General features: G+C 53.8%; 25 protein-coding genes. 19 read left to right on the top strand and 6 right to left on the bottom strand.

The window, feature by feature from the left end:
* On the bottom strand, nt 1–443 hold a 443-nt coding region (locus tag MES37_RS09125; RefSeq protein ID WP_237931153.1), incomplete at its 3' end, for an REP-associated tyrosine transposase.
* A gap of 178 nt (nt 444–621) precedes the next feature.
* Nucleotides 622–957 (bottom strand): DDRRRQL repeat protein YjdP, encoded by a 336-nt coding sequence (gene yjdP / locus MES37_RS09120; protein WP_133523034.1) that lies wholly within the window; start codon nt 955–957, stop codon nt 622–624.
* Nucleotides 958–1,291: 334 nt separating this feature from the next.
* On the opposite strand from yjdP, the gene MES37_RS09115 reads away from it, so the two are divergent.
* From MES37_RS09115 to MES37_RS09090, 6 genes are all read left to right on the top strand, one after another.
* Nucleotides 1,292–3,070: a sodium:solute symporter family protein gene (locus tag MES37_RS09115; protein ID WP_237931152.1), complete on the top strand. Its 1,779-nt coding sequence runs from the start codon at nt 1,292–1,294 to the stop codon at nt 3,068–3,070.
* A gap of 459 nt (nt 3,071–3,529) precedes the next feature.
* Nucleotides 3,530–15,694, top strand: a complete 12,165-nt coding sequence (locus MES37_RS09110; RefSeq protein ID WP_237931150.1) for an Ig-like domain-containing protein — start codon at nt 3,530–3,532, stop codon at nt 15,692–15,694.
* A gap of 38 nt (nt 15,695–15,732) precedes the next feature.
* A complete protein-coding gene (locus MES37_RS09105; RefSeq protein WP_064541106.1) occupies nt 15,733–17,640 on the top strand; it encodes a TolC family protein in 1,908 nt (635 codons plus the stop codon).
* Between the two features lie 7 nt (nt 17,641–17,647).
* On the top strand, nt 17,648–18,487 hold the full coding sequence (locus MES37_RS09100) for an efflux RND transporter periplasmic adaptor subunit (RefSeq protein WP_083963222.1): 840 nt from the start codon (nt 17,648–17,650) through the stop codon (nt 18,485–18,487).
* Nucleotides 18,484–19,836 (top strand): efflux RND transporter periplasmic adaptor subunit, encoded by a 1,353-nt coding sequence (locus tag MES37_RS09095; RefSeq protein WP_064541109.1) that lies wholly within the window; start codon nt 18,484–18,486, stop codon nt 19,834–19,836. Before MES37_RS09100 ends, MES37_RS09095 begins: the two co-directional genes overlap by 4 nt.
* A complete protein-coding gene (locus MES37_RS09090) occupies nt 19,833–21,938 on the top strand; it encodes an HlyD family efflux transporter periplasmic adaptor subunit (RefSeq protein ID WP_237931148.1) in 2,106 nt (701 codons plus the stop codon). The genes MES37_RS09095 and MES37_RS09090 overlap by 4 nt, the downstream gene beginning before the upstream one ends.
* A gap of 350 nt (nt 21,939–22,288) precedes the next feature.
* On the opposite strand, the gene MES37_RS09085 is transcribed toward MES37_RS09090, so the two are convergent.
* Entirely contained in the window at nt 22,289–24,859 is a 2,571-nt protein-coding gene (locus MES37_RS09085; RefSeq protein ID WP_064541112.1) for an ATP-binding protein, read from the bottom strand.
* Nucleotides 24,860–25,072: 213 nt separating this feature from the next.
* On the opposite strand from MES37_RS09085, the gene MES37_RS09080 reads away from it, so the two are divergent.
* From MES37_RS09080 to MES37_RS09050, 7 genes are all read left to right on the top strand, one after another.
* Nucleotides 25,073–26,596: a sugar ABC transporter ATP-binding protein gene (locus MES37_RS09080; RefSeq protein WP_121814514.1), complete on the top strand. Its 1,524-nt coding sequence runs from the start codon at nt 25,073–25,075 to the stop codon at nt 26,594–26,596.
* Entirely contained in the window at nt 26,589–27,584 is a 996-nt protein-coding gene (locus MES37_RS09075) for an ABC transporter permease subunit (protein WP_064541127.1), read from the top strand. The genes MES37_RS09080 and MES37_RS09075 overlap by 8 nt, the downstream gene beginning before the upstream one ends.
* 114 nt (nt 27,585–27,698) lie before the next feature.
* Nucleotides 27,699–28,631: an ABC transporter substrate-binding protein gene (locus tag MES37_RS09070; RefSeq protein WP_064541130.1), complete on the top strand. Its 933-nt coding sequence runs from the start codon at nt 27,699–27,701 to the stop codon at nt 28,629–28,631.
* Between the two features lie 104 nt (nt 28,632–28,735).
* A complete protein-coding gene (locus tag MES37_RS09065; protein WP_133523039.1) occupies nt 28,736–29,419 on the top strand; it encodes a D-lyxose/D-mannose isomerase in 684 nt (227 codons plus the stop codon).
* 38 nt (nt 29,420–29,457) lie between these two features.
* The gene (locus MES37_RS09060) at nt 29,458–30,318 is read left to right on the top strand and encodes a ketose 1,6-bisphosphate aldolase (RefSeq protein WP_064541136.1); all 861 of its coding nucleotides are present in this window, start codon (nt 29,458–29,460) and stop codon (nt 30,316–30,318) included.
* Between the two features lie 9 nt (nt 30,319–30,327).
* On the top strand, nt 30,328–31,335 hold the full coding sequence (locus MES37_RS09055) for a carbohydrate kinase family protein (RefSeq protein WP_121814515.1): 1,008 nt from the start codon (nt 30,328–30,330) through the stop codon (nt 31,333–31,335).
* A gap of 308 nt (nt 31,336–31,643) precedes the next feature.
* Nucleotides 31,644–31,793 carry a Hok/Gef family protein gene (locus MES37_RS09050; protein WP_074388493.1) on the top strand — a complete coding sequence of 50 codons (150 nt, stop codon included), beginning with the start codon at nt 31,644–31,646 and terminating at the stop codon, nt 31,791–31,793.
* 85 nt (nt 31,794–31,878) lie between these two features.
* Here MES37_RS09050 and MES37_RS09045 read toward each other — a convergent pair whose 3' ends face one another.
* The gene (locus MES37_RS09045) at nt 31,879–32,613 is read right to left on the bottom strand and encodes a response regulator transcription factor (protein ID WP_121814518.1); all 735 of its coding nucleotides are present in this window, start codon (nt 32,611–32,613) and stop codon (nt 31,879–31,881) included.
* Between the two features lie 271 nt (nt 32,614–32,884).
* Between MES37_RS09045 and fdhF the strand changes: the two genes are divergently transcribed.
* From fdhF to fic, 5 genes are all read left to right on the top strand, one after another.
* Nucleotides 32,885–35,032, top strand: coding sequence for a formate dehydrogenase subunit alpha (gene fdhF / locus MES37_RS09040; protein ID WP_083963226.1), 2,148 nt, complete (start codon nt 32,885–32,887; stop codon nt 35,030–35,032).
* A gap of 277 nt (nt 35,033–35,309) precedes the next feature.
* Nucleotides 35,310–37,265: an acetate--CoA ligase gene (gene acs / locus MES37_RS09035; RefSeq protein ID WP_064541149.1), complete on the top strand. Its 1,956-nt coding sequence runs from the start codon at nt 35,310–35,312 to the stop codon at nt 37,263–37,265.
* A 143-nt stretch (nt 37,266–37,408) separates the two neighbouring features.
* The gene (locus tag MES37_RS09030; protein ID WP_064515424.1) at nt 37,409–37,723 is read left to right on the top strand and encodes a DUF485 domain-containing protein; all 315 of its coding nucleotides are present in this window, start codon (nt 37,409–37,411) and stop codon (nt 37,721–37,723) included.
* Complete coding sequence (actP, locus tag MES37_RS09025; protein WP_064541152.1) at nt 37,720–39,378, top strand: cation/acetate symporter ActP; 1,659 nt, start codon at nt 37,720–37,722, stop codon at nt 39,376–39,378. The genes MES37_RS09030 and actP overlap by 4 nt, the downstream gene beginning before the upstream one ends.
* Nucleotides 39,379–39,544: 166 nt before the next feature.
* Nucleotides 39,545–40,621, top strand: coding sequence for a protein adenylyltransferase Fic (fic, locus tag MES37_RS09020; RefSeq protein ID WP_121814522.1), 1,077 nt, complete (start codon nt 39,545–39,547; stop codon nt 40,619–40,621).
* A gap of 240 nt (nt 40,622–40,861) precedes the next feature.
* Here the strand turns inward: fic and MES37_RS09015 are convergent, their stop codons facing one another.
* A complete protein-coding gene (locus MES37_RS09015; protein WP_237931147.1) occupies nt 40,862–42,418 on the bottom strand; it encodes a hypothetical protein in 1,557 nt (518 codons plus the stop codon).
* Between the two features lie 86 nt (nt 42,419–42,504).
* Here MES37_RS09015 and MES37_RS09010 point away from each other — a divergent pair, with 86 nt between their 5' ends.
* A complete protein-coding gene (locus MES37_RS09010) occupies nt 42,505–43,797 on the top strand; it encodes a Gfo/Idh/MocA family protein (RefSeq protein WP_064541160.1) in 1,293 nt (430 codons plus the stop codon).
* A 107-nt stretch (nt 43,798–43,904) separates the two neighbouring features.
* On the opposite strand, the gene MES37_RS09005 is transcribed toward MES37_RS09010, so the two are convergent.
* Nucleotides 43,905–45,987, bottom strand: a 2,083-nt coding sequence (locus MES37_RS09005) for a polysaccharide biosynthesis tyrosine autokinase (RefSeq protein ID WP_237931146.1), incomplete at its 5' end; no start/stop codon positions are given.

Below are 45,987 nucleotides of genomic sequence, written 5' to 3'. Positions count from 1 at the left end.
GGATAAAGCCCTCGTTTTACATCTCGGTGAAAAGACGAATAAGGCCATTCGCAGGCCGTTTTGACGAAACCATGTTTAACCGGATTGATGTAAACGTAATCGACATGCGCCGCGTAATCGCGATCATCCTTGATGCAGTGTTCCCAAAAGCGTTTTTGCCAGACGGTGGGATTTCCGGGCAGGGATTTCGTGAAGGCTTTTTTGATTGCCCGCCAGCGCTGAGAATAGTTGCTGTCGTCGGATGGCAGCGTCCAGATGCAGTGCATATGATCCGGCAGAACAACCCAGGCGTTGATTTCGAAAGGATAGCGTTCTTTGACCTTTCCAAGTGCTTGCCTGAGTTCCTCAATATGTCTGACGAGCAAATCATCTTTGCGGTCATGCAGATTGACGGTGAAAAACCACGTTCCACCGTTGACCCGCATGCGGAGATAGTTGGGCATTTTCGCACCTGTGTTGGAGTCGGATGACGCTGCGCTTATCCGACCTACGATTGGGTTTGAGGTTGGGTTTTGTAGGGGGGATAAGCCGCAGGCGTCATCCACCGAGAATCATCGCAACCTAACACAACAAAATCGAAAAATGCCCGGCAAACACTCATTCCAGAACCCAGCTCGCAGACTACCGGTAATCATCATCCAGGCGGCGTTCGTCTTCTTCGAGCTGGCGGCGCTGGTCGTCTAACTGGCGCTGTTGGTTATCGAGTTGACGGCGACGATCTTCTAACTGTCGATGGCGGTCTTCGTACTGGCGTCGGTCGTCATCGTTGCGGCGTTGATTTTCGTCGTCCCAACGCCGATCGTCGTCGTTGTTATTGTTCGGCTTATAAGCATCGTTAATTGCCTGTGAAATAGAGCCGACAATGGAATTATCAAACAGACCATCCAGCGCATCGGCGTGGACAAATGTGGTCATGGTCAGGCTACCGAGCAGCAGCATGGTGGAGTATCGATTCATAAGCCAGCCTGATGGTATGTTAACTCCGAAAACGATAGGGAAAGTCACCGCATCTCAACAGCGGAGTATTCTCAATTTACCCCTCCCCATTCACGATATTTATTAACGCTAATTCCACCCTCCTTTTTATTAATCATTTCGCTAAATAGCTATTTTTGGACATTTGAAGACGAAAACATGATCGTTACCATATATTTCACATAAATATTAAAACGATATTTCAAAATATGTAAATCGAGTGTTTAATGTTTCCAATTCAAACAAAACCCACAATAACTCAAATGGCATTATTGCTATCTTGAAGTATCAGGGGCATAACTCATAGGGAACTACAATGTCTTACGATTACATTGTAATAGCGGGTTATTTCTTATTAATGGTCGCCATTAGTCTGCTATTCAAAAAAATGGCCAATAACAGTACCAGTGACTACTTCCGCGGCGGTGGCAAGATGCTGTGGTGGATGGTTGGGGCAACCGCGTTTATGACGCAGTTTTCCGCCTGGACCTTCACTGGTGCGGCAGGCAAGGCATTTACGGATGGTTTTGCGGTGCTGGCGGTGTTTATTGGCAACATGGTGGCCTATTTATTTGCGTGGCTTTATTTCGCGCGTCGTTTTCGTCAAATGCGTGTCGATACCCCAACCGAAGCAGTACGTCGCCGCTTTGGCCCGGTCAACGAACAATTCTTTACCTGGGTCATTATTCCTCTGAGCGTAATTAACGCTGGCGTGTGGCTGAACGGCCTCGGTGTTTTCGCCTCCGCAGTATTTAACGCCGACATTGTTACCACTATCTGGATTACTGGCCTGGCGGTACTGGCAATCTCCATGCTGAGTGGTGCCTGGGGCGTGGTGGCATCCGACTTTATTCAAACTCTGGTTATCGCGGTTATTTCCGTGGCTTGCGCCCTTGTGGCTCTGTGGACTGTAGGCGGTCCGGCTAATATCGTGACTGAGTTCCCGTCTGGCTTCTTCACCGGCCCGGACATGAACTACCCGTTACTGATGGTTGGCACCTTCCTGTTCTTCGTAGTCAAACAGCTGCAAAGTATCAACAACATGCAGGAATCCTACCGTTTCCTGAATGCTAAGGACTCCAAAAACGCCAGCAAAGCGGCGCTGATGGCGCTGCTGATGATGCTGATTGGCGCGGTGATTTGGTTTATCCCACCGTGGGCCACCGCGATTATTTACCCTGATGCGGGCGCGCAATACCCTGAGCTGGGCGCGAAAGCCCGTGATGCGGTTTACCTGGTGTTTGCTCGTGAAGCGATGCCGCTGGGAACGGTTGGGCTGCTGATGGCCGGCCTGTTTGCCGCCACCATGTCGTCGATGGACTCTGCGCTGAACCGTAACTCCGGTATCTTCGTGCGTAGCTTCTACGCAACGATTGTGCGCAAAGGCAAAGCGACGGATAAAGAGCAACTGCGTGCCGGGCAAATCGCCTGCCTGGTGAACGGTTTGCTGGTTATCTTCATGGCGCAGTTCTTTAACTCGCTCAAGCACCTCAGCCTGTTCGACCTGATGATGCAGGTTGCCACGCTGCTGCAATCGCCGATTCTGGTGCCATTGTTCTTCGGAATGCTGATTCGCAGAACGCCTTCCTGGGCTCCGTGGGCTACCGTAATCTTTGGTCTGGGCGTTTCCTGGATGGTGGTTGATGTATTCACGCCGCAGTACGTGATGTCATGGTTTGGTGTTGAGAAACTGACTGGCCGTGAAGTGAGCGAGCTGAAAACCATCATTCCTATCGTCGCCCATCTGGTGCTGACGGGTGGCTTCTTCTGCCTGACTGCGCTGCTGTATAAGCCACAAGCCGACAAAAATGTCGCCGCGACTGATGCGTTCTTTAAGGATGTGGAAACCGAGTGTGTAGAAGATGACGCACAAGACATCGTAGACCGCATGCAGCGTAACAAGCTGGGCGACCTGACGATTTACATGGCAGCAGGCTTGTCACTGATGGTGTTAATTCCTAACCCAATGTGGGGCCGCTTACTGTTCCTCGGTTGTGCCACCGTGGTGTTCGCTGTGGGGTATGCGCTAAAACGTAGCGCGAAGATTGACAATCAAAGCGTGGTATTAAAAACCTCGACGCAAAGCCAGTCGTAATCCCTGCTTAGTTTTGTCGGATGACGCTGCGCTTATCCAACCTACAAAAAAACCGTAGGGCGGATAAGCGCCAGTGCCGTCCACCGTTTACGCCCTCCGTGATACTTCATTAGCCACACGCAAGTGTTGTCTCTTATTTCGCCAATCTTATGTTTCTTATTCCACCAGCCCACAAAAAATGATCGCTTAATCGATGTTCAACCCTGCGTAATAATCAAGCAACAATAGTAACGGCACGGTTATTTATTATTATCGTAGTCATTAATTTAGCGTTTTATCCTGGCTTAAATATCTTAACCAGCAGTTAAAAACCATATAATAAACATGGCTAATCAATATAAGAATAATCGCAGAAACATTCGTAAATATTATGTAATAAGGACATAGAGCATCTACATATTATGTAACTTGCATGTATCATTGATGTTAATGACGCTGAAGTTGCCAAGAGTAAATGCCATGTCCAGACCTCGAAACGATAATCCCACCCGCCCTCGTCACCACCGTTTCGCTCTTGAGCCACGCCAGTTATTCGACGGTGCGGCAGCCGTTGAAAGCGCTAATCATGCAGATAACCCATTAGATGCCACGCATCATGACAACGCCCCTGACGCCGCAAAAGCGGTGTTTGTGCCACCAGCACCGGTGCCAGCGCCTGCGTCAATAACCGCCCCTGCGCCTACCGATGCCCCTGCCGCACATGAAGTGTATGTGGTCGACAGCCATGTACAGAATTGGCAATCACTGGTAAATCAATTGCCGGAAGGCAGCCGCGTGGTGGTGCTCGACGCACAACATTCCGGGCTGGAACAGATTAATGAAGCGCTTAAGAACGATAAAAATATCACCGCGATTCATATCATCAGCCACGGTGCCAGCGATGAAATCACCTTGGGTAGCGACAAACTTAACGATCAGACCATTACGCAGTACCAGCAGCAATTAGAAAAACTTGGCGAAAAGCTGACGACTGACGGCGATATTTTGCTGTATGGCTGCAACGTCACGGCGCAAGACACCACGCTGATTACGCGTATGGCAGATTACACCCACGCAGATGTTGCCGCATCCAGTGACGAAACCGGCAGCGCGTTAAAAGCCGCCGACTGGACGCTGGAATCCCACACCGGGGTGATTGAAACCCGTTCGCTCGAGCTGGCTTACGACGGCGTTTTGCAGGCACCTGAACTGACCACCCGCGTGCCGGACATGGTGGTTTCCGAACCCAGCGTACTGCACCCAGGTGCGGAAACCGGCAGCTTTAGCGGCTTAACACTGAATGTCAGTGATGAAAAAGTTGCCATCAGTGTCACGCTGACCAACGGTGCCGCAGGCGATCTGGTTAATGGTAGCTCGGCGGGGAAAACGCTGGAGTTCGTCGGTTCGGTGGCGGATGCGCAAGCCTGGCTTAACGCGCTGAAATTTACCGCCAGCGATAGCGAACTCGGCCAGCAATCTGCCGCAACCGACGTGCAGTTTTATATCCTGACGCTGTCCGGCAACGACAGCCTGGTGACGCATATCACCGTCACACCTGCCAACGACCCGGTGGTGGTGGATAACAGCACTTTGATCGTGCCAGAAAATAACGGTGCGGGAACCGTGATTACCGAAGCCACGCTCGCAGCGCTGGATCCAGAATTAGCCGCGGGTGCGCAAAGTGCCTCGCAAATTGTCTACAGCCTGACCGAGATGCCGCAATACGGTTATCTGACCTTAAACGGCACGCGGCTGGGGGTCGGTTCGGTATTTACCCAGCAAGATGTGCGCGATAACAAGCTGGTGTATATCCACACTGCAACAGGCAGCGCACAAAACACCGCCGACAGTTTCACCGCCAAAGTGAACGACGGCGCAACGCCAATTAATCTTTCCGACACTGTGAAAGTGACGCTGGAAATCGCCCCGGAAAACCAGCCGCCAACCGTTTCAGGCGGTGGGATTGTCTTTGAAGGGCAGCCTGCCAACGCGGCCAACACCGGCAACGTTGGGCAATATATTATCGCCGATGGCGGTGGCGATACCCAGGACGGCGAACTCACCTTAACGATTACGGCGCTGCCTACTCACGGCACGCTCTATTTTAATGGTGTGGCGGTGATTCAGGGACAGCAGATCAGTTATAACGACCGCAACTTGCTGACCTATGAAAACAACGGCGAAGAAGGCATTACACAAGACACCTTCGGCGTGCGCGTCACCGACCAGGGCGGCGGCACCGCAACACCTGCCAGCAGCGATGCGCTGATTGCGCTGACTATCCAGCCGGTGGATGACGACCCGGCTCTCAATCCGGATTCCACCCTGCTCGCCAATGTGGCGGATGGGCCGGACAGCGTGGTGCTGATGCCAGAAATGCTCGCCAGCATCGATGAGGACTCCCCACCAGACCGCGTCAGCTTTGTGGTTAACGTTGACGGGCTAACACACGGTTACCTGACGCTGAACGGCGCGCGCATGCAGAACGGCGACACCTTCACCATGGAAGACGTGGTGGAAGGACGGGTGGTTTATACCCAGTATTTGAACGCGCCCATTGATGGCATCGACAAATTTAGTTTCCGCGTCATCGACCACTCCACCGCTCTGCGCTGGAATGCCGATGGCAGCACTTTCACGCGCCAGGGCGGGATTTGGGACAGCGAAAGTCCCGATGCCAAATTGACCCATTTCGACTTCACCATTGGCCTGGTGCCGCTGGCCAACAACCCGCCACCGGATCAAGTCCCGCCGCTGGATACTTCTGGGGACAGTACCAGCTCTGGCTATATTGGCGATGACCCCAATGGCGCGGCGCATGGCATTATTCTGGAAGGCGGCTCACTGACCCTTTCCGGCACCGGTAATATTAGCGATGCCACGCCGGGCATGAGTTACGTGGTTCCGGGTGTTCAGCCCGAGCAAATTGTCTATACCTTCCTGGGCAGCGGCAGCGGGCAAACCGGCCTGACCATCCTGAAAAGCGATGGCAACGGCGGTTACACGGTGATCAACGCTTTCGGTACCTTTACCCAGGCCGATTTGAACAACGGGTTAATCAGCGTTCGCCATGACGGTGGCGAAAACTTCCACTTCGATGGCAAGTTTTCGGTTTCCGCAGGACAAGTCACGCTCGATAGCACCGGCAACCCAATGGCGGTGACCTGGAACCCGGAACTGAAAGTGTTCGTCACACCGGTGAACGACGCGCCGGTGATTGCCGGTTCTTCCAACACCGTGCTGGCAGAAGGCGAAACGGTGATCATCACCAACTCGCAGCTGCAACTGGGCGACCCTGATGACGCCAACAGCGGCTCACCGTGGGAAGATGGCCCAACGATCAACGGCAACGACAATAACTACGCTTACAATAACGATCTCACAGGCGACCGTGCGCTGAAGTTTGCCTTCCTGACTCTGCCGACCGGCGGCGTGCTGCAATACTTTAACGGCACCAGTTGGGTGACGATCACTGATGCAGATATCGGCACCTTAAAGCTCGATGCCAGTTTGCTGAAAAACGACAGCACCAGCGGCCTGCGCTTTGTCAGCAACGGATCTGAAGTCCGCAGCACCAGCTTTGTGGCTTATGCGGTGGACCGCTGGGGCATGCAGTCGGCGACCAACGCCACGGTGGGCATCACCATCACCAACGTCAACGATGGGCCGAAAATCCCCCAGACGCCGGATAGCCCGGAAATTGTGGTACCGCCAGATTCACCGAACAATATCGGCGGCCAACCGGCCAACAACCCGGCGACAGTGGTTGAAGGCAGCTATGTGCAAATCAATGGCTCGCAGTTGCAGGCTTACGACCCCGACAGCAGCCCTGAGCAGGTGCAATTTACCATCACCAACTCACCGGACCACGGGCATCTGGCTTTCTCCCGCGACGGCGTGAATTTTAGCACCATCGGCAATGGCTCAACCTTCACGCAGGCCGACATTAACAACGGTTATATTTATTACCTGAATGACGGCGATGAAATCAGCGGCGACGGCCTCAATGCCGATGGTTTCGACTTCACGCTGTCTGATGGTGACAAAGAACAAGCCGCTAATCATTTCGCGATTAATATTACCCCGGCAAACGACAAACCCACTGTCACCGCCCCTTCCGGGCCAATTGACATCGGTGGCAATTCCCATGCGGTCAGCGGCTTTACCGTTGCCGACCCGGATATCACTGGCACCAGCAGCGCGACCAATATTCTCCAGACCACCGTGCGCCTGCTACACAACGATGGCAGTGCGTTCAGCCAAAGCGAATACAACAACATCAGGCTGGCGGCCAATGGTGCAAGTGGCGCACTGATTACCGGCGGCGACGGCGGTTATCTGGTGATCACCGGGACTGTCGCGCAGATCAACAGTGCGCTGAGCGGTTTGACCGTCACCTTCCCCGATGACCGCAACACCGTTTATCAGGTGCAGGTGATTACCGATGACCGCTTGCGTACCGGCAATGGTCAGCTCAATGGCTCAGCCAACGGCGGGCCGGTCAACCAGCCGACTAACCCGGCAACCGGCTCGCTGCCAGGCGCTGTCGATAACGTCAATTACGACTGGTATCAGGATGGCGTCCCCGCCAATAACGGCAATATTTCGGCAAACCAGGTGGCGATTAACGCCTCGGAAGTCAACGACCCTGGCACGCTGGTCGTCACCGATAGCGACAAAAACACCTTTGAAGATCAAGCTACCTGGATTGGCGGTGATTTCGTCATTACTGACGTGGAATCCAGCGCCTTTGGCAAACCTGTGACCGTGACGCTGACGGTCGGCCAGGGGCAACTGGGGATTGGCGGTGCTGCCAATGACAGCAACCTGGAAATTAACGGTGTGACGATTCAGGGCGATAATTCCGGCACCCTGATTTTGACCGGCACCGCCAGCGCAATTCAGGCCTTGCTCAACGACCCGACCAACGGCCTGACCTACAAAAGTGCGCTGAATGCCAACCACGACCAGAACGGCGCGGCAGCAGGCGATGTGACGCTGAATGTTCATCTCGACACCAGCACTGCCAGCGTCGGCGACACCGGTGGCCTGCCGCCTGCCGATGTGCAAATAGCGCTGACGATTACGCCAGTGAACGACCCGCCAACCATCACCGCGCCTTCGGACACCATTCTGCTCGACAACAACGCGCCGGGCGGCAATAACGTCGACGGCTTTGTGATTGGCGACCCGGATGTTGCGGATGCAGGCGGTATTGCGGCAGGTGAAAACGACATCGTGCAGGTGACGGTACGCATCACCGATGAAAACGGCAACCCGTTGAGCGTGTCGCAGTATCGCGATCAGCAAAACTCGGCGATTACCATTTCGTCGCTCAACACCACCTCTGGCGTGTTTATCCAGAACACCAGCCAGGACGGCGTGACGCCGCCCTCCAACGGGCAAAACGCGCCGCTGGTGATAACCGGTACCGTCGCGCAAATCAACGCTTACCTCGCGCAACTGCAAGTCACTATGCGCGGGGCGATTCTTGACGATGCTGACCAGTATTTCCGCGTTGAAGTGATTGTTGATGACCGCGTGCGTGATGCCAATGGCAACCTGACCAGCTCCGCAAACGGCGGCGATAACATCGGTACTGGCGGTGTTGGCACCTCGCAAGTCCCCAACACGGTGATAAGCCCTTACGCCGCGATTCCCGGCGGGCTGGGGCAAAACGTAGCCTCCACTTACCGCACCATTTTCCAAAGCAGTGTTAACGACCCGGCACAAATCAAGCTCGGTGAAAATCCAGTACTGAATACCGATGAAAACAGTGCCACCGTGACGCTGCCGCCGATTACCATCAGTGATTCGGATGCGGGCAGCCAGAGCATGACGGTCACCGTGAAACTGCCGAACGGTTTTGTGTTTGTGGCCCCCACCGGTAGCGGCGGAACAGTCACGGGAGCAGGCACCGACACGCTGACGTTCAACGGTTCTTACACGCAAATTAACAGTTATCTGGCGGGGCTGAGAGTCACACTGCCTGACGCAGATGGCAGCGCCACGGCGGCTGACTGGAACGGCAATTTCGGCGTCAAGGTAACGGTTAACGACCACGGCAATTCCGGCTCAAGGCCGGGATCGCTGCCAGGAAGTGGCAACGACCCTCATCAAGACCCAGGACAGGTGGAATACGAAGAAGGCGATGACCCATCTGCGCTTATCACCACGCGTGAATTTACCTTCACGGTCAACGCAGTGAACGATGCGCCAGAGGTGGTCGGCACGCCATCCGTCACCATCCCGACGCTTGAAGAAGATACCCTCGGCAGTTCGCTTGCGGGCAGCAACATTCACGACCTGTTCTTCGATTTCTTTAACGATGAACGCGACACCATCAATAACGACGGCACCGTTGGCGTGGGCGGCGGTAGCAGCGCAGACAGCTTCTATGGTGTGGCGATTACCAGCCACACGCCGAATACCGCGCAGGGCGACTGGCAATATTCGCTTGATGGCGGTACCAGCTGGCAGAACGTTGGGGCGCGTAGCGACAGCAACGCCCTGGTGCTTACCGCCAGTGCCTCGCTGCGTTTTGTTCCGGCAGCCAACTATTTCGGCGATCCGGTTACACTCGGTGTGCGTTTAGTGGAAACCAACGCCAATGGCGATGTTTCCAGCACGCCTGCGCTGCCTGACAACGGCGAGCAAATTAATATTGATGCCACAGGCGGGCATGGCGGCACCTCGATCTACAGCGAAACCGTCATCACGCTAAGCACAGAGGTCACCAATATTAATGACCGCCCAACTCTTGGCGACACCACCGTCACCATTGCCGAAGACACCCCGACACCACAAACCATCGGGCAAATTTTCCAGTCAGTTTATGGTGATGCCACAGACAACCAGACCGCTATTGCAGGCGGTGGAAACGCCAGCGGCGCACTGGGGTTTATCGCCATTTATGGTGACGACACTGACGCCAGCAAAGGCCACTGGGAATACAGCACCGATGGCAGCAACTGGCTGACGATCCCGTCAGATGTCAGCGCCAGCAACGCGCTGGTTCTCGCCAGCACCACGCAACTGCGCTTTGTGCCATTAGGCGATTACAACGGCCCGGTGAGTGGCGGCCTGCAACTGCGCGCCTCGGATACTACCGATACTTCGTCGTCAGGCGCAGGGGTGACGAATGGGCGGGTGAATTTCTTCGATTTCGCCAAAGACGGCGACCAGACGTCACATTGGTCGAATACCGCCAGGCTTTCCGTGACGGTGACGCCAGTGACCGACGCCGCCAACGACAGCTTCACCACCCACGCCAATGTGCCACTGGTGAATAACACCAGCGATTTACTGCTCAACGACACCTTCAGCAATAGCGATAAAACCGTGACCGCCGTGACGCAGCCGTCGCACGGCACGCTGACGTTAGTCAACAATGTGCTGACTTACACGCCAGATACCGGGTATGTCGGCTCCGACAGTTACACCTATACCGTGGTCAGCGGCGGCATCACCGAAACCGCGACCGTGACGATTAACGTCACCAACCAGGCTCCAACTGGCGTCACCGATAACCTGTCGATTGACGAAGATAGCCCGTTAACCCTCGGCAACGTGCTCACCAATGACAGCGACCCCGATGGCGCAGTCGATACCTTAACCGTGAAGAATTTCACCGTTGAGGGCAACACTTACGCAGCAGGTACCACCGTGAAACTGACGGGCAGCCACGGCACCTTACTCATCAACGCCGATGGCAGTTACCTCTATACGCCCGGCGGTGACTGGCATGGTGACATTGCCGTCAGTTATGTGGTCAGCGATGGCAATATGGGCGGCGACAGCAGCGCGGTGCTCGGTATCCACGTCGCCGCTGTTGACGATGCGAAAAACGATGTCGAAATCGAGCACACTGGCACGGTGATCACCACCGATGTGCTGGGAAATGACACCTTTATCAATATCGATCAAGCCGTGACCAGTTTCACTCAGCCACAACACGGTACCGTGACGCTCGGGCCAAACAACAAGCTGATTTATACCCCGGATGCGGGTTTTGTCGGCAGCGACCGCTACAACTACACCGTGACCAGCGGCGGAGTGACGGAAACCGCGACGGTGTTTATCTTTATGACTAACACCCCGCCAGACGCTTCCAACCAATTCGCGGTCACCGATGAAGACACGCCAGCCAGCGGCGATGTTTTACACCTGATTATTGACCCGGACGGCGACCCGCTTCATGTGGTCGATTTCCAGATTGACGGTATCAGCGGGACATTTGCCGCCGGGCAAAAAGTGACTATCGCCGGCAAAGGCGATTTCACGCTAAATACCGATGGCAGTTACCTCTTTACGCCCGTTCCAGACTGGAACGGCAAAGTGCCGACCATCACCTTCCACGTTTCCGATAACACCAGCGTGCCGCCAACCGAAAGCTCGCTGGACATCACCGTGCGCCCGATGGTCGACATTACCCACGATACCGCGACCACCCACGCCGGTACGCCAGTGACCATTGATGTGTTAGCTAACGACCATTTCAGCAACTCCGATGCGGCCATCCAGCAGACCGTATTCTCGGCAGCGCATGGCACCGTCACTCTTGTCGGCAACAAACTGGTCTACACGCCGAATGCCGGATATGTCGGTGACGATGTATTTACTTACACGGTGAAAAGCGGCGGCATTGAAGAAACCGCCTCCGTCACCGTCACCATGACCAACACCTTGCCGGAACCGCGCAACTCGGTAGTGCGAACCCCGGAAGATACAACGATTACTAATGGCGATTTGCTGGATGGCGCGCGCGATGCCGATTCAGACACGCTGACGGTCACCAACTTCACGATTGACGGCGTAGTCTATGCGGCGGATGAGTCCGTCGAGATTGAAGGAAAAGGCACGCTGACCATCCACAGCGACGGGCTTTACACCTTCGTTCCGGTGCCGGACTGGAACGGGCAGGTACCGCCTGTCACCTTTACCGTCAGCGATGGCAACAACGGCGGCCAGGTCACCCGCAACCTGGTGATTATTGTCCAGCCGGTGGCCGATATTCTGCCGGACGACGCCACCACGCATGCCGATAACCCGGTCGCCATCGACGTACTGCATAACGACAGCTTCAGCAACGACACCAAAACCGTGACCGCCAGCAGTGACGGCACCACGCTTGGGCGCGTAGAAGTATTGTCTAATAACACCATTCGCTACACCCCACCGCCAGGATTTGTCGGCACCGATACCTTTAGCTATTCGGTGACCAGCGGCGGAATTACCGAAACCAGCACCGTCACGGTAGTAGTCACCAACACCGTGCCAACCGCCAGAGATATGGAACTGACGATGGATGAAGACGGTACGTCGTTGAGCGGTTTGCTGACTGCCAGCGATGTCGATTCCGACGTAGTGCGGGTGACGTCATTCCATGTCGACGGTATTAGCGATGATTTCCTGATCGGCAATTTTGGCACCACCAGCGCCATTATTCCGGGCGTCGGCACCTTTACGCTGTCGTATGACCGCCACTACACCTTCACGCCGCTGGCGGACTGGAACGGTGACGTGCCAAAAATCACTTACACCGTGACCGATGATAACGGCGGCGCAACCGCCGTCGGGCATGTGGATATTACGGTGAATCCGGTGGTCGACATCGCTGATGACACTGCGACTCTTCACGCCGGAGGCAGTTCGACGATCAACGTGCTCGCCAACGACAATTTTGAGAATGACGATCGCGCTGTCACCCTCGTTGGCGCTGCGCAAAACGGCACCGTCACTATTGGCACGAACGGCAACGTGACATATACGCCGTCGCCGGAATTTGTTGGTACTGACAGCTACACCTACACCGTCACCAGCGGCGGCGTGACAGAAACCGCCACGGTGTTTGTCACCGTCGAGAACACCGCACCCATCGCTAACCCTGATACACAGACGGTGAACGAAGATTCGACAATCACCGGCAACGTGCTGGATAACGACCGCGATCCTGATAACAACACGTCGGTGCAGGACACGTTGCGCGTCACCAGCTTTACCTTACCAGGTGAAAGCGTGGCGCATCTGGCGGGCGAAACCGTCACCATTAGCGGCATTGGCGAGCTGACATTAAACGCTGATGGCAGCTATCAATTTGTGCCGGTTGGCGACTGGAACGGCTCGATTCCGCTCATCACCTATCAGATCAGCGACGGCCACACGGGCGGCACTGCCAGCAGCACGCTGACGCTGGAAATCACAGCGGTCGATGATATTGCGCCGGATTCCGCCAGCACCCACGCGGGGCAGCCGGTCACTATCGACGTGCTGAGCAACGACAGTTTCGAAAATGGCGACCGTGAGATTACCGCCACCAGCAGCGGCGCGCACGGCAGTGCCACCATTGTCGATGGCAAAATCGTCTACACCCCGGTGGCGGGTTTTGTTGGCAGCGACAGCTTCACCTATACCGTCACCAGCGGCGGCAAGCTGGAAACCACCACGGTGACGGTGCAAATCACCAACAGCGCACCAGTGGCCAACCCGGACATTAACACCACGCTGGAAGACACCGTGGCGCACGGCAACGTGCTGACTAACGACACCGATGCCGACCCTGACGACGCTGCGGCACTTCACGTCACCCGTTTTACTATTGACGGCAACGTGTATGCGCCAGGCAGCGTGGTGACGTTAAGCGGCATGGGCGTACTGACGTTACGCGCCAACGGCAACTGGACTTTCGTTCCGGTCGCTGACTGGAATGGCACCCTGCCGGTGGTGAGTTACGACATGAGTGACGGCAACGACGGCGGGGTTTCCAGTTCCTCGTTAAGCATTACCATCGCGCCAGTTCAGGATGCCTTTAACGACCTGATTTCCGTCAACGGCAACAGCTCGGTGACCAGCGATGTGCTGGCAAACGACACTTTCAGCAACAACGATAACGCTATCGTTAGCATCAGCCAGGGCAACCACGGCACCGTCAGTGTCGAAAACGGAAAAATCACCTACACGCCGAATCTGGGTTATGTCGGCAACGACAGCTACACCTACACCGTGCTAAGCGGCGGCATTCTGGAAACCGCCACTGTGGTAGTGCGCGTCGCCGATCTCGCGCCGATCGTTAACCCGGAAGCGGTGATCACCCAGGAAAACACGCCGATCTCCGGAAATCTGTTAACTAACGACAGCGATCCGAACGGCGACCCGCTGCATATCTCCGTGTTCCAGGTGGGTGGTACGCGCTACAACGCGGGCGAAACCGCGCTGCTGGCGGGCATTGGCAGCCTGACGGTGCAAGCCGATGGCAGCTACACCTTTACGCCGGTAAACAACTGGCATGGCTTCGTGCCTGCGGTTACTTACACCGTCAGTGACGGTTACGCCGTTGGGGAAACCAACGGTACGCTGCGCATTCTGGTAGCACCGTCGGTGGAAATTCAGGTGCGCGAAGATGGCCTGACGCCGCTCGACCCTGGCGCTCAGGAAGTCAGCGGCACGCTTGATTTGCTGTCGCTCGATAAACTGAAAACCTTCACTTTCCAGGGCCGGGTAATCACCGCCGAGCAGCTATTGCAGCTCAATCCGCTGTCGCCAATCACCATCGAAACCGTGACCGGCACCATCACGCTGCTGGCTTATTACAGCGCGGCCGATGGCGAAGGGCATCTGGATTATCGCTTTGTGTTGCGCGAGGCGGTGGCGCAGCCAGGCCAAATCAGCACCCACAACGATTACGCCGTGGAAGTGAACGGCGTCAACGTCGGGCAGTTGCGCATTACGGTGGTGAACGACCAGCCGACCGCCACCGATGACAGCGCGGAAATCTTGCAGGATCAAGGCCAGCAAAACGTCAGCGGTAACCTGTTTAACGACGACCGCATCGGTGCTGACCGGGCCGCAGACAACGGCCCCGTCACGGGTGTGATGTCAGAAAATACTGGCGCGGCCGGGACGATTGGCGGCACCAGCAGCGGCCAGTACGGCACGCTGTTTTTAGATAGCCAGGGCAACTGGCGCTATCAGGTCAACAGTGCCGATCCACGTGTGGCAGCACTGGATGCCAACGCCACTCTGAGCGAAGTGTTTGTCTACACCATCACCGACAGCGATGGCGACACCAGCGAAGCACGCCTGACGATCCGCATTTATGGCGTCACCGCGATGCCGAATGACAACAACGACCGTGATGGCGAGCAAATCTTTGGCCGTGACGACGACGAGTTGCTGGCCCCTTACCGCCAAAGCTACCAGCCAGGGCTGTTTATTCTGCCATTAGTGTATGACTTACAAAGTGATGCTGCTGGTCTGCAAACTCGCCTCAACAGCCAGTTTGCTGCGATCGGTTACGGCATCGAACAAGCCAGTTCGCCAGTGATGCAGCAGGCCGTGCTGTTCTCGCGCTGGTACAACGACAGCCGTGAACAACGGGACTTGCCTGGTTTAGCAAGCAACGGGCTGGGGCAAAACTCACTGGGGAATTCGTTTGGCCCGTTTGGCATCGGGCAAGACAGTGAACGAAGCGCAACCCCACCCATCGCCATGGCACAAGAAAGACCCGCTCTGGAACGATCAGCAGGTGAACAACCTTCGGTTATCACCCTGGGAGCACAGCCTTTATCGGCACAGCTCGCAGCCCTTGAAAGAAAAACTTTGGCGTCCGGGAAGCACATTACAGTCCCGACAATCACTCGCCGGTAACTGGCTGAGAGCAATTGTTTAAGATGGAAAAAACAACGATGAACGCATACGTGGTGGCGCAATATAAAAAACGTGGCGTACCGTTAATCAAACCCGTGGCCGGTTTGATTGCGGTGCTGGTTTTGGCAGGCTGTGGCACGGTGAAACCGGAGCCGATGACTCAGGATGAAATCACCGCACGCGTGAATCGCGACCGTGCGGAAATGTACCGCGGGCAGGAAGCCCTGCATGGCCCACTGACGTTATCCGACGCGATGGCGCGAGCGTTAAAATATAACCTCGATTACCGCCTGAAAATGATGGAAACCGCGCTGTCACGCAGCCTGCTGGATGTCTCGCAACAAGACATGCTGCCAAAACTGATGACGGATGCCGGTTATCGCTGGCGTGATAACGATTCGGGCGGCACCAGTGTCGGCATTGACGATGGCGTGATCAGCCTGCGTCCTTCCACCTCGGAAGAGCGCTCACATTACCTTGCCAGCGCGACTTTTTCGTGGGATGTGCTCGACTTCGGGATGAGCTACTTCCGCGCTAAACAGCAGGCAGATGAAGTGAACATCGCCGAAGAACGCCGCCGCAAAGTGCTGCAAAACATCGTCCAGGAAGTGCGTGATGCCTACTGGCGAGCGCTGGGCGCGCAGCGTTTGCTGGATGAAACCCAACCGCTGGCCGAGCAAATTGCCCAGGCGCTGGATAAAACCCGCGAAGCCGAACAGGCGGGGATTTTGCCACCGGTTGAAGGGCTGGAATACCAACGTGCGCTGCTGGATGGCATGACGTTGCTCAACCAGAAACGACAGCAAATGGAGCTGGCGAAAAGCGAACTGACGGCGCTGATCAACCTGCCGCCGGGCACGCCGCTGGTGTTGCAAGACACGCCAACGCCGCTGGCTCCGGCACCGACTAACATCGATAAGCTCGAGCAAATGGCGCTGGAACGCCGACCTGAATTGCGTGAAGAAGATTACAAAACACGCATCGACAGCTACGAAACCAAGCGGCAAATTGCCTCGTTATTCCCGAACCTGAACCTGTTCGCCGGGATTAACTACGACTCCAACGACTATCTCTACAACAGTAACTGGATTGAGAGTGGCGTGGGGGTTTCGATGAACCTGTTCAAACTGTTGAGCATTCCGTCGATTAGCACCGCCAACGACGCGCGCGCGCAAACCGATGATGCCCGCCGTATGGCGCTGAGCATGGCGGTGCTCACACAGGTGCGTGTCGCCACCGAACGCTACAAACTGGCCTCCTATGACTTCCAGATTGCCGAGCAATCGGCGCAAGTTGACCAGCGCCTGGCGAGTATTTCCCGCGCCGGATCGGACAACTCGCTGACCAGTGATTTGGAAACATTAAGAACCCAGGCGCGTTCCATCGTTTCCCGCTTCCAGGAAGCGTCATCGTATGCCGAAGCGCAGGCCGCTTATGGCCGAGTGCTGAACTCAGTAGGTATTGATTTGCTGCCAGATCAGGTGACAAAAACCGACGTTGCCAGCTTATCGCGACAAATTCAGACCAGTTTGCGCCAGCAAGAAAGTGCGGTGTTTGCCCATGCCGCTGGTATTGCTGTTGAAAAACACCCGGTGTCGATTCAGGTCACACGCCTGCCAGCAGGCGTTTCGCGTGGCAGCATCGAGCAATCCGTCGGGCGGGTCATTGAAGCGAACCACCTGTCGCTGGAACCGTCTCCGAGCAGTATCCATTTGCAAATGAGCTTTAGCGGCGGCACCAACAATGGCATGCGCAAAGGCGTGTGGACGATGCGTGTCAAAGATGCCACCGGTGCCGAAGTGCTGGCGCGTCAGTACGTGAGTTATCTGCCAAACGAAGCCAGCACGCGTTCTATCAGCGCCCTGGCCGAAGCGGCAACGTTATCGATTACCAGCGATTTACAACGAATTGCCGGGGCGACCCCCGTGTTGACCGCGACGCCATGAGGTATTTATGAAGACAAAAATAATGGTGGATGACGCTAACGCTTATCCCCCCTACAAAAACAACAGCGTCATCCGACAAAAATGGATGGTCGGGTTGATCTGCGCACTTTCCTGCTTATCCGCGCCCGCGTTTGCTGCGGATGGCTCTGCGGCGGTGCGCTTCCTGGTACTCGCCAATCGTGAAAGCCCGCTTTCCAGCGTGGTTCCAGGGCGGATGGCGAAAATTAACGTCCAGTTGGGCGATACCGTCACGCAAGGCAAACTGCTGGCGAACATGGATTGTAGCGACCTGGTAGCCCGCAAAAATGCCGCTGAAGCGGAGTTTCACGCCGCCCAACTGCGCTATGAAGCCAAAGCTAAACTGCAAGGATTACAATCGGCTGCGGCACTGGAAGTGGGCTTAGCCGCTTCCGAAGTGAACCGCACTAAAGGCCAGATGGGGATATTTGACGCCCAACTGGCGCAGTGCCGCTTCGTGGCTCCATTCAATGGGCGCGTCGCTAAAATCTATGTCAAAGAAGGCCAGGGGATTGGTGCGGGTGCGCCAGTGATTGATCTGGTCGGCAGCGGGACTTTGCGCGCACGGTTAAACGTGCCGTCAAGCTGGGTGCCGTGGCTAAAAATCGGCTCGCAGCTGAATGCCTCGGTCGGTGAAACCGGCAAACAATACCCGCTCACGGTGACGCACATTAGCGGCAAAGTGGATGCCGTTAGCCAGACCATCGAAATCGAAACCCGCTTCCCGGACAAAACCGACGACGTATTACCCGGCATGAGCGGACAAGCGGTAGCGGTTTGCCCGCCGGATGAAAACCGTTGCCTGAAAAGCGGGACCGCCAATTCGTGACCAGCAGTGTAGCTTTTTACCAACTGGCCGCCCGAGTCGAAACCATCAGCAATACCGCTGAACTCGGGTTTGCTATCTGTAATGAAACGCGCCAACTGGTGGATTACCGCCAGGCCGCACTGCTGTCGCTTGCGCCCAATAACCGCGCCAAACTGGTGGCCCATTCCGGGCTGAGCGATACCGACAACAACACGCCGTATGCCTTATGGCTGGCGGATGTGGCGCAGGAAATTGCGCCACATTGCCGAGCCTTACCCCCGGAAGCCCGTGTGCTGGCGCTGGCACCCGCACAATTAAGCGAAACGCTGGCTAAGCTGTGGAACGAGTGGTTGCCGCCGCAGGTTTGGGTACTGCCGCTCACCGGTGCCGACGGCGAAATACACGCGTTGTGGTTTTTAGGGCGCGACGAACCGTGGCCAACCTCGCTGGCTCCAGCATCGCCAGAATTTACCCTGCTGCAACTGAGCGGTTTGTACGGTTACGCCTGGTGGGCGTTAACCGCGCGCCCGTCGCGCTTTAAGCAATTCTGGCAGCGCAACACCGGACGCCGCCTCGCTTATATCCTGCTGGCAGTGCTGCTGGTGCTGTGTATTCCGGTGCGCGAATACACGCTGGTGCCAGCGGAAATTATCTCGCTGCAAAGTGAAGTGATTGCCGCGCCCGATTCCGGGGTGATTAAGCGCATGGTGGTGTTGCCAAACAGCGATGTAGTGAAAGACCAGGTGCTGGCGACTCTTGACGACACCACGCTGCATAACCGGCTGGCGGTGGCACAGGCCGAGCTGGAAACCGCTGAAACCACGCTGCATCAGGCTTCTCAGCAAGCGATTGAAGATCAACAGGCCAAGTCAGAACTGGCGATGGCCGAAGGTAAATGGCGCGAGAAAAAAGTGGAAGTGGAGTCGATAGTCCGTGACATCGATAAACTCACGATTCGCGCCCCAGGCAACGGCGTTTTCGTCTATTCCGACCCGGACGACTGGGCTGGCCGCCCGGTGCAAACGGGTGAGCGTATTGGCCTGCTGGCTGACCCCAATAGCCTCGGCGTGCGCGCCTGGGCACCGGTCAGCGAATCCACCAACCTGAATCGCGGCGCACCGATGACGGTATTTTTGAAAGTCGCCCCGCTCGATTCTTTTAGCGCGAAACTGGATTACGCAGGCTATCAAACCGTTGAAGCGCCCAACGGCGTGGCCAGTTATTTGCTGCGCGGCACGCTTGAAGGTAAACCAGAAGTGGCGCGTATTGGCTTACAAGGAACCGCGCGAGTGACCGGTGACTGGGCAATGCTCGGTTACCTGTTGCTGCGCCGCCCTATCGCCACCTTGCGTGCCGGGAGCGGCTGGTGATAAGCGGTGCCGCCACAGCGCCGCCGTGGCCTGCGCTGCGTGATGAACTGCGCCTCAATAGCGCAGGCAGCAACCGCGATGGTTCGCCGGCCTGGCATTTGGCCGATCCGGTGCGCAACCTGTTTTTCCGCCTCGGCTGGCTGGAAATCGAAATTCTCAAACGCTGGCAACTGGCTGATACCGCAAAAATCGCACAGGCGATTAATCAACACACCACGCTGAATGTGGATGAAGAGGACGTCAAAGCGTTTGTGCTGTTTTTGCAGCAGCAACAATTGCTGCGCACCGCGCGTTATCGCCCGGGGTCATCGGTGTGGAAATGGCTGTTGCACAGTTATTTGTTTATTCGTATTCCGTTGATTCACCCTGAAAAAGCCCTGCGTAAAGCGCTGCCGTGGTTGCAGCCGTTGTTCAGCAAAACTTTCTTGTGGCTGACGCTGTTAGTGGCGATGACCGGCATTGTGCTGGCGGCGCGCCAGTGGGATACCGTGGTTGCCACGCTGCATAATTCGGTGAGCTGGCAAGGTGCGGCGGCCTTTGCTATCGCGCTGGTGTTTTCCAAATGCTGGCATGAAATGGGGCACGCGTTAACCGCCACGCGCCACGGTGTGCGGGTTGGGCATATGGGTGTTGCGTTGCTGGTGATGCTGCCGATGGCCTACACCGACACCGGCGAAAGCTGGAAGCTGTTTCGTTCGCGCGATCGGCTAAAAATCGCCGCCGCCGGGATTGTTTCCGAGCTGGTGCTGGCGGCATGGGCGACGCTGCTGTGGTCATTCGCACCGGAAGGCAGCATCAAAAACGCGCTGTTTTTCCTGGCGACCACCGCCTGGGTGATGACAGTGGTGGTCAACGCCAGCCCGTTTATGCGCTTTGACGGCTACTACATTCTCAGCGATATGCTCGATTTCCCCGGCCTGCACGAACGCGCCGGAAACTGGGCAAAACGAGCGATGCGCTGGCACCTGTTTGGCATTAACGATCCCGCACCCGATAACGTCACTCCGGCCTTTGCGCGCTTTCTGACGCTGTTCGCTTTTGCCACCTGGATTTACCGCCTGCTGCTGTTTATCGGCATTGCGGTGGTGGTGTATCACGCCTTTTTTAAAGCGCTGGGCGTGATTTTATTTTTGGTAGAAATTGTCACTTTTGTGGTGCAACCGATGATCAAAGAGATCAAACACTGTTGGGCCAGGCGCGAGGAAAGCCAGCCGTTTTATCGCCGCAGGTTGCTGCTGATTGCTATTGCCGCGCTGCTGGTTATTTTTGTGCCGTGGTCAAATAAAGTGAGCCTGCCAGGTGTAGTGGAAGCCGGTTTTGTGCAACCGATTTACACGCCCTACAGCGCACGCCTTGAGAAAGTTTTTGTCACCGACGGCCAGCAAGTAAAAGCTGGGCAACCGCTGTTTGAGCTGATTGCGCCGTTGCCAGAAACCTCGCAACGTAAGGCGGAAGAAATGCGCCGCGCCTGGGAATACAGCGCCCGTGGTGCATTAGGGCTGGAGAAAGACGGCCCCGCCAAACAGGTGCTGGCGGATCAAATGGCACGCCAGTATTCACTGCAACAAAGCGCGGGGAATAGCGAATTGCTGCGCCTGCGGTTAGTTGCCGCCTCGAATGGGCGCATTGAAGATCGCGATCTTTCTTTGCAGCCTGGAAGCTGGATCTCAGCATCCACGCATATCGCCACGCTGGTGAATGCCGATCGCTGGCGGGTCAAAGCGCTGGTCGGGGAAGAGGATCTGGCGCGTTTACGGGTAGGTGCAACAGCCAGGATTTATCAACCTGGCGAGTGGCAACCGCTTATCGGACGCGTGGTGTCCATCGACCATAATGTGGTGACGCGCCTGCCTTCGTTGCTTTTAGCGAAAGAGCATGGCGGGCCGGTGGCATTAAACCCGACGGCGCAGGCCAAAGATTTGCACCCGCAAGGGGTTTGGTATCGCGTATCGATTGAAGGTGATGGTAAAGCGGCAGTGTTGAACCGGGAAAATCTCGCGGATATTTCAGTGGCAAGCTCGCGCCAGAGTCTTGCGCATCGTTGGTTTAATAGTGTGTCATTGATGTTGATTCAGCAAACGGGAATGGGCAAAGAGGGGTAATTTCAGCAGCGTCCTGGCATGAATGTCGGATGACGCTGCGTTTATCCGACCTACGAAAACAAATGGTTTCAAACAACGCGCATTAAAATTTGGGGGTTTTGTAGGGGGGATAAGCCGCAGGCGTCATCCACCAAACAGCGACCAAAGTCAGCCCCTCTTTGCAGAGGGGCTTAGTCCTTGCTACAGGATGCTCAATGAGGTGCATATCATTTAATGAGGCGGCTAAGTTACATTCCAAAACCCACCCCTTCCTCCTGGGATACTGGAAGGGGTCGTTCTATTAATGTCCGCTTCTGGACTCAGAGTCAATTGTTTGGAACTGACCTTTTCATTGATTTGCAATTCACCCGTCATACTTCAAGTTGAGTAACACGTCGTAATACTTTTGCCAGTTTTTGCTGATTAAACGGCTTACGCAAAAGCTCGACCGGCGGTAATTGTTGCCCGCTACGCCGCAGGTCCTGCCCGCTGATCAACAGGCAAGTCAGATGTGGATAATGCTCGCGCGCATGCTGCACCACATCGGCTCCGTTCATCGGCCCCGGTAACATCAAATCGCTGATGAGAATCTGAATATCCGGCACCTCTTTGAGAAACTGTAGCGCCTGCTGGCTGTCGCTGGTTTCCAGTGTCAAATAACCCAGTTGATGCAGTTGCTCACACAGCGTCTGGCGCACATCGTGTTCATCTTCCAGCACTAACACCAGTTGGTCCTGAAGCGGATTTTCCACAAGCATTAGCGGCACCGTTTCACTGACGGCCTGCGCAGATGCACGCGGCAGTTGCAAGCGCACTAACGTTCCCTGTCCCGGCGCACTTTCAATTTGCACTCGCCCACCGGACTGGCGCACAAAACCATACACCATCGACAACCCCAGCCCACTGCCGCTGCCAGTCTGTTTGGTGGTGAAGAAGGGTTCAAAAGCTTGCGCTTTGACTTCCGCCGACATGCCATGCCCACGGTCTGTCACTTCCAGCGCCACCATATCTTGTTTGCCACCGCCAGATCGCACCACTCGTTGGTTCCAGGTGCGGATTTTAATCGTGCCGCTTTGCCCTTCCATCGCATCACGCGCATTCATTACCAAATTGATAATCGCATTCTCAAGTTGATTCACATCGATCCACGCCGGCCACGCCGGATGCTGCGCTTCAATTTCCAGCGTCAACGTCGCAGGAAGTGAATGGCGAATCAGCGGGTCGAGGTTTTCCAGCAGGTTTTTCATCGCCACCGCATGAGGATGCAGCGATTGTTTGCGCGAAAAGGCCAGCAGACGCTGAGTGAGTTGCGCGCCGCGTTCGGCGGCTTTTAAGGCACGCTGAATGCGCGTGGCATCTGACGAATCCACCGATGTCAGCTCAAGACTACCGATAATCACCGCCAGCAAATTATTGAAATCATGCGCCAGGCCGCCGGTGAGTTGCCCCACTGCTTTCATTTTTTGGCTGTGAACCAGTGCTTCTTCCAGTGCTTTCCGCTCGGTGCGCTCCAGCACCACGTTCACCATGCCGCGCCCCGGCACCGGGCTAAAACGCAGCTCGATAGTGCGATTATCGGCAAGCCGTAGTTCTTGTGGTTTGGGTAACGGGCGTGAGAGGTTTTCAAGGATATGTTCCTGGAGCGGCGACACCTGTTTTAACAGATTCATGTAATGCTGCCCGCGCTGCAAACGTTCCGCTGCCAGCCCCAGCAGCAACGGATACTGCGGGTTCCACACCACCAAAATGCCGTCGTTATCGAACAACGCAAAACCATCGCGCATGGCATGGAAAGTGGTTTCCAGTTGAGTGCTTTTTTCTTTCAGTAATTTCGAGGTGTGTTCCAGCGAGGCGGTGTTGCGCGCAAACACGTTAAAGGCACGCGCCAGCTCGCCCAGTTCATCACGGCGCTGCAACGCAGGCACGCTGACATCGCGCTCCCCCCGCGCCAGCCGTGTCATGGCGTGGGAAATTGCCGTCAGGTTCGAGCCAAGATTGCGATAGATATACCAGCCCGCAAAGCCGGTAATCACCAGCGCCAGCAAGGCAAACAGGCCAATAAAAGCAATCATCGATTGCAGCTCTTGATGGCTCTGTTCGCTGCGGTTGAGCGACTCCTGTGCCACTTTTTGCACGTACTGGTTGATGTCATCATTCAAAAACGCCACCAGCGCTTTGATGTGATACATAAACCACGAGATGCCCAAATCGCTGTTATCCAGCGCCTGAGAAAGTGGCAGTAATTGCTGCAAATGTGCGGTGAACTCCTGCAATATCTCATCGACTAGCGGTGAATCATCATGCGCCGGAAGCTGCGCCATGACTTCGGTGAGTTGCACCACGGTGGCTTTCGGCGAAGGGGTTTGGATGGCAATCAGAATCAGGCGGTCCATTTCCGTTAACAGCCGCGCTTCGGGCGTCGTCCGTCCGTCACGGGCATTGATGTCCTGAATATGATGCAGATAACTTTGGTTTTGATACAGCGCACTGAGCAGCGCGTTACGTTCCAGATGGCGACGATGCCCCAGTTCCAGCATGCGCGTAACACTGCTTTCCAGTTCGTTACTGCGCTCGGTGATGCGCTTGACCAGCTGCGGTTCATGGCTGGCGAGCGGCGCGTTCGCCAGGTGATTGAGCGAGTTTTGCAACGCCTGCTGGGTTTGCTGTAAACGCTGCGCTTCGCTCTGATATTCCAGCGCACCAACCACTTGCGTGAGGCGCACCGCCGCCGTCGCCACATTCGCGGTATCCCGCGCCAACTCCATGCTGCCGGACATGTCACTGAGCGTTTGCCCCTGCACTTGTTCCTGCAAACGGCTGGCATGATTAAAGCCGAGAATTGCCACGCCACACACCATTAAGGTCACCGCCACCACCAGCAAGTTAAAGGACAGCAAGCGTCCGCGAGCGCTGGTGAGGAACGGTGTGCGGGGTGCAGGCATAGTTTGGCTCCGGTGATGATTTTCAGTGTGGTTTGCCCTCACCCCAACCCTCTCCCCCAGGAGAGGGAGAAAACCGATTGGTCCCCTCTCCCTCAGGGAGAGGGCTGGGGTGAGGGTGGATATATGACAAATATGAACGACTTCTGACATTTTGCATTTACTTAGACGTGTTCAACTGGCAGCAATCGAAACCTTACCTGCAGGAGCTGCGACATGAGTCACGTTCCCATTCTGGAGATGCGCAATATTGCCAAGTCATTCGGCAAATTTTTTGCGTTGAAAGGGGTCGATTTAACGGTGTTCCCCGGCGAAATACACGCCTTAATGGGGGAAAACGGCGCCGGTAAAAGCACGCTGATGAAAATCCTTGCCGGGGCGTATACCGCCACCAGCGGCGAGATTTTAATTAACGGCGAACCGTACAGCATCAAGGGGCCAAAAGATGCGTTAAACGCCGGCATCACGCTGATTTACCAGGAAATGCAGCTCGCCCCTAACCTCACCGTGGCAGAAAATATTTTCCTCGGCAGCGAGCTTTCACGCGCCGGTTTAGTGAAGCGCAAAGAGATGCTGATGCAGGCGCAGACGGTTATCGACCGCCTCGGCGCACAGTTTAAGGCCAGCGATTTAGTCTCGCGCCTGACAATTGCCGAGCAGCAGCAGGTGGAAATCGCCCGCGCACTGCACCGTAACAGCCGCATTTTAGTGATGGATGAACCCACCGCCGCACTGTCGTCCCGTGAAACGCACCGCCTGTTCGAGCTGATTATGCGGCTGCGCGATGAAGGGATGGCGATTATCTATATCAGCCACCGCATGGCGGAAGTGTACGAGCTGTCTGACCGCGTCAGCGTGCTGCGCGACGGGCAATACGTCGGCAGTCTGACGCGTGAAAACCTCAACGCTAACGAACTGGTGCGCATGATGGTCGGCCGCCCGCTAAGCGATCTGTTCAATAAAGAACGCGATATTCCGCAGGGGAATGTGCGCCTGAACGTTCACCACCTGACGGATGGCGCAAAAGTGCAGCCGGTCAGTCTGCAAGTGAAATCCGGTGAAATCGTCGGGCTGGCGGGGCTGGTGGGTGCCGGACGTTCCGAGCTGGCACAGCTGATTTTTGGCGTGCGCAAATCGACCGGCGGCAACATCGAAATTGATGGCAAGCCGGTGAAGATTCATTCACCGCGTGAAGCTATTCACTACGGGATCGGTTTCCTGACCGAGAACCGCAAAGAGCAGGGTTTGTTCCTCGAACTCGCCGCACAAGACAACATCACCATGGCGACGCTGGAACGCGACGCACACTACGGCTGGCTGGATCGCAAAAAAGCCCAGACCATTTCTGACGATGCTATCAGCCTGCTGAATATCCGAGTGCCGCACGCGCAAGTGCGGGCTGGCGGGTTATCCGGCGGTAATCAGCAAAAACTGCTGATCTCGCGCTGGGTGGCGATCGGCCCGCGTATTTTGATCCTCGATGAACCGACGCGCGGCGTGGATGTCGGGGCGAAAAGCGAGATCTACCGGATCATGAGCCAGATGGCGAAACAAGGCGTGGCGATCCTGATGATCTCCAGTGAGTTGCCGGAAATCGTCGGCATGAGTGACCGGGTTTATGTGATGCGCGAAGGCAGTATCGCGGGCGAATTGCACCCCGCCGAGATCACTCAAGAGAATATTATGACGCTGGCAACGGGCGTTGAAGATGCCCATAAAAAGGGGATTCACCATGGCTAGCCCAACCACACCACAACAAGTCGCCAAATCTGCCTCGCTGAAAAAAGCGCTGTTCGGCGACTTGATGCAAACCGTCGGCATTTTGCCAATATTGATCCTGATCGTCGCCATTTTTGGGTTTATCACGCCCAACTTTTTTACCGAATCTAACCTGCTGAATATCGCCCGCCAGTCGTCGATCAATATCGTTCTCGCGGCGGGGATGACGTTCATTATTTTGACCGGTGGTATCGACCTTTCCGTTGGCTCTATTTTGGGTACCACGGCGGTGACGGCGATGGTGGTTTCACTCATGCCGGGTTGGGAATCACTGTCGATTCCTGCCGCGCTGATGATGGGCACCGGGCTTGGGTTGTTTAACGGCATGCTGGTGGCCTGGGCTGGATTACCGCCGTTTATTGTCACCCTCGGCACCTATACGGCATTACGCGGTGCGGCCTATTTGCTGGCTGACGGCACCACGGTGATTAACTCGAATATCAATTTTGAATGGATTGGCAATGCGTATCTCGGACCGATTCCGTGGCTGGTGGTGATTGCGCTGGCGGTGATTGTCGTCTGTTGGTTCATTCTGCGGCGCACCACGCTCGGCGTTCATATTTACGCGGTCGGCGGCAACATGCAGGCCGCCCGTCTGACAGGCATTAAAGTCTGGATGGTGTTGCTGTTCGTGTATGGCATGAGCGGGCTGCTTTCCGGGCTGGGCGGGGTGATGAGCGCCTCGCGGTTGTATAGCGCCAACGGCAATCTTGGCACCGGTTATGAGCTGGATGCTATCGCTGCGGTGATCCTCGGCGGCACTAGCTTCGTCGGCGGGATTGGCACCATTACCGGCACGCTGGTCGGCGCGCTGATTATTGCCACGCTCAACAATGGTATGACGCTAATGGGCGTCTCGTATTTCTGGCAACTGGTGATCAAGGGTGCGGTGATCATCATTGCGGTGCTGATCGACAAATACCGTACCCGCCACCATCAAAGTGCATAACGTAAACGGTGGATGACGCTATCGCTTATCCACCCTACCAAACCGATAACCATGCTCTTTCGTAGCTCGGATAAGCGTGAGCGTCATCCGACAAAACCAGACAGGAGATTCACCATGCGTTTGAAGATACTAGCTGCAGCACTCATGATTGCCGCCGTACCGTTTGTTCAGGCAAAAGAGCTGAAATCCATCGGGGTGACGGTGGGTGACCTCGCCAACCCGTTCTTCGTGCAGATAACCAAAGGTGCCGAACTGGAAGCCCGTAAGCTTGCGGGAGATAACGTGAAAGTGACGCTGGTTTCCAGCGGTTACGATCTCGGCCAACAGGTTTCTCAAATTGATAATTTTATCGCCGCCAAAGTCGACATGATCATTTTGAACGCGGCGGATTCCAAAGGGATCGGCCCGGCGGTGAAACGTGCGAAAGACGCGGGGATCGTGGTGGTTGCGGTGGACGTGGCAGCGGAAGGGGCGGATGCGACGATCACCTCGAACAACACTCAGGCGGGTGAAATCGCCTGTAAGTACATTGCGGATCGCCTGAAAAACAAAGGCAACGTGGTGATCATCAACGGGCCGCCGGTTTCCGCCGTGCAGAACCGTGTAGAAGGCTGCGAAACCGAGTTTAAAAAGCATCCTGATATCAAGATCCTTTCTTCTAATCAGAACGCCAAAGGCAGCCGCGAAGGTGGACTTGAAGTGATGACTTCTTTGCTGGCGGCAAATCCGAAGATCGACGGCGTGTTTGCGATCAACGATCCGACAGCGATCGGTGCCGATCTGGCAGCGAAACAAGCCCAACGTAACGAGTTCTTCATCGTTGGTGTGGATGGCAGCCCGGATGCGGAAGAAGCCCTGAAACGCGGCGGAAATACGCTGTTTGTCGCCACACCTGCGCAAGACCCGCAAGTGATGGCTGCCAAAGCGGTTGAGATTGGTTACGACATTCTGCAAGGCAAGCCTGCGCCGAAAGAGCCGGTGCTGATTCCAGTAACCATGATCGATAAAAATAATATCGGGACGTATAAGGGTTGGACGGTGAAATAACTTTTCCCCTCACCCCAACCCTCTCCCAAAGGAGAGGGGAAAACCGACCTGTTCCCTCTCCCTCAGGGAGAGGGCCAGGGTGAGGGTTGTTGAAAGGAGACAAAATGAAACGCTCCGAAATAAACCAGATCCTCGCGCAAACACGCCATTTCTTTATGCAGCACGATGTTCATTTGCCGCCATTCGCCTCGTATAACCTGGCTAAATGGCAGCAGACGGATAAACAAATCTGGCAAGAGGTGTTCAATCTCAAACTGGGATGGGACGTGACCGCTTTTGGCGGCAGCGATTTTTTGGCTCAGGGGCTGACGCTTTTCACCCTGCGTAACGGCTCACCCGATGGCGCACCCTATGCCAAATGCTACGCTGAAAAAATCATCCATGTGCGCGAAGGGCAACTCACGCCGATGCATTTTCACTGGCGCAAACGCGAGGACATTATCAATCGCGGCGGCGGTAATTTGATTGTCGAACTGTGGAATTCAGACCAGTTCGAGCAGACCGAAGACAGCGATGTCACTGTGGTTATCGATGGCTGTCGCCAGACTCACGCCGCAGGCAGCCAGTTGCGCCTGTCACCCGGTGAGAGCATTTGCCTGGTGCCCGGCATTTACCACAGTTTTTGGGGCGAGGCGGGTTACGGCGACGTGCTGGTTGGCGAAGTGTCGATGGTCAATGATGACGACCGCGACAACCGTTTTCTCAAACCGCTTGAGCGCTTTAATTCCATCATTGAAGACGCGCCAATCCAGCAATTGCTGTGCAATGAATATCGCCAATACCTTTAATTTTCAACCATTTTGTCCCAACACCAGGGGAAACTATTATGGCTTTGATATCGCTCGCAGATGGCCTGGCTCATGCCCGCGCAAACGGCTATGCACTCGGCGCTTTTAACGTTCTGGACAGCCATTTTCTGCGCGCCCTTTTTGCCGCTGCAAAACAAGAAAACTCGCCGTTTATCATCAACATTGCCGAAGTGCATTTTAAGTATGTGTCGCTGGAATCACTGGTCGAAGCCGTCAAATTCGAAGCAGCTCGCCACGATATTCCGCTGGTGCTCAATCTCGACCATGGCCTGCATTTTGAAGCGGTAGTGCGCGCTTTACGCCTCGGTTTTAGCTCAGTGATGTTCGATGGTTCTACACTTGAATATGAAGAGAACGTCCGCCAGACCAGAGAAGTGGTGAAAATGTGCCACGCGGTGGGGGTCTCGGTCGAAGCCGAACTGGGCGCAGTGGGCGGTGACGAAGGCGGTGCGCTGTATGGCGAGGCCGACAGCAACAAATTTACCGACCCGGCAGTGGCGCGTGATTTTGTCGACAGAACTGGCATCGACACGCTGGCGGTCGCCATTGGCAACGCCCACGGCAAGTATAAAGGCGAGCCAAAACTCGATTTCGACCGTCTGGCGGCGATTCGCCAACAAACCGGCCTGCCGCTGGTATTACATGGCGGTTCAGGCATCAGCGATGAGGATTTTCGCAAAGCGATAACCCTCGGTATTCACAAGATAAATTTCTATACCGGCATGTCGCAAGCGGCCCTCGGTGCCATCGAGCAACGCATGAATCAACGTCACGCCATTTATGACGAGTTCGCCGAGTTATTGCTGGGTATTGAAGAGGCGATTACCGATGTCGTCGCGCAACAAATGCAGATTTTTGGCAGTTCAGGAAAGGCGTAAGGAGAGGTTATGACAGAGCGCAGCGGGATTATCGCCGCCGGAAATATGTTGGTCGACCATGTACATCAAATTGTGCAATGGCCGCAGCGCGGGTGGCTGGCGGAAATCGTTCACAGTGAACGCTCAACTGGCGGCGCGCCGTTAAATGTGTTGCTGACGCTGGCAAAAATGCATGTCGGGCTACCGCTGCAAGCTGTGGGATTGGTCGGTGACGATCATGACGGCGACTATATTATGGCCATGTTGGATCAGTATCATGTCAATCGCCAGCATGTGCACCGCACTACTTTCGCGCCAACGTCGATGTCGCAAGTAATGACCGACCCGAGCGGGCAACGCACGTTTTTCCACTCGCCTGGCGCTAATCGTTTGCTTGATTTACCCGCCTTTGACCGCCTTGAAACATCCTTCAAAATCTTCCACCTCGGCTATTTGTTGCTGCTTGATAGTCTTGATATGGAAGATGCGGAATACGGCACACGCAGCGCCCGATTGTTGGCCATGATGTCCCTGCAAGGCTATGAAACCTCGCTGGATTTAGTCTCGCGCCAGGGCGACCCGCGTTACCGCCCGATGGTGCTCCCTGCCCTGCGCTGGCTGGATTACCTGGTGATTAATGAACTGGAAGCCGGTGAGTTTAGCGGGCTGGACATCCGCCATGCTAACGGTGCACCGCATGTCGAAAATATTGCGCAAGCGGCAACGTTGCTGCTGGAATCGGGTGTGAAGCAAAGAGTAGTGATTCATTGCCCGGAAGGTGCATGGGGCATAGAACGTGGAGGCGAAGGTACATGGGTGCCGTCGTTTATGTTGGCTCAAGAGGAAATTGTCGGCAGCGTTGGTGCGGGTGACGCTTTTTGCGCCGGAATATTATATGGCTGCCATGAAAAATGGCCGCTGGTCGATAGCCTGAAATTAGCTCACGCCTGCGCTCGCGCGAATTTGTTATGTGCAAATGCGATCGATGGCGCAAAAACATTAACGGAATTGCAGAGTTTTATAAGCGAGCGGAGTTGATATTTATTACGCCTTCAACTAATAATCACGACATCAATATGATTAAGATTATTTACGAGGGATATTCCAGAACGATGTAATCATGATAAATGAATTACATTAGCAATTTAATATCTAATAAATAAAAACTCAGTAAACTATGCGGCGGGTGCTTAGGGCTTTCTGTCCTGAGCATAAGTGAGGGATATTCTTAAACTTTAAGAATAAGAAAGCCCCGGGCAACTTTAACGTTAACCCGAGGCTGATCCTCAACTCCCAACAAGTTGAGGTTAGCCTCTTACTCGCCGCAAGGCAAGGAGTAAAAAGGCATGAAGCCTACAAAGACTGTTGTCATATGTTTATTAATTGTTTGCTTAACATTAATAGCAATTACCTTATTAACACGCCGTAATTTATGCGAAGTGAAAATAAGGAATGATAAACAGGAGGTAGCTGCCAGGCTGGCCTGCTCCGAATAGTAAAGCTATCCGGGCGGGGTTCGCCCCGCCCAACTTGTGAAGGAATTAAGGGAAAAGTCTTAAGCACCCATTTATTATTTATAATTCAAGCCGCATTATTCTCCGCCTGAATAACATCAGCCGAAAAAACATAGCCAATACCGCGAATGGTGCGGATTAAAGCGGGCTGATGCGGGTTTAATTCTATTTTTCGCCGCAGGCGCATAATCAGCACATCAATCGTTCTGTCGAAGACCTCCAGGCTTTCGCTGTGGGTCAACTCCAGCAGTCGTTCACGCGATAACACTTTGCGGGAATTTTGCATTAATGCCAGCAGTAAGCCGTATTCGCCCTGGGTGAGGTCTACTTGCTCATGGGCAGCATTCAATAACTGACAACGCTCGGTGTCCAGCCGCCAACCGTTGAAATGCAGGCCGCTGCTTTTTGTCGTCGTCGTTTCCACCGCCAGTGCGCCAGAACGCCGTAGCACCGCTTTAACACGCGCCACCACCACGCGCGGGTTGAACGGTTTGGCGATGTAGTCATCGGCGCCCATCTCCAGCCCCACTACTACATCGGATTCGCTGCCAAGGCCAGTTAGCATTACTACCGGTAAATCAGGACGCTGACGCTGAATATGTTGCAGCACCAGTAACCCGTTAATATCCGGCAGGATCATATCCAGCAGCACCAGGGCGATTTCTGGGTGCTGAGCAATCGCAGTCTGCGCGTCATTCCCGGAGTGGCAAACCCTCACCTCAAACACGTGCTCATTGAGCACATCGCGCAGCACCTCGCAGATCGCCAAATCGTCATCCACCAGCAAAATGGCAGGCTTCATTATTGAACTCCGGAGGATGAAAAGAGACATGGGGTAAGTGTGGGTGATTGTGGAAGGAGTGCCGCACAAAAGATAAATACCCATGTTGAATTTTCAACCGGTGTCACAAACCGTGTTCCGCTCGACACGTCACTTTTGACGATGTCCTGTTTTTCGTCAGGGTTTTGCTGCTTTTATCACCGTAAGATGCCTGTAATTCCCACTCTTTCTATGTGGCATAGATAATGCATAGAAAGTTGCAAGGTAAGCAATATTGACTGGAGCAACACTGATGAAAAAAGTCGTCACGGTTTGCCCCTATTGTGCCTCGGGTTGCAAAATCAATCTCGTGGTCGATAACGGCAAAGTCGTCAAGGCGGAAGCAGCTCAAGGTAAAACCAACCAGGGCGATCTTTGCCTGAAGGGTTACTACGGCTGGGATTTTATTAACGATACTAAAATCCTCACTCCGCGCCTCAAATCACCAATGATTCGTCGCCAGAAGGGCGGCAAACTCGAAAACGTTTCCTGGGATGAAGCACTGAACTACGTCAGTACTCGTCTGAGTGAAATTAAAGCCAAACATGGCTCCGATGCCATCATGACCACCGGTTCTTCCCGTGGTACAGGCAACGAAACTAACTATGTAATGCAGAAATTTGCGCGCGCCGTTATTGGTACCAATAACGTCGATTGCTGCGCACGCGTCTGACACGGCCCATCGGTTGCAGGTCTGCACCAATCGGTCGGTAACGGCGCAATGAGTAACTCAATCGTCGAGATTGAAGATACCGATTTAGTGTTTGTGTTCGGGTATAACCCGGCAGATTCACACCCTATCGTTGCTAACCGCGTGATTCGCGCGAAGCAAAAAGGGGCGCAAATCATTGTGGTCGATCCGCGTAAAATTGAAACCGCGCGCATCGCTGACATGCATTTGCAGTTAAAAAATGGTTCTAACATCGCCCTGCTTAACGCAATCGGGCATGTGATTATCGAAGAAAATCTGTATGACCAGTCCTTCGTGGCTTCGCGTACTGAAGGTTTCGACGAGTATCGCAAAATTGTTGCGGGCTACACGCCTGAGTCCGTTGAAGAAATTACCGGCGTGACCGCGGCGGAAATTCGCGGCGCAGCGCGTATGTATGCGAACGCAAAAACGGCCACCATTCTGTGGGGCATGGGTGTCACCCAGTTCTATCAGGGCGTGGAAACTGTGCGCTCGCTGACCAGCCTTGCGCTGATGACCGGTAACCTGGGTAAAGCGAATGTTGGCGTGAACCCGGTTCGCGGCCAGAACAACGTTCAGGGTGCTTGCGATATGGGCGCACTGCCGGATACCTATCCTGGCTACCAGTACGTGAAAGACGAAGTCAGCCGCGAGAAGTTCGCCAAAGCCTGGGGCGTGCCATCGCTACCGGCTCACACGGGCTATCGCATCAGTGAGATACCTCACCGTGTGGCACATGGCGAAGTTCGCGCAGCTTACATTATGGGTGAAGATCCGCTGCAAACGGATGCCGAGCTTTCGGCAGTTCGTCAGGCGTTTGCCGATATGGAACTGGTCATTGTGCAGGACATCTTCATGACCAAAACCGCGGCGGCGGCCGATGTAATTTTGCCGTCTACCTCGTGGGGCGAACATGAAGGCGTTTATACCGCCGCTGACCGTGGTTTCCAGCGCTTCTTTAAAGCTGTGGAGCCGAAGTGGGACCTGAAAACGGACTGGCAGATTATCAGTGAAATTGCCACCCGTATGGGCTACCAGATGCACTACAACAACACCCAGGAAATTTGGGATGAGTTGCGTGGTCTGTGCCCTGATTTCTACGGTGCCACCTACGAGAAAATGGGTGAACTGGGTTATATCCAGTGGCCTTGCCGCGATGTAGCTGAAAGCGACCAGGGAACCTCGTTCCTGTATGACGGTAAGTTTGACCGCGAAAACGGTCTGGGCGAGTTCTTCACTTGCGACTGGGCACCGCCAATCGACAAAGTCACCGAAGAGTACCCAATGGTACTTTCCACAGTGCGTGAAGTGGGCCACTACTCTTGCCGTTCAATGACCGGTAACTGTGCAGCCCTGGCAGCCCTTGCGGATGAACCAGGTTATGCGCAAATCCACATCGACGATGCCGCTCGTTTAGGTATTGAAGATGAAGCGCTGATTTGGGTTAATTCTCGCAAAGGTCGCGTCATCACCCGTGCGAATGTAAGCGAACGCCCTAATAAAGGTGCCGTTTATATGACGTATCAGTGGTGGATTGGTGCCTGTAACGAGCTGGTGACTGAAAACCTCAGCCCGATTACTAAAACGCCGGAGTACAAGTACTGTGCTGTGCGCGTCGAGCCGATTGCCGATCAGAAAGCTGCTGAACAGTATGTGATTGACGAGTACAACAAGCTAAAAGCCAGTTTGCGCGAAAGCGCGGCGGGTTAAAAATGTAGGGTGGATAAGCCGCAGGCGTCATCCACCATTTTCGCAAGTTGTGGCGGTTGACGCTGCGCTTAACCGCCCTACAAAACACGCTAAAGCTGCCCATTCGGCAGCTTTTTTTTTGCCTTTTTCCCCTCTCTGTGCGGGATGTATTGATTAGATTTTCAACAATTTAATTAATGCGTGATCTGTCGCCCAAATAGTAAACAAAGCTCCCCAAGCCCCTACAATTAACGTTTGCTTGACATATTATTAACATCCTACAAGGAGAAAAAAAGCCATGAGCCAAATACATAAACACGCCATTCCCGCCAATATCGCGGACAATTGCCTGATAACACCGGAGCAGTACCAATCCATGTACCAACACTCGGTGCATGACCCCGACGCTTTTTGGGGCGAGCAAGGGAAGATCCTTGATTGGATCAAACCTTATAAAAAGGTGAAAAACACCTCTTTCGCACCTGGAAACGTGTCAATCAAATGGTATGAAGACGGCACGCTGAATCTGGCCGCCAACTGCCTGGATCGTCATCTTAAAGATCGTGGTGATCAGACCGCGATCATCTGGGAAGGCGACGACGCAACCCAGAGCAAAACTATTACCTATCGTGAACTGCATCGTGAAGTGTGCCGTTTTGCCAATACCCTGGTAGAACTCGGCATCAAGAAAGGCGATGTGGTGGCGATTTATATGCCGATGGTGCCGGAAGCCGCCGTTGCGATGCTGGCTTGCGCGCGTATTGGCGCGGTACATTCGGTGATTTTTGGTGGCTTCTCACCAGAAGCGGTCGCTGGGCGCATTATCGATTCCAGCTCTAAGCTGGTGATCACCGCCGACGAAGGCGTTCGTGCAGGACGCTCGATTCCCCTGAAGAAAAACGTTGATGAAGCGCTGAAAAACCCTGGCGTTAAAACTATTGAACACGTGATTGTGCTTAAACGTACTGGCGGGAATATTGAGTGGAAAGAAGGCCGCGACTTGTGGTGGAGCGAATTGGTTGAGAAAGCCAGCACTCACCACCAGCCCGTCGAAGTGAACGCCGAAGATCCGCTGTTTATCCTTTACACCTCCGGTTCAACAGGCAAGCCAAAAGGCGTGCTGCACACCACCGGCGGTTACCTGGTTTATGCCGCAACCACCTTTAAATATGTCTTTGATTACCATCAGGGCGACGTTTACTGGTGTACCGCCGACGTGGGTTGGGTCACCGGCCACAGTTATTTGCTGTACGGCCCACTGGCATGTGGTGCGATCACGCTGATGTTTGAAGGCGTGCCAAACTGGCCTGCACCAAACCGCATGGCGCAAGTCGTTGATAAGCATAAAGTGAATATTCTTTATACCGCGCCAACTGCGATTCGCGCCTTAATGGCCGAAGGTGACAAAGCGATTGAAAATACCGATCGTTCGTCGCTGCGCATTTTGGGTTCCGTGGGCGAGCCTATCAACCCGGAAGCGTGGGAATGGTACTGGAAGAAAATTGGTAACGAGAAATGCCCGGTAGTCGACACCTGGTGGCAGACCGAAACCGGCGGTTTCATGATTACGCCACTGCCTGGTGCCACCGAGCTGAAAGCCGGTTCCGCGACTCGTCCATTCTTTGGCGTGCAACCGGCGCTGGTAGATAACGAAGGCAACCCGCAACAAGGTGCAACCGAAGGTAACCTGGTGATCACCGATTCATGGCCAGGCCAGGCGCGCACGCTGTTTGGCGACCACGAACGTTTCGAGCAGACCTATTTCTCGACCTTCAAAAACATGTATTTCAGCGGTGACGGCGCACGTCGCGACGAAGACGGTTACTACTGGATAACCGGACGTGTGGACGATGTGCTCAACGTTTCCGGTCACCGTCTGGGTACCGCAGAAATCGAGTCCGCGCTGGTGTCGCATCCAAAAGTGGCCGAAGCGGCAGTGGTCGGCATTCCACATAGCATTAAAGGCCAGGCGATTTATGCCTATGTGACGCTAAATCACGGCGAAGAGCCAACGCCTGAGTTGTATACCGAAGTGCGAAACTGGGTGCGTAAAGAGATTGGCCCACTTGCCACACCGGATATTTTGCACTGGACAGATTCACTACCGAAAACCCGCTCTGGCAAGATTATGCGTCGTATTTTGCGCAAAATCGCCGCCGGCGATACCAGCAACTTTGGTGATACTTCAACGCTTGCCGATCCGGGCGTTGTTGAGAAGTTACTGGAAGAAAAACAAGCTATTACCATGCCTTAACTGCTCTTCCCCTCTCCTTTTTGGAGAGGGCCGGGGTGAGGGAGTTTCCATGGTGAAATGCCCTCATCCCAACCTTCTCCCCCTGGAGAAGGAGCCAAAACAAAACAATAAAAAACCCAACCCCTACTCTGGAGAGATCTGTGATGAGTGATCAACTTTATCAACGGATAGAAGACAGTGCGCATTTCAGGGAGTTAGTCGCTAAACGGCAACGGTTTGCCACCATTTTGTCCATCATCATGCTGGTGATTTATATCAGCTTTATCCTGCTCATTGCCTTCGCGCCTGGCTGGCTGGGCACACCTTTGCACGCAGGCACCACCGTCACCCGCGGCATTCCGATTGGGGTTGGCGTGATTCTGATTTCATTCTTCCTCACGGGCGTTTATGTCTGGCGGGCGAACGGTGAATTTGACCGTCTGAATAACGCTGTGCTGCGCGAGGTGAAGGTATCATGAAACGTCTTCTCGGCCTTGCTGCCGCACCGCTGTTAAGCCTGCCAGCCTCTGCGTTTGCCGCTGATGCTATTACGGGGGCTGTGCAACGCCAGCCTACCAACTGGCAGGCAATTATCATGTTCGTGATTTTCGTCGCCTTTACGTTGGGTATTACTTATTGGGCGTCAAAACGCACCCGCACGCGTAGCGATTATTACACCGCTGGCGGCAATATTACTGGCTTCCAGAATGGCCTGGCGATTGCGGGTGACTATATGTCTGCCGCTTCGTTCCTCGGTATTTCGGCGCTGGTATTTACCTCCGGCTACGACGGCCTGATTTACTCATTGGGCTTTTTGGTCGGCTGGCCAATTATCCTGTTCCTGATTGCTGAACGCCTGCGTAACCTCGGTAAATATACCTTTGCTGACGTGGCTTCCTATCGCCTGAAACAGGGGCCAATCCGTATTCTGTCGGCCTGCGGTTCTCTGGTGGTCGTCGCGTTATACCTGATTGCCCAAATGGTCGGCGCGGGTAAACTTATCCAGTTGCTGTTTGGCCTGAACTACCATGTTGCGGTGGTGCTGGTTGGCGTGTTGATGGTGATGTACGTGTTGTTCGGCGGCATGCTGGCAACCACCTGGGTGCAAATCATCAAAGCGGTGTTGTTGCTGTTCGGCGCAAGTTTCATGGCCTTTATGGTGATGAAACACGTGGGCTTCAGCTTCAACAATCTGTTTGCCGAAGCCATTGCCGTGCACCCGAAAGGTGTGGCGATTATGAGTCCTGGCGGGCTGGTGAAAGACCCAATATCAGCGTTGTCGCTGGGATTAGGTTTGATGTTTGGTACCGCCGGTTTGCCACACATTTTGATGCGTTTCTTCACCGTGAGCGATGCCCGCGAAGCGCGTAAAAGCGTGCTGTTTGCCACCGGCTTTATGGGTTATTTCTACATCCTGACCTTTATCATCGGCTTTGGCGCCATCATGTTGGTGGGGGCAAACCCTGCCTTTAAAGATGCGGCTGGCGCATTGATTGGTGGTAACAACATGGCTGCGGTTCACCTGGCTAACGCCGTCGGTGGCAGCTTGTTCTTAGGCTTTATCTCGGCGGTTGCCTTCGCCACCATTCTTGCAGTGGTAGCAGGTTTAACGCTGGCAGGCGCGTCTGCGGTTTCGCATGACCTTTACGCTAACGTATTCCGTAAAGGTGCGTCTGAACGTGATGAGCTGAGAGTGTCGAAAATCACCGTTCTGGTGTTGGGCGTGGTGGCAATCTTGTTGGGGATTTTGTTCGAGAAACAAAACATCGCCTTCATGGTCGGACTTGCATTCTCGATTGCCGCGAGCTGTAACTTCCCCATTATTCTGCTGTCGATGTACTGGTCAAAACTGACCACGCGTGGCGCGATGATTGGCGGCTGGCTCGGCCTGATTACGGCGGTGCTGTTGATGATCCTCGGCCCAACCGTTTGGGTGCAGGTTTTGGGTCACGCAACGGCCATCTTCCCGTACGAATACCCGGCACTGTTCTCGATTCTGGTGGCGTTTGTGGGTATCTGGGTGTTCTCAGCCACTGATAACAGCCCGGAAGGCAATCTCGAACGTGAGAAATTCCGTGCTCAGTTCATCCGTTCCCAGACCGGGATTGGTATTGAACAAGGCCGTGCGCACTAATTAGCATTATCCTTTCCCGGCTCGTTTGAGCCGGGCTATGTTTATGGCATCGACACACTTTCGGAATATGTCGATGAAATCATATTTTTTAAACATATTGCCGTGATATGTTTATCGTATCGACATATCGCCGTGACATGTCGATAAAATAGGATTTTTTAAACATATGAATTGGACAGCGGATAAGCCTTACAATCAACTTCCTCTCTTGCCACCAGATATTGAAAATATCGAAACTCGGAATGTGCTTAAGGCCTGCATCAATGCCAGGGCAGCACTAGCTGAACTGAAAACCGCTGGAGAATTACTTCCTGATCAAGGATTGCTGATCAACCTGCTACCTATGCTGGAAGCAAAAGACTCCTCGCGCATTGAAAACATCGTGACGACCAGCGATCAACTTTTCCAGTTTGTTAACCGCGCTGAACACGCCGACCCGGCGACCAAAGAAGCGTTGCGCTACCGCACTGCGCTTTATGAAGGCGTTAACCACCTGATAACCCATCCGCTATGTGCCAATACAGCAGTAGAAATTTGTACGACGTTACGAGCGATTGATACCGATATACGCAAAACGCCTGGCACTGTGCTGCGTGACCAGCATATGAATATTGTCTATACCCCACCAGAAGGCGAGGCTGCAATACGCGATCTGCTGAGCAACTGGGAAAACTTCATTCACGCGCAGGATGAGCTAGACCCACTGGTTAAAATGGCTATTTTGCATTACCAGTTTGAATGCATTCACCCATTCCCGGACGGAAACGGGCGTACAGGCCGTATAGTGAATATCCTGTATTTAATCCAGAGCGGTTTATTATCATTGCCCATTCTCTACCTTTCTCGTTTCATTCTTGAGCGACGTAACGATTATTACTCCTTGCTGCGTAACGTAACTGCTGAGGGGAATTGGGAGCCATGGATTCTCTTTATTTTGGAGGCAGTCGAAAACACCGCTAACTGGACGACAAAGAAAATTGCCGTCGTTCGAGAGCTAATCGAAACAACAACAGCCTGGATTCGCGAAAAACTTCCAAAAATCTATTCATGGGAACTGGTACAAGTGTTATTTGCACAACCGTACTGCCGAATTGAAAACCTGGTCGATGGCGGAATAGCAAAACGCCAAACGGCATCTGTCTATCTCAAACAACTAGTAGATATTGGCGTACTGGAAGAAGTCACGGCAGGGCGCGAGCGGTTGTATTTGAATACACGTTTGTTGCGAGAACTGAATGATTGAGTCTGCTCGATATCGGGGAATTAAGAATACTTCCCCATGTAAATAATCTCTTGCCGATCGACTTCGCATTTCCCCCCGCTCAATACAGCATTGCTCACAGTTTCCCGCCGCCTATACGTGATATGTGTCACAGAGAATTTCTCGATTTTGCGAGACAGATCGCGAGTTTTGCCATTGCTGGCTGACACTGCGTTTTGTCCATAGGTTCCCGCACGACAACCCTTCCCCGCCTACTTATGATTATCCCAACAAGCTCACAGCGAATCCGCGTAACCGTTCGGCATTGAGCAGTAATGAAACATAGTGCGGGCTGCCTGAGGGCGGCGAATCCGCCCAGCGTTCAAGCGTATCGGCAAAACGCAGTAACGTTTCGCGATGCTGAACGGCGGTTTTCGCCACCAGAGCACTGCCGCCATAATGCTCACTGATTTGCATATCGCTGACCGCGAAGGCGACATGCGAAAAGAGTTGGCCGTACATATCGGCGTTGAGCCAGGCGGCATCGAGGCGCTCCAGCGTGTCGTTGTGGCAGGTGATGCGCAGTTCACGCAGTTGCTGTACGGCGGAGCTTGCAAGGAACTGGGCGCTCTGTTTTTCCAGTTCAATCAACTGGCGCTGTTCAGCACCGAGCGCCGGGTCATCGGTCGGGAAAAGTGGCTGAAACGCCTGCGCCCAGTTGGCGCTGCGAACATCGGTATGCAGCAGTTGTTGCGCCTGAGCATAACTTTCCGGGATTTGGCTTTGGTAGTGCATACGCCGCCCAAGCAGATTCGGCGTTTTGCATAGCCAGTCGTAGCTTGAGGTGTACAAATCGCTGAAACGCTGGCGATCACGCTTGCTGCGGAAAGCGAGTTTTTGATGCTCAATCCAGCTGTCGATAACCGAAGAAGGTGCGGTGTTATTCGCGGCACTCAGGCCGAAAAGATTGATGCCATTGGCGGAATCCATCGTCAGTCCGTCAGACAGCCACTGCCATGAAACGCGCGCGGTAATGGTTTCGATATTGTGGTCGGCGAGGCTGGTCGCCCAGCTCAGGCGTCCCTGGATTTCATCGGCCAGATAACACGGCAGAACAGTCCAGCCGTAGCCAATGCCCCAGAGATCGTATTCGATCCATTTTTTACGCCCGCTGAGCGCAACAATATTCGGATGGTTAGCAAAACCTGGATGGTAATCCAGTTCCGTGGCTTTAATCGAGGCGCGAACATCATCCGGCAGGCCAGATAACACGCGGGAAAGTTGCTGGCGTGGCCAACTGGTATCAATGAAATCGCGCAGGATGAGCTTTTTGCCCTGAGCGCGTAACAGACTCCAGACGTGATGCAGGCTTTGTTGCCAGCCGTCGGTCTGAAATTGTGGGGTGGTCAGGCTTAATATCACGCCGCTGAGATGCGGTAATAACGGCAATAAGCGGGTCAGGCTCGACGAATAAAACTGTTGCCAGAAATCGGGCGTGCTGCGCTCATCAAATGCAAACTCCGGGAATTTACGTCTGATGATGTCATCGGTCGGCGCGGCTTCGCCTTGCAGCCAGAAGCTGAGATTAAATTCCTGCAAATAAGCACTGACCTTTTTTAAATATTGCAGGGCGTTATTTTGCTGATGAATCAGATTTTCAACGTCGAAGCGGTGACTGAGGGGTGACGGTGTCGCCAGCAGCGAAAGCAGCTCCTGCTGATGAAGAATAATGCCGGTAAAACCATGAACTTTGGCGGCGTTGACACAGGAAACCAACCACGGCCAGTGCCAAATAAACGGGCTGTTTAACTCCATTAATTGATGCGGAACCAGTTTCATAAGCATTACCGGAAATAAAACCAGGCAGGAATTGTAGGGTGGATAAGCGCGAGCGTCATCTACCACTTATTTAAATTGAGGACATTATGAAAAAATATGCGTTGGTAGGAACGGGCGGTCGCGCCGGGTTGTATATCGAAGCGATCGGCGGTAAATGGAAAGACAATGCGCAACTGGTGGCATTTTGCGATACCAATCAGACGCGTATGAATTACGCTAATAAGCTTCTGACCAACACCGGTGCGGCACCCGCGTCGACCTGGAAAGCCGCAGATTTCGAAACCATGATCCGCGAGACACGCCCGGATATCGTCATTGTCACCACCATGGACCGTACGCATGATGATTACATCGTGCGCGCGCTGCACGCCGGTTGTGATGTGATTACCGAAAAACCGATGACCATTGATGAACAGCGTGCCCTGCGTATTCTGGATGCTATTGAGCAAACCGGCCGCGAAGTGCGCGTCGCTTTCAATTATCGTTATGCGCCGCACCACAGCAAAATCCGTGAGTTACTGATGGAAGAAACCATTGGCGAGGTGTTTTCAGTACATTTCGAATGGTTGCTCAACACGGAGCATGGCGCAGATTACTTCCGTCGCTGGCACCGTGAAAAACGTAACAGCGGCGGCCTGCTGGTGCATAAATCGACCCATCACTTTGACCTGATGAACTTCTGGCTGGGCAGTTATCCGGAACGGGTGTATGCGGAAGGCGGTTTGCGTTTTTATGGCAAAGAGAATGCCGAAAAGCGTGGTGTTTCGCAGTTTTATCCACGCGCAAATGGTTTTGCTGCCGCGAAAGATGACCCGTTTGCACTGCACATGGAAGAAAATGCGCAGCTCAAAGCGCTGTATCTGGATGCGGAGCACGAAGATAACTACTTCCGCGATCAGAGCGTATTCAGCGAGGGTATTAACATCGAAGATACGCTGTCAGTGATGGTGAAATACCAAAACCAGGTGCAGATGACTTATTCGCTGAATGCGTATTTGCCGTGGGAAGGGTTGAATGTGGTGTTCAACGGCAGCCGTGGGCGGCTGGAAATGAAACTGGTTGAGATGTCTTACGTCAACGCCGGTGGCGAGCGTGAAAATGAAGGCAGCCTGGAAAGCTGTGATATCACCGTGTTCCCGATGTTTGCCGCACCTTATAAAGCCGATTTCACTGTTGGTGCGGGTGGCCACGGCGGTGGCGATAACGCGATGCTGGCGGATTTGTTTGGCGAACCGGGCCATGATCCACTGCAACGCGCCGCCGATCACCATGACGGAGCGATGTCGATTTTGACCGGGATTGCCGGGAATATTTCGATGCAGCAGCAACGACCAGTGGCGTTTAAAGAGTTTGAGTTGGTTTCACGGTTGAAACGCTAGTTTTTAACTTTTCTGCGGGGATGAGGGCGATGTATCAGATTGAAACAACCCTCACCCCAGCCCTCTCCCTGGGGGAGAGGGGGTCGCCACGCTATCTTCTTCGCCCGCTAAACACTTTGGGAATAGTATGGATATTCGTATGCCGAAATGGCCCCTTTTTGCACTCCGTTAAACACCACGTAATCCAGTTCAACATGACATTTTTTAAAGCGGTTTATTGCCGTAACCAACTCTTTCACAGTGTTAATTTTATAGCGCAGAACAAGCAGTGACAGGCCAATATGTTGAGCCGCTATAGCCGCATCAGTGATGGACAATATCGGCGGTGTATCGACGATCACGTAGTCATATTCACGCTGCGCCCATTGCATTAACTGCGCAAAGTTATCGTGCATTAAAAGCTCGGAGGACAACACCGCTCCCGCTCCACGGGAGATAAAATCGAGGCCTGATTGAGTCGAAGGCTGGACCGCATCTTTAAACTCAATGTTATTCTGTAAAATCTCGCTCAGACCATATTGTTCTTTAAGTCCAAGCATTTCATGCAGATAGCCAAGCCGCATATCAGCATCAATGAGTAAAATGCGTTTCCCGGTATCCGCCATTACAGCGGCCAGGTTACCGCATATAAATGTTTTTCCAGCACCCGGTGTCGCACCAGAAATCAGGAAGCTATTTTTATCAGCCTGTTTAAGTGCGATAAAAATAGCCGTTCGCAAACTGCGCATTGCCTCAATAGCCAGGTCATCAGGATGTTCCCGGGCCAGCCAAAAATCTTTGCGTATAGGTTTGGTTTTAATTTTTCGGAAGGTTTGGCTTTGTGGCCGTTTACTCCACGGAACTGAGGCCAGAACCTCCACGCCATAATTTTCAATAGATTGAGTGTCTTCCAGAAGACGGCGGAATAGGGATGCAATTAAGCAATATCCGCTGGAAAAAATGAACCCGAGAAAAGCGCCTAATACCGCACTCACTCCTTTTAATTTACCGACCGGCTTCGGGTCGCTAATAGCTTCATCAACTATCCTGATGTTCGCAACAGTACTGGCTTTTGCAATGCCGAACTCATGCTGCTTTGCCAGCAACTGCATATAAATTTCCTGCCCGGCTTCTACATCACGCTTAATGCTCAATATTTCCTGCTGTTTTTTTGGCATTGTCGAAATTGCCTGAGAGAGGGCGACTTTCTCTTCATTAATCAGCGCTTCCTTTTCCAGTAAGGCACGATAAATTGGGTGGCTTTTGGTGTACCGTTTCGAGAGCTCAGCCTTCGCCAGTTGTAATTCATTTTGCTGTGATTGGATGGTAACCGATGATTCCAGAACCGCTTTCGCTTCCAGAGGGAGATCAATAGATCCATTTTCTTGCTTAAAAACATTGAGTTGCTTGTCAGCCCGGTTAAGACTTTCCTGTGCGACGGGGAGTAATTTGTTCACGAAATCAAGGCTCTTGGATGCCTCCTCAGCCCGTTGCGTCATATTGTCTTCTCTGAAATTCAGGCTGATATTGTTGAGGATTTGCGTAATCTTTTGTTTATTGTCTCCAGTAAGTGAGACATGGATCAGCCCGCTCGTTTTATTCAATTCTTCAGCTGTCAGGCGTTTGAGTAAATCCTGTATCACCGTAAATTTTGAGTAGATGGTGAGAGTAAATTTAGTTCCTGCTGGCGCAGTGATGTTTGCCACATTAATGATAAAACCACTTTGATTTAGGGTTTTATTAACCTTTCCTAAAAAAACACCGTTCTCTCCCAGATAAAGCTGGTAGCTGTCGGGGGAAAGCACTGTCAGCTCCCAATCCATATCTTCACTTTCCGGCGGGACGCTGAACGTTGGGACAATAATGGTGGGAGATTTTTTACTGGAAAATGCAGCCAGGAAATCGCCAATATAAGGGAGACGTTTCTCACGAACGACAAGCTGTAAACCCATTTCCTCAATTGTCATACTGAGAACCCGTCGGGATTTGAGGATACCCATTTCTGTTGCCGAAGAAGGTTCGTCATTGCCCAGTGGGCTCATCAATTTACTGATAAGGTTATTGTTAGGGTTTTTATCTAATTGAATTAATACGCTGGCAATATAGGTTGGCTGTTTCGTCGCCGTATATAAAAAAGTCAGCACAGCAAAAAGCACCGTAGTAATAATTATTTTATACTTATGAGAGAAAAGCATTAGTACAATCTGAATG

It is taken from the genome of Buttiauxella sp. S19-1 (assembly GCF_022134725.1).
GTDB lineage: Bacteria > Pseudomonadota > Gammaproteobacteria > Enterobacterales > Enterobacteriaceae > Buttiauxella > Buttiauxella ferragutiae.
Note: the sequence above shows the minus strand (reverse complement) of the source record. Positions and strands in the feature narration are given on the sequence as shown.

Coding starts and splice junctions, on each gene's coding strand:
- yjdP (WP_133523034.1), bottom strand. CDS start 957: ATGAATCGATACTCCACCATGCTGCTGCTCGGTAGCCTGACCATGACC.
- MES37_RS09115 (WP_237931152.1), top strand. CDS start 1,292: ATGTCTTACGATTACATTGTAATAGCGGGTTATTTCTTATTAATGGTC.
- MES37_RS09110 (WP_237931150.1), top strand. CDS start 3,530: ATGTCCAGACCTCGAAACGATAATCCCACCCGCCCTCGTCACCACCGT.
- MES37_RS09105 (WP_064541106.1), top strand. CDS start 15,733: ATGAACGCATACGTGGTGGCGCAATATAAAAAACGTGGCGTACCGTTA.
- MES37_RS09100 (WP_083963222.1), top strand. CDS start 17,648: ATGAAGACAAAAATAATGGTGGATGACGCTAACGCTTATCCCCCCTAC.
- MES37_RS09085 (WP_064541112.1), bottom strand. CDS start 24,859: ATGCCTGCACCCCGCACACCGTTCCTCACCAGCGCTCGCGGACGCTTG.
- MES37_RS09080 (WP_121814514.1), top strand. CDS start 25,073: ATGAGTCACGTTCCCATTCTGGAGATGCGCAATATTGCCAAGTCATTC.
- MES37_RS09075 (WP_064541127.1), top strand. CDS start 26,589: ATGGCTAGCCCAACCACACCACAACAAGTCGCCAAATCTGCCTCGCTG.
- MES37_RS09070 (WP_064541130.1), top strand. CDS start 27,699: ATGCGTTTGAAGATACTAGCTGCAGCACTCATGATTGCCGCCGTACCG.
- MES37_RS09065 (WP_133523039.1), top strand. CDS start 28,736: ATGAAACGCTCCGAAATAAACCAGATCCTCGCGCAAACACGCCATTTC.
- MES37_RS09060 (WP_064541136.1), top strand. CDS start 29,458: ATGGCTTTGATATCGCTCGCAGATGGCCTGGCTCATGCCCGCGCAAAC.
- MES37_RS09055 (WP_121814515.1), top strand. CDS start 30,328: ATGACAGAGCGCAGCGGGATTATCGCCGCCGGAAATATGTTGGTCGAC.
- MES37_RS09050 (WP_074388493.1), top strand. CDS start 31,644: ATGAAGCCTACAAAGACTGTTGTCATATGTTTATTAATTGTTTGCTTA.
- MES37_RS09045 (WP_121814518.1), bottom strand. CDS start 32,613: ATGAAGCCTGCCATTTTGCTGGTGGATGACGATTTGGCGATCTGCGAG.
- acs (WP_064541149.1), top strand. CDS start 35,310: ATGAGCCAAATACATAAACACGCCATTCCCGCCAATATCGCGGACAAT.
- MES37_RS09030 (WP_064515424.1), top strand. CDS start 37,409: ATGAGTGATCAACTTTATCAACGGATAGAAGACAGTGCGCATTTCAGG.
- actP (WP_064541152.1), top strand. CDS start 37,720: ATGAAACGTCTTCTCGGCCTTGCTGCCGCACCGCTGTTAAGCCTGCCA.
- fic (WP_121814522.1), top strand. CDS start 39,545: ATGAATTGGACAGCGGATAAGCCTTACAATCAACTTCCTCTCTTGCCA.
- MES37_RS09015 (WP_237931147.1), bottom strand. CDS start 42,418: ATGAAACTGGTTCCGCATCAATTAATGGAGTTAAACAGCCCGTTTATT.
- MES37_RS09010 (WP_064541160.1), top strand. CDS start 42,505: ATGAAAAAATATGCGTTGGTAGGAACGGGCGGTCGCGCCGGGTTGTAT.